This is a genomic window from Legionella qingyii, assembly GCF_003184185.1.
The window spans coordinates 1-57671 of record NZ_QHJG01000027.1; the positions used below are offsets into that span (position 1 = coordinate 1).

Genomic DNA, 57671 nt, shown 5'->3' on the forward strand with positions numbered 1-57671 from the left:
AATGAGGGAGTTTAGATAGACTAAATGACCGAATTAAAAACATTTTTTAACAAAGAGATTGGAGTTTTTCGTAAGTCCTGGTTTTGTTAAGAAGTTCAAAATTTAATCTTAAGTATATACTTATGGCTAAGCATTCCTTAATGTTATCCTGCCTATAATAGGTTAATTACCTAGTTTTTATAGGCTATTTACTATGCTGACTGACGCTATTTTAGATGAAACAATAGCGACTCTTTCCAGTTATAACGGAAAACACAAAAACGATCCTTTATTTGATAACTACAAAGAAGGCATAAAAAAAGCACTTGTTGATTTTATTAATCAATGTAAGAGGTTACCACTTGCACAGCAATTGAATTATATTGCCAAAGAAATGAAAGAAAAAACAGGCAGTATGTCTGCCAAAATTGACAAGGTTAGTGGTGGAAAGCGTAGTTGGACTTTAGTTTTTGCTATAACAGCATTAGCAATCGAACGAAAACAAAATTTACCTAAAGATCATCCTGAAATTGCCTTTATAGATATGCTCTTATCTGGTTTAAGTAATGGTTGGGTCAATGCATTTAATTGGGTGGGAATAACAGGATTAAGACTGAATCAAGAAGCAATTAATAAAGTAATAGATGGAATGAAAGGCTGGATTCAAAAATACGATATCAATCAAGGGGAACAAACGAGCCATGATATCTTATTGGCACTGTACACTTCCCTATCTTCATTTGAGGAAAAATTAACAACTTTATACCTGACACCTAAAAAATATAAAGATGAAATGGGAGCCATAAAAGCCCTGTTGACTGATAAATTTAATGAATTAAAAAACAAATTGGAAAATAAAAATAGACCTTCAGTTCAATTAGTTGATCCATTAGAAAAACTGGCTCCTAAAGAAGATATTTCATATCAACGCTTTAAAGATCAATTAAATCACTTAAAAATGCAACAAGCGCAAATTCTGCAAAATATAAATACCTTTCCTCAAGAACAATTTAATCGAATAACTCAATTACAACAATTATTAAATGAGCAACCTTCAGTAAGCAGCGAAGACCTAATGAGTCAATTTTGGAGCCAGTATGATACTCAAAAAAAATTCAATCAACTTCTGATCGATCTTGATATACCAGAAAATGAAAGATCGGGATGGAACGAATATTTTAAATACCAACATGGCTCTTATCAGGAACAAGCAATCTCATTGTTGTGGACAGGACGTTGGGGCCTTCCTCAATTTATCGGAGGCATCCCAAGTAAGACGATTTCTTTAGAGATATTGAGGAGTAAAAATGATACGGCCTTAAAACCTCTGCAAATAATTCAGACTCAAATTGAACGACACAAATTAATTCCGGATGAAGAAAAGCCTTATCACCTCATTATTAGCATAGAAGATGAGTTAAATAACTTAGCAGAATTAAAAAAGGTTAAAAGGGATTTATTAGAAGAGGTTGTCGATGTTATAAGCCATAAAACAACAAATGCATTGGCAAAGATAAATAGTGATATTGAGGAATTGATTAATAATTTGGAAAAGCAAAAGAAAATGATTCAATCGCTTAAAAGCATCCATGAAAAAATAGAACGATTGAAGAAGCATGTAGATTGTACAAGCTTGGAAGACTCTTTTAGATTATTCCTTGATGAGGCAAGCAATAAAATAAGGCACACAGTTCTTCCTTTACCTTCTGACTTATCAATAGCAAAAAAAATTGCCGCTTTGGACTTCTCTATAGCTAGAGCTCAGGAGAATGTTCAAGGACTTCAATTAAGCATCAACTATATGGTCAAAGAATGTAAGAGTCAAAAATCGAGTGTAATTGTATTGGTGTCAGATTTTATCCATACCAAAGAAAATACCCTGGGACATGCATTCCTATCCTTTTTCTCATCTTCGTATAAAAGTATGTTTAAAGAATTAAAAGAAGCTCTAAATGAGGAATCAATTGAAGATCGTTTAAATAAAATCAAAGCAATATTAGGCATTAGCAATGAACTACGACAAGAAAAAGAAATTGCCAGTCAATTTCAGAAACTAAAAGAAGAAGCACAAGAAGTTCTAAGTAAAAAAGGCATTGAAGAAATGCCAATACTAATAGAACCTAATTAATTGCTTTTATTAACCAATAAATCCAAAATGAAAAATCCAGCTCCGATACAAATCGCACTATCTGCTATGTTAAAAGTAGCAAAATGGTGGTGTTTATAATAGACATCTATAAAATCAATTACATAACCGTGATATGCTCTATCGAACAGATTACCTATAGCACCACCTAAAATAAGGCTTATCCCTGCCAAAAGTAACTTAGCATGGCTCGCAGTACGATACAGCCAGATAGCAAGTATACTACTCACTATTAAGCTAAAGACGGCAAAAAACCACCGATGCCAATCTCCGGCACCGCTTAAAAAACTAAAAGCAGCGCCAGAATTATAAGCCAAAGTAAGATTAAACATTGGAAAAACAGGTAATGGTTTATAGGGAGTTAAAAAAGCACTCACCAAGTATTTACTTGCTTGATCACAAATAATTACTACAAGACTTAATATAAACCATGGCCATTTTTTCATATAAATTGCCTCATTTCCTCTTGGCCACTGATATTGCCAACACAACGTAAACAGAGCTCGGGATGTTGAACATCTTGTCCCACATCGGGTCGTCTATGCCAACAACGAGCACACTTTTCATGCTTACTTGCTGAAACAGCAATCGAAACACCATATGTCGTAGCAGACAAGCCAGCAGGGGCTGAACTCATGGGATGAACTGCTGCTCCTGATGTAATTAATAAAAAGCGCAATTCCTCGCCCAAACGAGTCAATTTAGGTAATACTTTGTCGTCAGCATATAAAGTTACCTCTGCAGCCAAAGCAGAACCGATTTCTCCTTTTTGACGTGTTTCCTCCAACGCCTTATTCACTTCATCACGGATTAAATGCAATTCATCCCAATCCATCATGTTCACATCATCAATTTGAGGCCACGCATCATACCAAAGTTCAGTAAAGACTGATTCCTGGTTATATCCAGGTATATAGCGCCCTATCTCCTCAGCCGTAAAGGATAATATGGGAGCTAACCAAAGAGAGAATGCCCTAATAATGTGGTACATCGCAGTTTGACAAGAACGACGGGCCTTGCTTTCTTTTGCTGTGGTATATTGTCTGTCCTTAATCAAATCAAGATAAAAACTTCCCATATCTACTGCACAGAAATTATGAATCTTCTGGTAAATAATATGAAATTGATAGCTTTCATAGGCTTCTATAATTTCTTTTTGTAAGAGTTGACTGCGCTTTAATGCCCATTTATCCAACTCCAAAAGATCTTTGTCTTGGACACAATCAATTGCCGGATCAAAATCGAATAAATTAGCTAACAAAAAGCGGGCTGTATTACGAATTCTGCGGTAAGCATCTGCATTTCTCTTAATAATTTCATCCGAAATGCTCACTTCATGTCGGTAATCAGTAGAGGCTACCCATAAACGTAAAATATCAGCACCGTGTTGATTAACCAATTGATCTAAAGCAACATAATTTCCTTTGGATTTAGAAAGTTTCTTACCTTCAGCATCCACCGTATATCCATGAGTCAATACGGTTTTATAAGGAGCAACACCATACATGGCCACGGAAGTAGTTAACGAGGAGTTAAACCAACCGCGATGCTGATCTGAGCCCTCGAAATAAATATCTGCAGGAAAAGCCAAAGCATTATTTTGTTGTAAAACACAGAAATGAGTTACTCCTGAGTCAAACCACACGTCCATGGTATCATTAATTTTCTCATAAAACTCAGCATCATCCCCTAGCAACTCTTTTACATCCATTTCGAACCAGGCATCGATCCCCGATTTCTCAATAAGTAAAGCGACCTTTTCAATCAGCTCAAGTGTATTAGGATGCAATTCACGCGTCGCGCTATGTACAAACAAAGGCATAGGAGTGCCCCAGGCTCTTTGTCTTGATATGCACCAGTCGGGTCTATTTTCAACCATATTGCTAATACGAGCCTTGCCCCAATCAGGAACCCAAGTTACTTTATCAATTTCTTTGACAATATGTTCCCTTAACTGGCTTTTATCCATAGAGATAAACCATTGAGGCGTAGCCAAAAAAATCATCGGTGATTTATGCCGCCAGCAATGAGGATAACTATGTCTAATATTTTCTTTAGCTAAAAGGACTCCTTTTTCAGCTAAAACACCTAAGATGGTCTCATTAGCCTTCAATACAGAAAGTCCAGCAAAAAGTTCAACATCATCAGCAAAACAACCATTTCCTTTAACTGGATTAATCAAAGGTAAATTATACGCTTTACCAACCAGATAATCATCTGGACCATGAGCGGGCGCAGTATGTACACTTCCTGTACCCGACTCGGTAGTGACATGCTCACCTAATACCACTGGTACAAAACGATTATAAAAAGGATGTTTCAATTTTAAATGTTCAAATTGCTTTCCTTTCGCCGAGCCACGTATTGTATATTGACTCATCCCATAACGAGCCATCGCAGATTCAACCAAATCAGTAGCGAGTATCCAATATGCATCACCAGTATCGACCAAGGAATAATCAATCGCAGGATGCAAACATACCGCTTCATTAGCAGGTAAAGTCCATGGAGTAGTTGTCCAAATAGGAAGACCTAGGGGCTTTATTTCTGCATTTACTTGAAACAAATGAATAAATTCTTCAGGATTTACTGCAAAAAAAGCGACATCAATCGATGGAGAGGTTTTCTCATCATAGTCAACTTCTGCTTCAGCTAAAGCAGAACCACAATCAATACACCAATGTACTGGTTTAAAACCTTGTTGTAAATGACCATTTTTAATCATCAGCCCCAATGCGCGCACGATATTGGCTTCATAACGGAAATCCATAGTGACATAAGGATTGAACCAATCACCAAAAACTCCAAGCCTTTGAAATTCTTCTCGCTGAATGTCAATTTGGCTGGCAGCATACTCACGGCATTTAGCACGAAACTCTCGAGCGGATACCTTGTCACCAACTCGGCCTATTTTTTTCTCTACATTAAGTTCAATGGGTAACCCGTGACAATCCCATCCAGGAACAAATGGCGCGTCATATCCACTAAGTGATTTTGATTTAACAATAATGTCTTTAAGAATCTTATTTAACGCATGTCCGCAGTGCAAATGACCATTCGCATAAGGTGGACCATCATGCAGAATGAAACGCTTACATCCAGCACGGGCTTTACGAATTTTTTCATATACCTTTTTTGCTTGCCAATCAGCCAAAACCTCAGGTTCTCGGGTAGCCAGGCTTGCCTTCATCGGAAATGAAGTATTAGGAAGGTTTAATGTATCTTTATATTCTGCCATAAGAGTTCGCTCTGCAAAATCGTTAAACTTTTGGTGACTTCTCACCCCGTATCAGGATATAGCTCGCATCGGGTGCATCTTAGTATGAAAAACATTTTGGAAAAACGCGCATTATCCCTGCCCTTCCAAAATGATTTTCATTCAACCGGCACTCAAATCTACACCTAGCTTTGATATAGAGGTAATTTCATTACAATTCTTGAGGAATTCTTTCGCCACCGCAATATCATCATAAATCTGTGCAATTAAAGCATCCACCGAAGTGAATTTAACCTCATCACGCAATTTGTGCAAGAAAAACACCTGCAATAATTCGCCATATATTGACTGATTAAAATCGAATAGATGAACTTCCAAAATATTTTTGCTGCCATCTACTGTAGGACGGCGTCCAACATTAGCGACACCATAAACCATTTTGGAGGCAATTCGGACCTGAACTGCAAATACTCCTTGTAGCGGTAACGAGTACCGATGAAGAGCCAGATTTGCTGTAGGAATTCCCCACTGACGTCCGCGTCCATCTCCATGTAATACACGCCCGCAAATACTATAAGGCCTACCCAGATATTTGGTAGCTATGCTCAACTCGCCATCCTGTAAAGCTGTTCTAATTCGTGTTGAACTGATTCGATTTTCGTTGATACAAAAATTTGAATAAATATTCACATCGCAAGCATATTCAGAACTGAGTTCCTTCAACAAGCTCACATCGCCTTCTCTATTTTTGCCAAAACGAAAATCCTCACCTATGAGTAGATACTTCACATTGAGTGTAGAAAACAAATAAGTACGTGCAAAATCTGCCGCTGATGTTTGCGCTAATCCACTATTAAATTTTAGACAGTATATATAATCAATCTGGCATGAGCGTAACGCATTTAATTTTTCTCTTAAACTGGAGAGTCTTGCAGGTGCTTTCTCCTGTTGGAAATATTCTCTGGGCTGTGGCTCAAATAGAATAAGGACTAAAGGCAACTTTAATTCATTTGCTTTAGCTCTTAAAGTCCTAATAAGATTTTGATGACCTAAATGCACACCATCAAAATTTCCAATAGTAGCTACCACACCTTTATCAAAAGCAGAAAAATGTTGAATCCCGCGCAACAATTTCATAATAATTCAATCGTGTAACTCGAAACCTAGTAGTATACTTGTTTTCTGCCCAGTTGAGAAATAATAAGAAGATTGAAAATAAATTATTAGGCGTCGTTCCAGCTCCAGGAGCAAGCAAAAGCAAAAATTAGGTTTTAAAAGATTCCTATATTCTCTGAATTTCGCTTCGTTGCCCCGAGATACATTTTATGATTTTTCTGGATGAGCAGAGCGGACAATCAAAACATCACATTGAGCTCCGTGCAAAATAGAGTTTGCTGTTGAGCCTAATAATAATGAAAGACCGTGCTTTCCATGACTTCCTGTAACAATCAAATCGATATGTCGCTCTTGTGCAATTCTTAAAATTTCATTTTTGGTGGAACCAAATTCAATAAATCGGTGTTTTGCATCCACTCCTAACTTTTGGCCTAAATCATTGAGTTCTTTTTCGGCTTGCTCTCGAATAGATAATTCAACCTCAGCAAATCCGGCAAAACCAGGATATGCATATGCAGGAATGGGCTCTACGACATGAACTAATATCAAATCAGCGCCATTCTCATCAGCAATTTTTTTTGCCTTATGCGCTGCTATAATACCAACTTCGTCAAAGTCAGTAGCAAACAATACCCTCTTATACATCATTTTCTCCTTAAAATTCCGATGCCTACTTATAGACTAGCAGATTTAAAATTAATTGCATTACAAATAGAACATGTTTCTTATCAAAAAGATAAGTATTATAAATTTCCCATTCTTTGTAATTTTATCTTGATTCAGATGCGTCTTGCTTTGATAAGTTAGATGAATTCTTTGCAAATTTAGGCCTTTCTTAATAAAACCTTAATGTTTTTACAATAAACTCTTAGGGCATATTTTAGTCAAATAAATCCAACGATTAGGAGTTTTCAATGCCTAAGGCTTTTACCCATTTATGCAAAAAAGTTAATCTTAGTTTATATAACGATACCTTGACTGTTTATCCCAAACCAAGCCTACAACAAAGTAGCCTACCTCCTGTAAAAGATGAATTAAGCTTACTTTTTCTTCTATTGTTCTCTAAAATGAATTGCGTTAGTGCTGAAGTCAATAATTTTTTTATGCATCGCTCAAACGAGTTGGGTGTTTATCGCTTTGTACATCGCGATGATGCTGATCATTATTTATATCATCAAGACGATTTTGAAATGGAGGATGATCATTATCATGCTCAATTTGCAATAGCCATTAATGAGGGTAAATTAGATAGCATTTTAGATGTATTGCAGAAATATTCGATTATTTCTGAAGAGGAACATAAAAGCTTTGTCAAAGCATATCATGAAGCGAATGCTATTCCTAAAGAAGATCTTGCAACAAAGCAAACGTCGGTTGTTACTCCTGCAGCTAAGCAGAAAGAAGACAAACCTACTTTCGGGGGGTTCAAACGAGGATTTTTCCTTTCAAATAAAGAACCATCTAAGGAGTTTGATTATCCTGATAAACCATCCATGAATACACTTTGAAATCCAGCTCTCTTGACTATTCTTAAAATTCAGCGTGCCTCACTTCAGGCACGTTCCTTCATTACCTCAGATGCCAACATCAATCCAGATTTTTCTCTCTTAATCTAATATGCTCTTCAGCTTTAGCAATTGCTTTCCGAATAGCATTAGCCTCTTCTGATTGTTCTGGTGCCAGTTTTAATAAGCGTTGCCAATAACTTATGGCATCCTCATAAGCATGACTCACAAAAGCATCCATCGCAAGCATGGCTAATGCATCTGGCTGATTGGGATTATTTTTTAATAATTGACTAAAAATCTCGGTAATTTGTTGGGTAAATTGCTGATTATTCAGAACCCACAAGCTATGTGCATAATTGATGGCGAATTGTTCATCATCTGGATTAAATTGATATGCTTTCGCAAAAGCATCTACAGCATTTTGCTGTTTATTTTGGCTAGTATATAAGCGTCCCAAAAGATACCATCCTTTAGCACTTTTTGGAGTGTCATCCAATTTTGCGCGTAATTTATCGATTAATTCTTGCGGACTTTTTACGGATTCTAACATTTTTTTAGCTTGTTCCTGAGAATTCAGTTGATGAACGTGCTCTTGCCATCCACCAAAACCACCCCAATAAAAATATCCAGCAAATGCGAGTAAAAATATAGACGGGACCAGCAGCAAACCCGCTATAAAATGACGCCTGAATGGGTAAATTATGAACATACAGGCCAGTCCTGTTAGACCTGCTAATAATCCCAATAACCACCATTCATTCATAAGAAACTCACTAATTTTAAATAATACCTGGGTTCGAGAACCCTCTCCATGACTCACTAACCTAGTTCAAGTGAAGTATGCTTCTTCTCTCGAGTTCTAAAACAAGTTCGCCAGAAAATAACAAATCCTAGTAATAAAAATAAAAGAGGTCCAAACCACAGTAAAAAAGTCACCGCCTTAACTGGTGGTTTGAATAGAATAAAATCGCCATAACGAGCAGTTAGATAATCACTTATTTCATTATCACTCTTACCCTCTTTAACCATTCGATATACTTGAGCACGCAAGTCTTTGGCTAACTCAGCATTAGAATCCGCCAAATCTTGATTTTGACAAACAAGGCACCGCAAATCTTTGAGTAAATGGTTAAACTGAGCTTCTTTTTGAGCTGAATCCAAAGGATAAATGCTGCTTGCCCAAACTGATGAACATAAAAAAAGTAAAAATCCAAACAAGATGAGGTCTATTCTCATGAAGTCTGCTCCAACTGCTTTATCAAGGGTAAAACCTCTTTTAACCATACCTCTTGAGTCATAACTCCCACATGTCGATAACGAATTATTCCTTGTTTATCAACAACAAAAGTCTCTGGTGCTCCATAAACTCCTAAATCAATCGCAACCCTTCCATCTTGGTCCTGGATAACGAGTTTATAGGGATTCCCCCATTGCTCTAACCATCGGAGTGCATCAGTTGCTTTGTCTTTATAATTTAACCCATAAATTGGTATTCCTTCGCGTGCCAGTTGCAACATAAAAACTTGCTCATCAATACATGCCGAACACCAACTGGCCCAAACATTTAACAAAATCACCTGATCGCGTAATTGATTGGAATTAATAAGGGAACCCGGAGCCTGCAATTGAGGTAGACTAAACTGAGGCAATGGCTTTCCCAGCTGAACAGAAGGTAACTCATGTGGATTTAGAGATAAACCACGCCAAAGAAAAACACAAAGCAGCAAAAAAAGAGTAATTGGAATAACCTTCCATCCTATTTTTTTCATGCTTTTAACTCCTGAACACCAACTGCTACCGACTGTCTTTTTCGATAATATCGTCTGTCAGTCAATGCAAAAAAACCACCAGCTAAAATCATAAATCCACCCGCCCAAATCCAGCGAATTAAAGGTTTATAATAGAGCCTTACCGACCATGAATTATTAGTTAATGGTTCACCGAGGGCAATGTAAATATCTCTAAAAGGTGTCACATCAATTGCCGATTCCGTCATGGGCATTTGACCTATTGTATACAACCTTTTCTCAGGGTAAATCATCTTCGTCTTACCTTGATAATTTATTTTAAATTGCGCTTTGGTTCCCTTATAGTTGGGGCCAGATAATGGTTCTTGCTGCATAAACTCGATAGAGTAACCTTGCAGAGTAACTTTTTTTCCAGGCTCCATTTGCACATCATCTTGTACACCATAAGCTGTAGACACCGCAATGCCAATTACCGTAGTTGCCACACCTAAATGTGCCAGAATCATTCCCCAATAAGCCTGCCCTACCTGGAATAAACCACGCTCGTAAATCCGTCTGTAAGCCGCCTGAGTCGTACTTAAAATCACCCAGAATGCCAGGATCAAGCCCATAAAGGCAGTAATGTCAAATTCTCTCGAAGCAGTAAGCAACAAAATGAAAGGAAATAAAAAACTGAGAAATGCCATTTTCCAAAGTTTCTTTAACACATCTTGCCAACGATCACTATTCCATCTTAAATGAATACCAATTCCCATCAATAACAGCAAAGGAACCATCAACGGAACAAATACCGCATTAAAATAGGGAGCACCTACAGATAATTTACCTAGCCCCAACCCTTCAACAAGCAACGGATACACTGTTCCCATTAAAACAGTAAGCATAATTACCACTAAGAAAACATTATTTAATAACAACGCACTTTCTCGGGAAAAAGGACTTGGGTTGCTGCCTGAATGCAAGCTTTGTGCCCTAAAAAGAAATAATAATAAAGAACCGCCAATAACAAATAGTAAAAATCCCAATATGTATAATCCACGTTGCGGATCTACGGCAAATGCATGAACCGAGGTGAGAACACCGGAACGTACAAGAAAAGTACCAATTAAGCTTAAAGAAAAAGCGGCAATGGCCAACAACATCGTCCACGCTTTAAATTGTTGGCGTTGCTCAGTCACTGCCAAAGAATGCAATAAAGCAGTTCCTACCAGCCAAGGCATAAAAGAAGCGTTTTCGACTGGATCCCAAAACCACCATCCTCCCCAACCTAACTCTCGATAGGCCCACCAACTTCCTAAAGTAATCCCAGCAGTTAAACAACACCAGGCAGCTAAGGTCCATGGTCTAGTCCATTTGGACCAACTGGTTTCTACCTTGCCGGCCCAAAGTGCCGCTATAGCAAAAGCAAAAGCCACAGAAAAACCAACATACCCCATATACAACATAGGCGGATGAAATAGAAACCCTGGATCTTGTAATAATGGATTCAAATCACGACCTTGAGTATTTAAAAATTGAAATTGGCGTAAAAAAGGATTGGAGGTAGTCAGTAAAAACAGAATAAAACCTATACTTAACCAGCCAAGAACAACTAAAACGCGCGTACGCATAGCCTTATCGAGACCCGTACTGCAAAAAGCTACAAGCAACATCCAAAAACTAAGAATACAGACCCATAACAACATAGAACCTTCATGTCCGCCCCATACTGCACAGAGTTTGTAAAACCAAGGTAAGGAAATACTCGAGTTACTTACTACATAAATAACTGAAAAATCATTCTTTAAAAAGCAAAGGGTCAGGAAAAAATAAGACAAGGCCATAAAGAAAAACTGGCAGACCACATAGGTACCTGCAGCATCCATCCAATTACTGCGCTTTAGTTGCAACCCTACAAGAGGAACAAAGGCAAGCATTATGGACGAAAGCAAAGCCAAAATTAAAGAAAAAACCCCTAATTCTGCAATCATGAGTGTACCTTTTTGGATAAAGCGGCTTTCACTTCCGGCGGCATATAATTTGCATCATGTTTCGCCAATACTTGTGAGGCACGAAAATGTTGATTATCAAGCAGCTGCCCTTCAGCAACTACACCCTGCCCCTCTCGAAACAAATCAGGAAGAATCCCCTTATAAGTTACGGTAATCGTCTTATCAAAATCAGTTATTTTAAAGGTGACATTCAAACTTTCTTTCGAACGGACAATGGAACCGCTCTTAACCATTCCCCCCACACGAATATTATGCTGTCGTGGCGCTTCACCAGTTACAACTTGGGTTGGAGTATAAAACAAGCTAATATTTTGTCTTAGAGCATATAAAACCAACGCTGCAGCAATGGATAAAATAGACAGGGTAAATACTAGAATCATTATCTTGCGTTTGCGTGCTGGAGTCATCTTTATCGCTTAAACCATTGTTGTAATTTTTGGCGTGTTTGCTTTCCTTTCCATTTCATACCTAATAAATTCATTACTAAAACAACACAAACCAAACCATAAGCTGGCCACACATAAATGGAATATCCTCCCATCGCCAACCATTCTAAAAACTGATTCATTTAACTTCCCCTTCAAATTGAATCTTGACCCAAGATTGTCTTTTTTCCCTAAGCAATAGTTCCTGGCGTGCTTTCCCTAAAATAATCCACAAACAATATAAAATAAATCCCGCTATGGTCAACAATAAGGGGTATAACATGCTGCCATCAATTTTGGGTTTGGCAAAAACCGACAAAGTGGATCCTTGATGTAAGGTATTCCACCAATAAACTGAATAATGAATAATTGGTAAATCAAGTATTCCAACTAAAGTTAAGATGGCAATGATTTTATCTCCATCTTCTTTGCTTTTTATAGCATAGTGAGTCGCTAAAATCGCCGCATAAAGCAATAAAAGGATTAATTCAGATGTTAAACGAGCATCCCAAACCCACCACGCCCCCCACATGGGCTTTCCCCAGATACTTCCAGTTACCAGCGCAAGAAAAGCCATACTAAGACCCATTTGAGCCACAATATTAATCAAAAGACCTGCTATCTTAATACGCCAAACCAAAAGCAATACCGCTAAAAACCCCATCCAAGCATAGAGCATCATCGATAAAAACGCACTGGGGACATGCACATAGATAATACGGAATGCATCGCCTTGTTGATAATCAGGCGGAGTAAATGCCAGTCCCCAAACGATACCAACAAATAACGTAACCAAAGCACCTACTGCCAAAGTTGGAATAAGGCGTCCAGCAAAATTATAAAATAACTTAGGCGATGCCAGTTGGTATAATAATTTCCACATAGGAATAATTGAAATCAAAAAAAGCGGATTTTATCACGTATCCACTTATTCGCAAAATCCATAATCAAGACAGTTTGGCCAAAATAGTAAAAAGGGAATCAGCTCCTATTCAACATGACTGATGCGCATCACTCCAGCAATTGCATAAGGTAAAAATCCCACAGCAACTACCGATATTGCTGATAACAAGGCCAGATAAGCGCTAACTGGTAAACCTTGCATGGCAATATTTAAAGTTCCACTTCCAAAAATAAGTAAAGGTAAGGTTAATGGTAATAAAATCAAAGCCATCAAAAGACCTTTTTGGTTGACTCCGACACCAAACGCAGCAGCCAAGGCACAAAGAAAAAGTAAAGCGGGAGTTCCGCAAATAATAGTAAGCGCAAGTACTTCTGTCTCCCATAAACTTAATGAAAACAATAAAGCAATTAAGGGGCATAAAATGAGTAACGGCAGTAAATTAAATAACCAGTGCGCAATTACTTTTGCACTAACTAGCAATGGTAATGACTGACCAGAAACAATCCATTGTTCAATTACCCCATGCTCATAATCTTGTTGAAATAAGCGCTCTGCTGAGAGCAATAAAGACAAGAGTATCGCCATCCACACCAATCCAGGAGCTATAGTTCTAAGCAAAATGATCTCTGGCTTTACTGTAAGAGGAAACATAAAAAGGAACATTAAAAAAAACAAACAGGAGTTGACTAAAAAACGAATTTGACGCACCTGAATAAGCAACTCGCGTTTGCATTGTTTGGTAAATAAAGCAAATGATGAAATCACAAACAATACTCCTCATAATCAGAGGAGTTGAGTGGCAATTGCTGGTGCGACGTCAATAATACAGCCCCACCCTGCTTTCGATGAGCTGCTATTTTATCCATAATCTGTGTAATGGCCTTATCATCTAACGCCACTAAAGGCTCGTCAAGCAACCATAATTTAACATCAGAGAACCACAAGCGTAGTAAACCAGCTTGCCTGCGCTGTCCTGTAGATAATAGGCCGCAGGGGATATCTAGATGATGTTCAAGTTTAAAAATCGAAGCGAATTCTTTTAGCTTACTCAATTCATCGTTCTTGATGGTACGTGAACATGAAGAAGTATAATGAAGATCAAAAACACAATTTTCTTTTAACGTTAAATTAGGATTAATCCCTGATTTGTGACCAACAAAACATAGATGGCGTTGATAAGTTGCTCGGTCCTGGTCTATATTTCGCCCTAGAAATTGAATTTCACCCTGATGCGGATGATATAAACCGGCGATTAATTTCAATAAAGTCGTCTTGCCTGCACCATTTCTCCCACGTAAATGAATTAATCCCCCTGACGGCAAATGAAAAGCCACCTTATTTAATAAAGGCTTATCTTGATAATCAAAATCAAGGTTAATCACATCAAGCATAGGTCAATAATACACTGTGGGTTGGTGCCAACGCCTGGATGAGGCATAGCGAAAACTTTGAACCATTTCAACTTTATAATATCCAGTTCAGCCGCACTTCTCTACCATTAAGTCATTAAATCAAGTACTTTTGTCATTCCCACAAAGGTGGAAATCTATTTCTACATGAAGCGCTAAGCCACTCTAAAAAATAGATCTCCGCCTTCGCGGAGATGACATAGACTATATTTCTAACAAGTTCACTTAATAGCAGTGCCGCTACCCTACTCGGGCTATACTCTAATAAAAGAATAGTACTTGAACTAAAAAACAAAACAAGTGTTATTTCATTTCCAAGGTTTTTTCAAATTCCAGATCGCTTCTTCGTTCTGCGACCATCTCTCTAAAAGCTTTTACAGAAGAGGTATCGCATTGCACAAAAAAGCTCAAAACCCAGGTTGTAAGTCCTTGACTTGCAGCAAGCACCTTATACTCAGGCGATTTTTCTAACTTTGTTATTACTTCCTCAAGATTCTGCGCAGTAGCGTTTTCAAGTTGTTTTTTAAAATTCAACAGAATTTGGCTTTTTAATAAATCACCAGTAAATTTTTTATAATCACCATCTAATTTGTGACTCTTTGCATTGAAAAGATGGAATCTATTTTCTGATGCATTTTTTACTTGAGCTTCATAATGAGTACTGACTATGTAGAATTGTGGTTTGATAAGAATTGAAGCATTAGTGATCAGATCAGAACAAATTTCATTTTGTTTCTCGATTATTTTTATGGAACTTAAATCATTATTATCGAACATTGGAAATAGATTGGGACCAATCATTCGACTCAAATTATCAGATGTCATCTTGGTTTTTTCATCATTGGCAACATTGTTTAACATTCTTAACAAGCAAAAGGCTATTTTTTGATTAATTTCTGAGCGTTGTTCCAAGATGTGTTTTATTTTTTCTAGATAATTTTCATTGTTCTGTTTCGCTTTGATTAAAGTGCCTAATTCAATAGCTGTAAACAAGAGCTCGTTATTGGCTTGTAATGTGCCCAAAATTGCTTTTAGTACTTGTGCACATTGCAGAATTGTCATTTCAGTGAAATCAATCCTTCCTTGTTCAATTTCAGCAACTAGGGCTTTACGCCTTGGTTCTGAAAATGCAGATATACGAAAAACACCTTCTTTCTCAACATCCTTCTTTAATTTATTATCTATCAGCTTGATGAGAATTAATGCTGCATACTGCAAATTCTCAATTTTCTTTTGTCTTAATCTTTCATTAGAAGGCATAATATTACATTCCCCTACAACTTATTGAATATACTTAAACTAGCTCTTGCGTACTCTCTTATTGAGAGCCATAATTTTGTTTTTATTTTTTAAAGGTTAATGATGGAATTTTTAGCTCAATACGGTATGTTTCTTTTAAAATCAGTGACTGTAGTGATTGCCTTTCTCATAATATTTGCAGGTTTTTTTTCCATGAGCCGCAAACCCAAGCCTAAACTGGAAATCACATCATTAAATGAGCATCATGATCATATCATATCCATAATGAACAAAGAAGTTCTTGGCAAAAAGCCGCCGAAAAAGAAAAAAAATAAAGAAGAACAGCCAACTCTTTATGTTCTTGATTTTCATGGGGACATTAGAGCCTCCCAGGTAGAACAACTTAGAGAGGAAATAACAGCCATACTATGCATTGCAAAATCTGGAGATGAAGTTTTAGTTCGCCTGGATAGTCCTGGTGGGGTAGTCAATAGCTATGGATTGGCTGCGTCACAGCTCCAACGTATTCGTGATAGAAATATTCCATTGACTGTGAGTATTGATAAAATGGCCGCCAGTGGCGGTTATCTAATGTCCTGTGTTGCGAATCAGATCATTGCAGCACCTTTTGCGATTATTGGCTCTATAGGTGTAGTAGCCCAAATCCCTAATTTCCATCGCTGGCTTAAAAAACACGATATTGACGTGGAATTGTTAACTGCCGGAGAGTATAAACGAACTTTAACATTGCTAGGTGAGAATACTGAAAAAGGCAAGAAAAAGGCTCAGGAAGATCTGGAAAAAATTCATGCTGCTTTTAGAAATTATGTAGCTGAACATCGCGAACAACTGGATATAGATAAAGTTTCTACAGGAGAACATTGGTTAGCCAAAGATGCCTTTGCTCTGCATCTCGTCGATAAATTATGCACAAGTGATGACTATCTGATAGAAAAAATTGCAAACTTTAAAGCATTCAAACTAACTGTGCCACCCAAAGCTACTCTAGCTAATAAATTGCTTAAACCAGCAATGAGGTTTATGCAACCCTGGGGTTAACCAATTAAATTCAGCAGTTGAATTATAAGGATGAATAATAAAAAGCTTTAATATTCAAAATACTGAATCAACAGCTGAATTTGAGATAATGGTATATAATTAATTTAGATTACATAATGGAGTGAGCTATGAGTGACTTTAAAACAAAACTGCCAGATCTCAAAGAGTTAGCTTCAATGACAAGCAAGTTATATACAGATATCAAAAAAAGTGTTGGTGAAATCGTTCAGTCCTATAAAGAAAATAGAGCCCAACAAGCAGAGGAAACGGAAAAAACAGAGCAAACAACAAATGTAGAGCCTGTTAAAGAGGCTAAGCCTAAAAAAACCGTTGAAGAAAGCGCATCTAATGAATCCACGCAACCAGTTGAACCACCAGAAGAACCGAAAACCGATGACACGAAACAGTAAGTAGTTTAACTGATTACAATGTAGCCTGGGTGAAGCGTAGCGAAACCCGGGACTTACATAATATATGTGAATTATCTGACACACCTTGCCAAATAGCTAACTCAAGAAACGCTTCAAACTCGTTCGGGACGGGTAAGACCATATTTACGCATTTTTTCTACCAAAGTGGTGCGCCTCATATTCAAATAACTTGCAGCATGTGCAACTACCCAATCTGACTCATGTAATGCTTGACTAATAAGGGCTAACTCAGTTTTTACCAAATGTTCTTTTAGGTCTATACCCTCTGTACCAGAAAGCTGCTCCTGACTCATCGCTTCTAATAAAGCTTCTCGTTCAGAACTCGATGTATCTGATTCTGTATGCGGAGGCTTATATTCACCTCGAATCTTTTGTGGTAAATCTTTTTCACTCAAAATTCCTTTGGGATACAGAATAGTTAATCGCTCGACTAAATTAGCTAACTCTCTAATATTACCTGGCCAGCTATACTGACTTAACGTAGCCATAGCATCCGGCATTAAGCGTACGCTAGGTCTGTTTTCACTTTCGATGCGAGAGATCAACTCATTAAATAATAATGGAATGTCCTCTGCTCGTTCCCTGAGAGGAGGCATTTCTATGGGAAATACGTTAAGCCTGTAAAATAAATCCTCTCTGAACTTCCCTTCTTTAATCGCTTCCTCCAAATTTCTATGAGTGGCAGCAATAATCCTTACATTCACATCAATACTTTTATTAGAACCTACTCGCTCAAAACAACGCTCTTGTAATACCCGTAATAATTTGACTTGCATGGGTAACGGCATATCACCTATCTCATCAAGAAATAAAGTACCGCCATTTGCTAATTCAAATCGTCCTTGGCGTGAGGTAATCGCGCCAGTAAATGCGCCCTTCTCATGACCAAATAATTCACTCTCAAGCAGCTCTCCGGGAATGGCACCACAGTTAATAGGAATAAAAGGCTTAGTAGCTCGTGAAGACAGAGAATGAATATTACGTGCTACAACCTCTTTACCTGTACCAGATTCCCCTAGAATTAGAACACTTGCTTCAGTATCAGATACTTGCTCTATTAATCTGCGAACATTACGAATACTGACACTATTCCCCACAAGGCTGCGTAATAAAGGATTTTTATGATTGCTGCTAATAATAGATTTGACTGCTTCCTTAGCAATTTGGCATTGATGCAAGGATTCCATTATTTGGGCATAAGTAAATGGGAACGTTTGACAAGCAACAACATTGCGTAAGAGGCATTGAGTATTATTTAATTTTTGGCCTACGAGAATAACTGGAACATTGGGAAATTTGTTTACCAAAGCATCCAGCTCATTGATTGTCTCCTGTATTGCTTCACTTGCTCCCAGAAGTATAACATTAGGCTCAATATCAGCCACTTTCCACTCGCTATACTTATTGACTTCAGTAGATTCACCAATAAAATCAAGTATGGTACGCAACGTGTTGCCACGACTTTCATTATTATCAATGATAAAAACTTTGTCATTAATACTCATAAACTTATCCTTAAGTTTTATATACTTGCATTATCATTCTTTCCTCCAAAAGCGAGGAAAGATTTCAATAACTCACTATCGATAACACACGATTAATTTAAACGCATTGCACTGATTCCCAAAGCATAACTCTTGGCTACCGATTGTTTTAGTGGCACTTACTTGGGTTTCTTTCACAAAATGCTTGGCGTGTATATATCCCATACGACTGCAAAAGGAATTTGCTGCACGTGAACCGCAACCTTGCTTTTGGTCATAGCACCAATCCACACGATAATCATTAAAGCGAGGGGCAGCAAAACTCTTTTCCCGATAATGATAAGGTTTTGGAGGGGTATGAGATAATCCAGTAGCACAAACTATGGTCATAAAACCATTACAGCGCCAGCCTTTGCAGTTTGAACTGGTTGATAGGTAATGTGTTAATCCTATATTGTAGGCAATTTCATTATCGCTCGAATAATCGTAACCTAGCATTTGGCAATAACGATCCGCTACGATTTTGCCACATTCCTTACCATCCACAGTACAATAATCCAGACGCTCCCCTAGATAAGTAGGATGCCAAAAATTTCGAAAAGCTTTATTGTGCTTTTCATTAGCATTTGAATGACTCGAAAAGGAACAAAATAAAAAAACTAAAAACATAAAGTAACGAAAATTGCTCATTAAAACAATCCTTTAGCGATTATTAAATCATGTTAGCCTATGACGCTTACTGGTACAAGAGTAACATATGGTAAATCACTATTGATTTATTAAATGTAGCACATCTAAGTCAATTCATTTTCAAATATTGGCTATTTATGATGATCAAGCTGAAGGAATTAGCTTATATAGGATTTTCACTATCAATAAATAAATGCTCTAGCTCAAACTGAGAAGCAAGATGATTACCTAAAGCCTGAATTCCATAACGTTCAGTAGCATGATGGCCACAGGAATAATAATGAATACCTAATTCTTTTGCTTGATAATAAGTTCGTTCAGATATTTCCCCGCTGATATAAGCATCCACGCCTAAACGGAATGCATCTTCGATAAAATCCTGTGCTCCCCCACTACACCAAGCAATATGTGTGATCGCTTTTTCACTACCTGCAATGAACAATGGGGTTCGTCGTAACTTTTTTGTTAAATATTCAGTAAACTCTACTTGCTTCATTGTTTGAGCTAACTTTCCTGACCACATCAGATTATCAGTACCTCCTGCCCGGTGCGTATGAACAAAGTCCACTTCAAATAATTTGGCTAAACAGGCATTATTTCCCAGATCAGTATGGCAATCCAAAGGAAGATGATATGCGAATAGATTTAATTCATTACACAATAATTTATAAATTCGTTGACGCTTCATCCCTATAACCATTGGTGCTTCACCGCGCCAAAAGTAACCATGATGAACTAACAAAGCATCTGCACCCCATGCAATTGCCTCAGTGATCGCCTCATCAGAAGCGGTCACTGCAGTACAAATTCGGCGAATTTGCTCTTTACCTTCAACTTGCATTCCATTGGGAGCATAATCACTATATCGTTCACAGCTCAATAGTTGGTGCAGGTATAAGGATAATTCCTCTTTAGTAATCACCGGTCTGAAACTCTCTTGATGTCAGCGCCTAATAAAGATAATTTTTCTTCTATACGCTCGTAACCTCTATCTACATGATAGATACGCTCAACAGTAGTTTCACCATCAGCAACTAATCCAGCCAAAATCAAACTGGCTGAAGCACGTAAATCAGTTGCCATTACGGGTGCTCCGGTTAATCGTTCAACTCCATTAATTATTGCAGTATTTCCATTAAGTTGAATCTGCGCGCCCATGCGTTGTAATTCTTGTACGTGCATAAAACGATTTTCAAATATCGTTTCAACTATAGTAGAGGAACCCTCCGCAACTGAGTTCATTGCCATAAATTGAGCTTGCATGTCTGTTGCAAAAGCAGGATACGGTGCGGTAGAAATATTTACTGCTTGTGGACGTTGGTTATGCATGTTAAGACTTACCCAATCCTCACCTATGGTTAACTCTGCGCCAGCTTCTTCAAATTTACATAATTGCGATAATAACGTATCAGGACGAACTCGTTTTACAGTAACATGTCCTCGGGTCAGAGCTCCTGCAGCCAAATAAGTTCCTGCCTCAATCCGGTCAGACATTACTGAATAGGTGCCTCCAGAAAGAGACTCAACACCTTCAATTTCGATTATTGAGGTTCCTGCACCAGAAATTTTTGCACCCATTTGAATTAGAAAATTAGCTAAATCAACCACTTCAGGCTCACGAGCAGCATTTTTGATAATTGTTGTTCCTTCAGCCAGGGTTGCTGCCATAAGTATGTTTTCAGTACCTGTAACAGTGACTGTATCAAACATTAAACGTTTGCCTTGCAAGCGACCTCGTCGACAACGAGCATTGATATAACCATTTTTCACGGTAATATCAGCGCCCATAGTTTTCAATGCTTTTAAATGCAAATCGACAGGTCTTGTTCCAATAGCACAACCTCCGGGTAAAGACACATCTGCTTTACCAAATCGAGCAAGTAAAGGCCCCAACACTAAAATCGAAGCCCGCATGGTTTTAACCAAATCATAAGGAGCAACAAACTCATTCACTTGATTGGCATCAACTTGGACATTCATTTTTTCATCAACAATTAATTGAGCGCCTAATTGACCAAGCAACTCCATCATGGTAGTGATGTCTTTCAGATGAGGAACATTGGAAATGGTGACATGATCTCTTGCAAGTAAGCTTGCTGCCATAATAGGTAAAGCAGCATTTTTTGCTCCCGAAATAACTACTTCGCCATTTAGTGCCTTACCACCATTTATTAATAATTTATCCATGTTGCATCCCCCATTCTTCTTTTGTCCACGTCTTCATGCTAATCGCATGAAGCCTGCCGGTGGTAATCAATTCTTTCAATTGCGCATAAACCCACTGCTGTCTGGCGACCTTTGTTTTATTTAAAAAAACATCACTGACTATAGTTATCTGGTATTGATAACCATCCCCCTCCACTTTGATGTAAGAAACATCATCGATGGCTTTAAATTTTTGTTCGATTTCTTCATTACTTATCATTAAAATTAGCTCACAAATTGAAATAAATACAACTTTTGACAACAAAGCTATCTGAGATGAAACAAATGCATCATCCAATATTCTGTTATTCCAAATAAAAAAGAAAACCCGGGCTCTGGCTCACACCGTCACCCAGGCTACAATTTATAATCCTAAAAAAGTAACCGCTCTTTAAAAAGTAGGCATTCCTATTAGAACAATCAAATATTACACAGCCTCCAAAATGCCCTTCACACCGCAAAACTCTACTAAAGATTGAGTTTCGGTAGGCATACCTATAATTTCAAAAAACTTATTGTTTTTTTTACATAATTTTCTAGCTTCGATAAGCAATGCTAAACCAGCACTATCACAATGCTTTACATCACTTAGATCCAAACTAAATCGGTCACTTTTATCTTCCATCAAAGCCTGATAGAGCTTGGCTCGCACGACAACTACTGACTTAAATGTCAGATCAACACCAGGTTTAAAATTAGCACTACTCACAATTAGGAAGTCCTTTTAAGTTGTTTTTGATCCATTAACTTGATGACTTCGTCAATACTGGAATTTTGTAATGCGGCAGCAAACTGCGAACGGAAACTTTGCAACAGGCTAACCCCTTCAACACTAAGATCATAGATCTTCCACTGACCATTTTTAGCAACAAGACTATAAGACAATGGAATATTTTGACCTTCAGCACGAATAATAATACTGTTAACACGCAAAAATCGAGAGTTCAAAGAGCCTCTTAAAGGTAAAAATTGTATGCTTTCATTAGTGTATTGTGACAAAGGACTGGAATAAGTACGAATTACCAAGCGCGTAAACGCTTTAGAAAATTGCGCTCTTTGCGAATTCGTTGCCTTGGTCCAAGCTTGTCTTCCCAAAACAGAACGTGACATACCTGCGACATCAACAATAGGAAGCAAATTTGTTTCTACAGCGTGATAAATAATATTCGGATTGCTTTTCAAGTTGTCCTTATTTTCCTTTAGAGTAGCAATGATGTTGTTGGCAGTTTGCTCTAACATCGGAATAGGAGAATTTTGTGATGCATTCATTATCGGAGATAAAATCACACTGGCAACTAATAAAATTGTTTTTATTATTCTCATGTTCTGACCTTATTTTTTAATGTTAAATAGTAGTTGACCAATTAAATTTTCTAGAATAATTGCCTCTTGAGTCTTTCCAATCACGTCTCCATTTTGCAAATAAGGATGTTCTTTATCCCCTTCATCCTCAAAGCCTGGAACAATACTAATATAATTGGAACCAAGCAACCCTTCAGTCAAAATGCGTGCGGAAGCATCGTCATACGGTATTTTTTTATCACTTCGCAAACGCATAGTTACCTTTGCATTAAGCTCTCCTGGCTGTAACTCGATATGGGTTACTTCTCCAATCTTAACTCCTGCTACAGTAACAGGTGCCCGCACTTTTAAGCCACCAATATCGGTAAAATCAGCCGTTACATCATAACTGTCATGAGATCCAAAACTAGAAAAATTACTTACTTTCATTGTCATGACCAGCAAAGCCAATATACCAAGCAACATAAATAGGCCAACACTAAAATCTACGTAACGTTGCTTACTCATTTACCAATCTCCAATCATCATTGCGGTCAACAAAAAATCAAGTCCTAATACAGCAAGCGATGAATAAACTACTGTTTTAGTCGTCGCTTGACTAATACCTTCTGCAGTAGGCACACATTCAAAACCCTGGAATACAGAAATCCAGGTTACAACAAAAGCAAAAACCAAACTTTTAATGATACCACTGAGTACGTCGATTCGGAAATCCACAGCTGCTTGCATATTGGACCAGAAACTTCCTGCATCAACACCTAACCAGTGAACACCAATAAAATAACCACCAAAAATAGCAACAGCAGAAAAAATCAATGCCAAAAGAGGTAATGTAATAAAACCCGCTATAAAACGAGGATAAATAACTCTTCCTAAAGGATCAACTCCCATCATATCCATACTTGATAATTGTTCTGTTGCTTTCATCAAACCAATTTCGGCAGTTAAAGCTGAACCTGCACGTCCAGCAAACAACAAAGCACTAATTACTGGTCCAAGTTCTCTTGAGATACTTAAGGCTAATAACTGACCCAACTGGCTTGAAGCGCCAAATTTTTGCAACGTATTATAACCCTGAAGCCCCACAACCATTCCAATAAATAAAGCAGAAACAACAATAATCAAGCACGACAAAACACCAACAAAATGGATTTGATAACGCAACAAAGGCCAAAGTTTTGAAATACCCGGGCGTCTGAACAACATAAAAAACAGAAATAAGCCTGAGTTTCCCAAATTTTGTAAAACCCGTGAACTACGATTACCCATACGTGTGATGAACTCAAGCATCTAATAGCTCCTCTATATACGCTCTGGCAGGATAATGAAAAGGAACAACCCCATCCGCTTCTCCATGCATAAATTGTCTGATCTGAGGCTCAGATGATTGAATGAGTTCATTCGGAGTTCCTTGGCCTATGATTTTTCCACCAGAGATTAGATAAATATAATCTGCTATAGAACAAGTTTCTTCAACGTCGTGGGAGACAATAATTGTGGTTGTATGCAACAACTCATTCAACCTTTTGATCAAACGAACCAAAACACCTAAAGAAATAGGGTCTTGTCCGGTAAATGGTTCATCATACATCATAAGTTCAGGATCCAAAGCTATGGTGCGTGCTAAAGCAACTCGTCTGGCCATACCACCTGACAATTGAGCAGGCATCAAAGTAGCGGCCCCTCGCAACCCTACGGCTTCTAGCTTCATCAATACGATGTCACGCAACATGGACTCATTTAATTGAGTATGCTCCCGTAAAGGAAAAGCCACATTATCAAACACTGATAGATGGGTAAATAAAGCAGAACTCTGAAAAAGCAAGCCCATGTTTCGCCTAGCCTCATACAAAGCCTTGCGAGATAATTGATGTATGTCTTGACCATTGACTTGAATACAGCCACTGTCAGGTCTTAGCTGAGCACCAATTAACTGCAATAAAGTAGTTTTTCCAGAACCACTTGGCCCCATAATTGCGGTAATTTTGCCACGCTGAACCAGCATATCAATACCATTGAATATGCAACGGCTCTCGCGAGTGAAGATTAAATTTTTTATTTCAACCCAATTTTCAGGCATGCTCTGTTTTCCGGTTATAGCCAAAAGTAGAAGTATACCCAAGATACTCTCCAAAATGCTAGGTTTTTAGGGGGCTTGATTTTTTCGCTCAGGATACTTTTTAAGGATGAATAATAGCCAAGTTTTTTGCGAATATTTAAAAAGCATCCTGAGCAAAAAAAGCAACAAACTAAAATTAACATTTTGGAGTATCCTGATAATTTATACTGGACCGTAAAAAAATTGAGCGATTTAATCCTATTTATTCAAATGTTTTTTTGTTAGAATGGAAAATAAGTAAAAAACATCAAATAGCCTATGAATTTTTGTACACTTGGACTTGCTGTTATTGAAACTGAAGCACAAGCTGTCTTTGAATTAACCCAGCGAATTGATAGCCGGTTTGAAAAAGCCTGTGAACTATTGCTCTCCTGTAACGGGCGGATCGTAGTTACTGGTATGGGAAAATCCGGTCATATAGCGAATAAAATCGCGGCAACTCTATCAAGTACAGGAAGCCCTTCGTTTTTTATGCACCCGGGCGAAGCAAGTCACGGGGATCTGGGAATGATTACCCGCCAAGATATCGTAATTGCCATTTCTCACTCAGGTAATACATTAGAGTTAGTCACATTACTTCCTTTGCTAAAAAGACTGGAAGTTCCTTTGATTACCCTAACTGGAAATTCTGAGTCGACTTTAGCAAAAGCAGCCGATGTTAACTTGGATGTTAGTATCAAGCAAGAAGCCTGCCCTCTTGGCCTTGCCCCAACAACCAGTACTACCGTAGCCTTAGTTATGGGCGATGCACTAGCAATTGCACTTTTGCAAGCGCGAGGTTTTAATGAGGAAGACTTTGCTTTATCACATCCTGGAGGCTCTTTAGGCAAACGACTTTTGCTGCGTATTGACGAACTCTGTCACCAAGGAGCACAGCTACCGCTTATTCATGAAAATGCAACAGTCAGTGAAGCGCTAATTGAAGTAACTGATAAAAAATTGGGTATGACTTGCGTCATTAATAACAAAGGGCATCTTGTTGGGGTCTATACAGATGGTGACATTCGACGCACTCTAACACGCCAATATGATATTAATACGACGCCAATAAAAGAAGTCATGACTCGCGATGCCCGTACGATTCCCATGGGAATGCTTGCGGCTGAAGCTTTGACTATTATGCAAAAACACAGTATCACTTCATTAATCGTCGTTGAGGAAGATAAACGGCCTATAGCTGTTCTTCATCTTCATGATTTATTAAAAGCGGGTGTTTTCTAAATGAATAAATTAATTGAGCGAGCCAAGAACATTAAATGCCTCATCTGTGACTTAGATGGCGTTCTTACTGATGGTCTCTTATATATCGATAACCACTTTAATGAACTGAAAACATTCCATATTCATGACGGAGTGGGTTTAAAATTACTTATGACTGCAGGAATTGAGGTCGCCGTTATTACTGGTTCGCGTAATGCAGTAGTAGATCATAGAATGCAACAATTAGGTATTATTCATTACTATAAAGATCAATTAGATAAGCAAGAGACTTACAAGCAACTTAAAAGTAAACTAAATCTCCAGGATGAACACTTTGCTTATATTGGTGATGATGTGCCGGATGCTCCAATTATGCGGCAAGTTGGTCTTAGTGTTGCCGTTGCCAATGCTGTACATCAAATTAAAGAAATTGCCATGTGGCAGACAACACTGTCTGGAGGCCGTGGAGCGGTACGTGAGTTATGTGACCTTATTCTTAATGCACAGAATAAGATGGATTCAGCTATAGCAGGTTATCTAAAATAATGAATGCGACAAAACAATTCGTATGGCTGTTTTTTACTTTGATTATCCTGGCGTGTTCAGGATGGTATTACAGCCACTCTGCAATAAGAATTCGCTTGGATAGTGAAACCCTGGCTAATTCAGTAGACATTACTATTTCTAACGTTACAGTACGTCAGTATAATCAACAAGGGACACTTGCCAATGTGCTTACCTCTCCATTCATGCAGCATATTCAAAAAGGTAATGTCTATTTATTACAAAATCCACATATTATTGTAAGCCAAGAAGAACAGCCTCCCTGGGATATCAGCTCACTCAAGGCCAAATCATTTGAAGGTGGTAAACAAATCACGTTTACTGGCAATGTTGTTGTGCGTCAAAAAAAAGGAACGCAAGAAAGTACTTTAAAAACAGAAGAAGTAATCTACTTCCCTAAAGAAAAGAGGGCAAGTTCTGATTTGCTCGTAACATACGAACAACCAGGTAACGTTGTTCAGTCTACCGGAATGAATGCTTACCTCGATGAAAAAAGAGTAGAGTTATTGCACCAAGCAAGAGGAAGTTATGTTCCAGCGAATGGTTAACTACAGTTTGCTTCTTTTTTTCTTGTTCACTTCTTCTGCATTTGCCCTAGCAGAAGATAAAGAAAAAGTAATGCATGTAATGGCAGACTCAGCTGATTTAAGCCAACAAGAGCATAAAGGAATCTATATTGGCAATGTTGAATTGGTGCAAGGAACAACAAATCTACAAGCCTCTAAAGCGGTGACTATAGGAAATGAAAAAAATCAACTAGTTGTTGCCATAGCCAATGGAACTAAAGAAAAACAGGCGCACTATTGGACAATAACGGATCCTAAAAAACCTCCCGTACATGCTTATGCAGATATCATTCGATATTATCCATTACGCCATTTAATTGAGTTAATAGGGAATGCTCGAGTAGAACAAGGAAAAAACTCTTTTTCTGCTGCAAAAATAAGTTATGATACTGAGAAACAACATGTTCTGTCTCACGGTAATGACAGCCAAAGAATTGTTATTATTTATCACCCAGAAAAGAAACCATCATGAGTATACTGGAAGCGCGAAATCTAAAAAAATCATTTAAATCGCGAACCGTGGTTAACGGCATCAGTATCCATATAAAAAATGGCGAGTGCGTTGGTTTGTTAGGCCCTAATGGAGCGGGTAAAACAACGTGTTTTTATATGATAGTTGGTTTGCAATCCTGCGATGAAGGTCAAATTCTTCTATCTAACCAAGATATAACACTAAGTGCCATGCATCAAAGAGCGCGTCTGGGAATTAGCTACCTTCCCCAAGAGGCTTCTGTCTTTCGTAAACTGACTGTTGCAGAAAACATCATGGCTATTTTGGAGCTTAGACCTGATTTAAACGAGCAGGCTCGAGAAGAAAAGCTAGATCTTCTGCTTCAAGAGTTTCATATTACACATCTGCATAAAAGTCTTGGTATGTCCTTATCTGGAGGAGAAAGACGACGTGTTGAAATTGCGAGAGCCTTAGCTATTGAGCCTTCCTTCATTCTTCTTGATGAACCTTTTGCTGGAGTCGACCCTATTTCGGTTATTGATATCAAAAAAATCATTCAACATTTATGTAATAAAGGTATTGGCGTTTTAATCACGGATCATAATGTCAGAGAAACCCTGGATATTTGTGAGCGAGCTTATATCGTCAGCCAAGGAAAAATATTGTGTGAAGGAACCCCTGAGATTATACTGGCCAACCAACAAGTTAGGGCCGTTTATTTAGGCGAGGATTTCACCTTATAAATAAGTACCCTGAGTACAGCGCAGCGGAGCCCAGGAATGTATATTCGGTAAACCCAGGGTTACGTTTTGCACCCAAGCGACGTCACCAACCAATATTTTGATTTAACATGCTGCTCATTATTGATAATTATGATTCATTCACCTACAACCTAGTGCAATATTTCCAATGCCTCAATCAAGAAGTATTAGTTTATACCCATGATCAAATCAGTATAAGCCAGATAAAAAAACTAGGTCCTCAATACTTGGTCATCTCACCAGGCCCAAAAGCTCCAAATGATGCAGGTATTTCCATGGAAGCAATACATACTTTTTATTCTACTATTCCTATTTTAGGTATTTGTCTTGGACATCAAAGCATTGCTCAAGTTTTTGGCGGTCGAATAATACCCGCCTCAGAAATAATGCATGGAAGAACATCAACTATAGAACATAATCAACAAAGAATTTTTAAAAGCATCCCGAATCATTTCAAAGCAACTCGTTATCATTCTTTGATGGTTGAAAAACAAAGCCTTCCAGAGTGCTTCGCAATTGACGCATGGACAAATGATACAATTATGGCAATATCACATCGTCAATATCCTGTTTTTGGTCTACAATTCCACCCAGAGGCAATATTAAGCCAATATGGACTGCAATTATTAGAGAATTTCTTAAAATATGAAACCCAATGTTCTGTTTGAGCACTTAATCGCGAAAAAAAATTTAAAACCTGAACAAATGCAAGCCGTGATTCACGCGTGTATGTCAGGCCAATATAATGATATACAAATCGCGACTTTTTTAGCACTCATGCGCATGAAAGGTGAAACTACTGAAGAGTTAATTGCTGCAGCAGAAGTTATGCAGAAATTAGCCCATCCAATCGATTTAGGATCCAACTTAATTGATATCGTTGGGACAGGCGGAGATGGCAAAAATACATTTAACGTTTCTACAGCATGTAGTTTTGTGGTAGCAGCAGCAGGATTCCAAGTTGCAAAACACGGTAATCGCTCTGTTTCTAGTCGTAGTGGAAGTGCTGATTTATTAGAACAAGCAGGTTTTATATTAAGCCTTTCCGATCAGCATATACAGACCTGTATCGAACAATGTGGCCTGGCATTTTTATTTGCGCCTCACTACCACCCTGCCATGCAACATGCACGTGCAGCACGACAACAACTAGGCATTAGAACCTTGTTCAACTTACTTGGCCCTTTAATCAATCCTGCTCGAGTAAAAAAGCAAGTAGTTGGTGTATTTTCAAAAGATTGGCAAAAACCTTTAGCTTCTGTTCTTGCTCACTTGGGAAGTGAACGAGCTTTAGTAGTATGTTCTCAAGATGGATTAGATGAAATCAGTATTGCCGCACCTACAGATGTTATTGAGTATCGAGAAGGATCCTTCGATCATTGGATAATTAATCCAGAAGACTATGGGATCAAACATCACTCTTTAGAAGAAGTTATTGTTGATTCCCCCACTCAAAGTTTAGAAATGATTCAGGCGGTGTTCTCCGGAGAACAAGGAGCCGCTCGTGATATGGTCTTATTAAATTCTGCCGCAGCAATTTACTGCGCTCATGAAAGTATTTCGTTTATTCGTGCATTGGAGCAAGCTAAAATCGTTATAGACAGTGGAAAAGCCAGCCAATGTTTTACTCAACTTAGTCAACTAACTCAAACTTTAAATAAAGAATCGCATCATGAATAGTGTGTTACAGCGTATAGCCCAACGTAAACAGGAAGAGGTCGCTCTTGCCAAGAAAAATAAGCCATTAAGCGTATTGGCAGAACAGCCCCTCATGGAGCGACGTGATTTCATTGCTGCTCTGAACAGTGAACAAAATCCGGCAATTATTGCGGAAATTAAGCGTGCATCGCCAAGCAAAGGATTAATCAGAGAGGATTTTAATGTAGAAGAAATTGCAACAATCTATGCACAACATGGTGCACGTTGCCTTTCTGTGCTTACTGACATTGATTTTTTTCAAGGTCATCCTGATTATTTGGCTCTGGCAAAAACGCATTGCAACCTACCTGTATTACGAAAGGATTTTATTCTTGATCCATATCAAATTTATGAAAGCCTGGCATTAGGTGCAGACTGTATCTTACTTATTGTTGCATTACTTGATGATGTTCAGTTAACGGATTTCTATCAATTAGCGCACGAACTGGAATTGGCAGTACTTGTAGAAAGCCATAGTCACGAGGAACTGGAGCGCGCTTTACGCTTACCTACCCCCTTAATAGGTATTAATAATCGTAGTCTTCATACTTTTAAGACAGACATCCAACTCAGTATCCAATTAAAACAATATATTCCTCAAGATAAAATTACTATCACTGAAAGTGGTATTAACACACGTACAGATATAAATTTGATGCAATCTCATGGCATTAATACCTTTCTTATTGGAGAAAGTTTAATGAGGGCCAAAGATATAGGGAAAGCTCTGGAGCAGCTTATAAATAGAAATTAATCTTGGGATAAGTATCCCCCTGTACCCTGGGTGCTACGAAGCAAAACCCGGGAAATCTGGATGCTTAGGGTTATGGCTTATACCTTAATCCGAATTATAAAGCATCCACCATTTTTGTTAACGCCTGTTAAACAACTACTCCCAATTTGGCTCAGATGGTTGTGATGGTTCAGGCTCAGGATATCCAGGCTCATCCGGCTCATAAGGCTCTGGTTCAATTGGATATTCTTCAGGATCCTCAGGATACTCATAAGGCTCTGGTATTTCATTGTCGTTTTTCAAGATAACACCCTTATGTTTGTATGATTTATAAAAATTATAGCAAAAGGAAAAAAAATGAAAGTAGCTGTAATCACCGGTGCTGCAAATGGAATTGGCTTAGCATTAAGCCAAGTCAATTTACAACAAGGCAATACTGTAGTTATGGTAGATAAAGATGACATTAAACTCAAACAAGAAACCGAACGATTATTGTCCCTCTTCCCGGAGAAAATTTTGGCAATTGCCTGTGATGTAACCCAAGCTGATGACGTCGTACAATTGGCACAACAGGTTGAGAATAAGTTAGGACGGATTGATTGGATCTACAATAATGCAGGAATTATAGGCTCATTAGCGCCTATCTGGGATTTGCCTTCAGAACATATCCAACGCGTAATGGATGTGAACTTATATGGAATGATTCATATGATCCAGGCTTTTATTCCGTTTTTATTTCAACAAGCTTTTCATTCACATATTATCAATATAGCGAGCTTATATGCATTATGTACAGGTTCGCAAACCACTTCTTATTCCATGTCAAAACATGCTGTACTTGCATTGTCTGAATCATTATATTTTGATTTGGTGCGTATGAAAAAACCAGTAGATGTCTCAGTTGTTTTTCCTTCCTTTACAGACACATCCCTGTTGTCACATACAGCCAGTGCAAATTCTTCTTTTCATGAAGCATTAAAGTCACTTTTATCACATTCACGCCCCGCTATAGATATTGCAGAACATATTGTTCATGAAGTAGACCAGAAGAAATTTTATATTTTTCCGGATAAAGAAGTAAAAGGATATTGTGAAGAACGAACTAATGCCATGATTCTCCAGGAAAACCCACATGTAACCAATATTGAGAAATTAATGGGTGCACTAATTAAACGGCAGGAATCCAGGAATTAATCGCTCACTCCCAATACATCTCACAAACACAGTAATAAACCAACTTGATGGATAGATTCCCGCCCTCGCGGGAATGACACTACATACAAACAACTTGCATATTAATGAGTCAATAAATGGTAAGAAGTGACGATACATCAGGCTCAGGTTTGACGTGAGTTGTTCTGGGCTGACGTATCCTAATGAATATTGGAGATAACATATCTTGGTGAACGTTCAATGGTATCAACCTGGATATGCGAAATCTTGGGTATTCGGGCACAGAGTTCCCGGGTTGGGGCTTTGCCTTCACCCAGGCTACAATTTTGCAATTAAGCTTCCAGCATATCCAATAATTCGCGGCGAAACTTATGATAATCCACTTCTACAGCATGTCTTATATGGGATTTAAATCGATAATGAGGTTTATTCATTTCTTGAAGTGTTTTTTCATGCAATTTATCAGGTCGCTTCAAAGTTCCCATAATAATGCGTGCCGCGATTTTTGACTGATAATCAGCTAGAGGCCAAATACATCCTTGAGGCTGACACAAACCAATAAAATAGAGATTATCAAAGTCCGGATGCATCATTTTACGATACAGTGGAATCTTAGTTGAATTACTAAAGTCAGCAATTTCTTTATCGAGGAAAGGAAAACTTATTTTATAACCTGTGGCGAAAATCACTGTATCAAACTCTTCAGAATTACCATTTGTAAAATGAACTCGATTTCCTTCGAAATGAGTAATTCCTGGGCGAGGGAAAACTTCTCCATGACGAATAAAATAGAGCAACTCTGTATTAATTGTTGGATGGATTTCTAGAGGACCGCAATCTGGTTTCATTAATTTATATTTAGCATATCGCCCCTGCAAGATACGCGCAAAAAAACTTAAAGTCTTCTGTCTTAGCCAGGAAGGCATCCATCTCATTTTTGCTACAGCATCATCTGTTGGTTTGCCAAATACAAATTTAGGGAAAATGTGATAGCCTCTACGCATACTGATACACATTTTCGAAGAAACGCGTGCTACTTCTACAGCAATATCACAAGCAGAATTACCGCCACCAACGACCAAAACACGTTGATCTTTAAAAACAGAGGCTTTCTTATATTGATGTGAGTGAAGCAGCTGTCCAGAAAATTCACCTGGATATTCTGGCATTAACGGATCCCAATGATGGCCATTAGCGACCAATAGATAATCAAAAAACTCTTCATGAGTACCTTGATCATTTTCAAAAATGACTTTCCATTGACCCAGATCCGTATGTTCTACTTTCAAAACATTCGTGTTAAAACGAATGTATTTAGTTAAATCAAAATGGTTTGCGTAGCTTTTAAAATAATCTAAAACCAAAGTATGTGATGGATAATCAGGATAATGCGCCGGCATAGGAAAATCTTCGAATTCCGACCAACGCTTTGAACTAATGATATGAGTCGTTTCATAAACACTGGAATGATCATTCCTCTCGTCATATACCCAGTTACCGCCGATTTGATTGTTTTTTTCAAATACAGTGATATCGGTTACACCCTCTTCTTGCAAATTTTTAATTGCAGCAAGACCGCTCGGACCTGCTCCAATGATGCAGACACGAGGACAACTCTCTTTACCCTTTTGCTTGATTTGCATTACTCAACACCTTTTTTACTTCTTCCATTATCATTGCTTGTACAACGGGATCTTTATCAATAGTAAAATGATTCACTTCGATGCCTTTTAACGTAGTCACGTTAATGTTGTCAATACGTGTTTGCTCTGGATTCACTGCTCTAAGCTTTAAACCACTAAACATAGGTACATATCCAGGCTTGAAAAAATTCATCGCATGTTTCACATTAGGAGGCACAATAGTTTGAGATACAGCATCCACAGTGATCAACAAATCCACAGGAATACCCATTTTATCCAGATTACGAGCAACCTTAATTTGTTCATTAGCCCCTAAAGAATGTCCCACTAAAATAATAGGCCTATGCATTTGATGTTTTTGATAGTAAGTGGCTATTGAGCGAGTAACATTACCTGCGTTGTACCACATATCACTGGGTGCTGGGACATTGCACTCTTCAGTAACAGTATCGCTTAGTGTTCTCATCCCGGTGCTAAAAAGCCCAAGTCCACCCAGCATGGTATGTACCTCACCATGATAAGGTTGGGATTTACTCACTTTCACCGTCTTTGTAGTTGTTTTCGCTTTTTTCTGAGTTTGTGTTTTAAGAATCACGGATTGAGCGCTCTTCGGTATTGGTCTCTTCTCAGAGGCCCTACCTCCTGATAAGTCGACACAACCAACCATACTCATGGTTACAAGCAAAAACAAAAATGAGCTGAAAAATCTTAATTTTCTATTTTGGAATGAGTTCATTTTATTTTTATTCTTAATTTTTAAAGCAAGGATCATAGCTTATTCTTAGAAGGTTTGCCAAGATAGGTTGAAATGAAGTTAAATTCTTTCATTACTATATGGAAGTAATTAATTTTGGTACTCTGCAAGCCATGCATGTTTAAAATTTTATCTTGTTTCTCATTATTATGGAGCACGCACAAATTGATCGTGGAAAAAAGAAATACAATTCTTACTGTCAGCCAACTTAATCGACAAGTTAAAAGCTATCTTGAAAATGAATTAGGTACAGTTCATGTTGAAGGAGAACTCTCTAATTTGAGTAAACCAGTCTCCGGACATTTTTACTTTACATTAAAAGATAATAATGCCCAAATTCGTTGTGTTTACTTTAAAAACCGCCATGCCACTGGTCTTGCAAACAAATTGTTTGACGGTCAACATATAGTCGCTAGTGGAAGGTTAAGCCTGTATGAAGCACGGGGCGATTATCAATTAATCGTGGAGCAAATTACCGAAGCCGGCTTGGGAGCCCTCTATCAACGTTTTGAAGAATTAAAAAACAAACTTTCTTCCGAAGGTTTATTTGATTCAATTAAAAAAAGACCCATTCCATCAATGCCTCGCGCCATTGGAGTTATCACTTCAACTACCGGAGCTGCGATTCGCGATATATTATCCACTCTGGCCCGACGATTTCCGTTAGCTGATGTCTTCATCTATCCAAGTGAAGTTCAAGGCGCCGGTGCTGCACTTCAGTTGATTAATGCATTAAAACATGCCAATACAGAAAAACGATGTGATGTGCTTCTGCTTGCACGAGGTGGTGGAAGCATTGAAGACTTATGGGCGTTTAATGATGAACAATTGGCACGAACTATTGCAAACAGCTCAATTCCTATTGTATCCGGCGTGGGCCATGAAACAGATTTTACAATTGCCGACTTTGTAGCTGATTATAGAGCGGAAACACCTACAGCCGCTGCAACAGCAGTGACGCCAGACTGTAATGAGTTGTTTAAATTATTAAATCATTCGATCTCTCGCTTGTCTGAAGCAATGCACCGATTTTTGCAAAAATATCAGGTTAAATTACAGCACTTAATCGACAAAATATCGTCACCACAAAAAGCGATTGCCAGTTATTGGCAAACGACCGATTATTTGGAGCGACAATTGATTGCTGGCATATACTCGATCATCAAACAGAAAACACATCAGCTCCATCTGTGCACCAATCATTTGAATGCCCAAAATCCCAAAACACAAATCAAACAAACAGAAATGCTTTTACAAAAAATCGCAGCACAATTAATCCAGCTAATGCAAAATAAGATCAACCAACTCCAATATCAATTAAGAACACAATTATCTACCTTGCATGCCGTTAGCCCCTTGGCTACACTGGATAGAGGATATGCTATTGCAACGAAAAAAAATAAAGTAGTGTTTTCCAGCCAACAAGTAAATATTGGCGATACAATCGATATACGCTTGGCACAAGGTAATTTAACTTGCGAAATAACCCAAATACATGAGTAAAAAGTGCTTGAAGAATTAAATAATAGTCTGAGTTGGATTATAAGCCAAACAAAAAATAATATTCCAATTCTGGAAATTATTTTATTGATTCCCTGGCTTTTCTTCTTTGTCAGTCAGGTCTATAAAAAAATCTTAATCCTGGGCATTATTCCAAGGCATCTTCGTGGCTTACCTGGCATTATATTTGCTCCGCTTTTGCACTCAAATTTCAACCATATATTTTTTAACTCGATTCCCTTGGTAGTTTTAAGTAATTTCATATTAATTAATGGGCTTAACTACTTTCTTGTCGTTACCGTTATGATTACTCTTTTAAGCGGAATTGCGATTTGGTGTTTCGCTAAACCTGGTTTGCATGTAGGTGCTAGCGGACTTATCACTGGTTACTGGGGTTTTTTAGTTAGTAATATCTATCAAAACGGCACATTAACTACCATAATTCTGGGTGTCATTAGTCTCTATTACTTTGCCGGTATTTTCTTTGGTATTTTTCCCAGAGATAAAGGGGTATCCTGGGAAGCACATTTATTTGGCCTTTTAGCTGGCTTAGCTACAAGTTATCTATTTGTACTTTATCCTAATTTGTTACAAGCAATTCAAGTGCAACCTAATGGTTTATAAAATATCGGGGTTGTTTACATTTTGCTCGCTTGTACCTCAATGCCCGATTTTCGAATTTCGAATTGCAGAAAATCAGGACTGCTTGGGCAAGATAGTAGAAATTTAAACAGACCCTATGCTATTCTAAAAAGAAAAATAATTCGAGAAATCAAGATGCGGTCACTTAAAACTCTTTTCTGTATTGGTATATTAAGTTTTCTTATTTCACCAGCATACGCCCAATCTCAGTATATTTCCGGTTGTTGTAGTCAAATGGGCGGCGTGAGCTATTGTGATTCATCAGCAGGTCGTCTTGTTTGTAAAAATGGTTTTTACTCTACTTGTTATTGCACACCACATGCCGTAATGGATCTACAATTATTTCGTGGTTGCTGCTTATGGAAAGGCGGCGTTGTTTCTACCTACAGCGTAACTGGATTCGTTGTATGTAATGATGGATCAATTTCAGAAGAGTGCTCTTTACGTCCAGGAGAGAAAATTGCAGCTTGGTAGGTTTCCGATATATACTTCGCAGCTTATTTTCATGCTGCGTAGTATCGCTCGCCAGGAACGCATATGCTTGACCGAATACAATCCACCCTCACCCTACTAAAACGGCAAAAACCCTTAATACTTTGCCTAACTAATTACGTCACTATGGATTTTATGGCGAATAGCCTTTTGGCTTTGGGTGCTGCGCCACTTATGTCTGAATCTCAAGATGAAATTGAAGAGTTGGTCTCTATAAGTCAGGCAGTATATCTTAATATAGGCACTTTGAATGATGGATTTATGGACAGAGCTCGATTTGCAGCAAACATAGCAAACTCGATAGGAAAACCACTAATTCTTGATCCAGTTGGCGCAGGAGCAAGTAAACTTCGAACATCTGCAGCCATGGAGTTATTTTCTTATGCTCAAGTCATCAGAGGCAATGCCAGTGAAATCATTTCATTAGCGGGTGCTCACGGAAGTACTAAAGGAGTTGAAAGCTCAGATCCTGTAACTAAAGCAATCAACAGCGCGCATAGGCTGGCAAAATCACAAAAAACAGTTGTAATTAGTGGTCCTGAGGATTTTATTACTAATGGAGTAGACGAGAATATACTGCCATTTGGCTCTAAGCTCATGCCACTGATCACTGGAATGGGCTGTACAATGACTGCTGTTCTTAGTGCCTTTGTTGCGTGCCACTCCAATCATTTTCAAGCTGCAGTTGAAGCAACTGCCTATTTTGGCTTATGCGGGCAATTGGCTCACGAGCGAGTCAAAGGGCCTGCCACATTCAAAGAAACATTTATTAATAATCTATTTGATCCTGACTGGATTTCAATGTCAAAAGCGATTACGAGAATTTAGTTATGCGATATAAAGCCTTATCTATAGCAGGATTTGATGGCTCAGGTGGAGCAGGAATTCAAGCTGACTTAAAAACATTTTCTGCTTTAGGTTGCTATGGAATGACTGTACTTACGGCACTACCTGTACAGAATACATGTGGTGTAAGACACTGTTACACTATTCCATTGCAAGCTATAGAAGATCAACTAAATGCTATATTTGATGACATTAAACCAGACAGTATAAAAATAGGTATGCTCTTCAGTAATGAAATCATTGAATTAGTTTCCTCATTTCTTAAAAGAAAAGCCATAGATATTCCTGTTGTCATTGACCCTGTAACAGTTGCTAAAAGTGGAGACCCATTATTATTGCCCGAGGCTGTTGATTCATTGATAACACAACTTATGCCCCTTGCTACTGTGATTACCCCTAATCTGCCAGAAGCATCTACTTTTACAGGAACAACTGCATCATCTGAAAAAGAAATGCTGTATGTTGGACAAAAGCTGCTTGAACTTGGCCCTAAATACGTTTTACTCAAAGGCGGACATCTTTTGCACTCAGAAGAATCAAATGATTTGTTAATAGGATCAAACGGAGATACTCATTGGTTTGCAAGCCCAAGAATTAATTCTAAAAATACCCACGGAACTGGATGTACCCTTTCTGCAGCAATAACAGCCTGCCTAGCTCAAAAAATTGACTTGGTTTCGGCATGCAGTATTGCAAAAAAATATTTATTTAATGCCATACAGGCAGCAAAAGAAAATTGCGTTGGTCAAGGAAATGGACCAGTCCATCATTTTTACCATCTATGGCCAGTACAATTATTAGATATTTAAAACATATCCGTTCTATCTGAGCTGATGCTTATTCACTACTCATGCTTTTTGGGCTACTGACTCTTGATGTTGTTCAATTAGCTCCCCAAAACACAAGGCACTGAAAAGAATTAATAAGTAACCTATTGTTGAATAACAAAATATAGTATCGGAGAAAGATAACACACAAAAAGAAACCAATAACCCCAAAAGAAATGGTTTCATTTCTTTAAGCTTGAAGGCAGTAACAAATAACGTGCCTATAAAAAAAAGAAAAAGAACAATCCCTATTAAACCCAGTTCTGCAAGCGTTAACCAATATTGACCATGAGGTTCATTAAGTTTCTTCCCCCAGGCAGGTATAGGTTGCTCTTGAGCAAAGCTGTATTGAAAACCTCCTGTGCCTACTCCTATCAGGGGATGTTTTTCAAATAAAGATTGAGCATATTGATGAAACTGAATTCTAAACCCCAAAGAAGTATCTGCTTGATTGCGTTGCAAGAGCTTAATATCATCCATCATTATACGAACTCCATTTTGCATCACAGGACTCAGGGTATAGGCTAAACTCATTGCTCCTATAAATACTACAATTCCGATCAAAGCTTTTTTAAGAGGCAGTTTTAGCACAATCAATAAAGACATTAAAACACCGTAGATAATGTAGCCTGTTCTCCCAGGATTAAGAAAAAATGTCTGATATGTTCCCAAAACAACCATAATTAAATAGATAATTCGTAACCCTTTATTTATATTCGGGCGTAATAGTAAAATTGCTGCAAAATAAACACCCAAGGCTACCATAAACCCAGTAATAATGTGATTGTAAAATACATCAGCAGGATCTATGGAATGAAACATTAATAACTGTTCGTCCTTCAGCACTGAAAGAACGCAAGTCAATAGCATGGTTAGTATATAGCTATTTAAAACCCAGATTCTTGTTTTGGGTTTAATAAAGCCTACAGCAAGCACTGGCAGAAAAATTAACTTGGAATATTTATCGATAACATTGTATTGCAATGAGAACGGTGCTTCCGACCAAAAGCAACCGATAATGACAAAAAGAAATAAGCCAATGGCAGCTCGAGCCCATAATGTATTAAAAGAATAATACAAGTATTGTCTGTAATAAGGAGCAAGCACCAGAGCCACTAAGCTAATCACCACTAAAATTGACTTAACACTAACACTTATAGGGATAAAAAACGCTAGCAAAACAAGCAGCATTGGTATTAGTAAATTATTTATTCCTTCTAACAAGCTCAGTCTCAAATTAATTCCTCTGTGCTTTTGGGCAATTGATCGATATTGCTGTCTTGATACAATTGTTTAACACCGCGATAAAAAGTACCTTGTGCATTAAACACTGCAAATAAAAAACCTATTCTGCCATCCAAAAAACCACGTTGCAAGATATAACATCTGAAAAACATCCATGAAGTACTTGCCATTGTTTTAATAAAACTGGATCTTCTCTTATTCAAGATGTATGTCTTTGCACTGTAAGATGAATATTTATTCATCTTATATAAAACATGACTCACATCTTTAAATGAGTGATGCATAATAACATTTTTGATTTTCCCAATTCGTGTGCCCTCTGGAAGTACTATTTTTTCATGCACAATGTCATTACTGAAATAGGCGTTTGCACGTTTAAAAAGACGAACGTGACGTTTAGGGCTAGAAGAATATTTTAAGGGTTGATTATAGAAATACATTTGAATTGCGATTCTGAAAGCATCGGCTGCATTCGACGACATGGCCAAAATGATTTCTTGCTGCAATTCCTCACTGACCGACTCATCAGCATCAAGATTTAATACCCAATCGCCTGTAGCTTTTGATAATGCTCTTTGTTTTTGGGCACCATAACCCGGCCAGTCTGTAGAGAAAACGTGTTCAGTGTATTCTTTGGCAATCGCTACTGTGTTATCGGTACTTCCCGAATCCAGTACGACTACTTCATCGGCAAATCGTACGGATTCGAGACATCTTCTAATATTTCTCTCTTCATTTTTAGTTATTATTATTACAGTCAATGACATTTAAAAAACACCCTCTCTATGATCATGACTGTCAAAATGCAGCTTACCGTCTTTTACTTTTAAGGTGACATGTCCACCATGCATCAATTTACCGAATAAAAGCTCATCAGCCAGTGGTTTTTTTACATTTTCTTGAATCAATCGAGCCATCGGACGAGCCCCCATCACTTTGTCATAACCATGCTCAATAAGCCACTCACGAGCCATTTTATCGACGTTGAAAGTAACGCCCTTATGACTTAATTGCTCATCCAACTCCATAATGAACTTATCAACAACCAAACCAATTGTCACAGCATCCAATGGAGCAAAATTAATAATTGCATCGAGTCTGTTTCTAAACTCAGGACTAAATTGCTTTTTAATAACCTCAAGCCCATCATTGCTGTTATCTTGTTGTGAAAAGCCAATGGAATTTCGTACCATCTCCCCTGCCCCTGCATTAGAGGTCATTACCAGAATAATATGTCTAAAATCAGCTTGACGGCCATTCGTATCGGTTAAGGTACCATGATCCATAATTTGCAACAGTAAATTAAATACATCTGGATGTGCTTTTTCTATTTCATCAAGTAACAACACTGCATGAGGATTTTTAGTCACTGCTTCAGTCAACAAACCACCTTGATCATAACCAACATATCCTGGAGGTGCACCAATTAAACGTGAAACGGTATGCTTTTCCATGTATTCAGACATATCAAAGCGTAATAATTCTATGCCTAAAACATTGGCCAATTGTCTGGTTACTTCTGTTTTTCCAACCCCCGTTGGTCCAGCAAATAGGAAACATCCTACTGGCTTTTGGGGATCTCTAAGTCCTGAACGACCTAATTTAATGGCAGAAGCTAACGCAGTGATCGCTTGATCTTGCCCATAGACTAAGAGTTTCAAATCACGTTCTAAATTACGTAACGTATCTTTATCACGAGCAGATACTTTCTTGATAGGTATGCGTGCAATTTTTGCAACAACACTCTCGATTTCGGTGACACTAATGATTTTCTTGCGTTTACTCGCCGTTAATAAATTCTGATAGGCGCCTGCCTCGTCAACCACATCGATTGCTTTATCAGGTAAAAATCGGTCATTGATGTATTTTGCAGATAATTCAGCAGCTGCTTTTAGTGCAGGAATAGTGAATTTCACACCATGATGCTCTTCTAATCGTCCTTTTAACCCTTTCAATATTTCAAAAGTTTCATCTACTGTAGGTTCAGGTATATCAATTTTTTGGAAACGTCTTGCTAAAGCTCTATCTTTTTCAAAAATACCTCGGTATTCCTGATACGTTGTAGAACCAATACATTTTAGCTCACCGTTTGCCAACAAGGGTTTAATTAGATTAGATGCATCCATAACACCACCTGATGCAGCTCCAGCACCAATAATTGTATGAATTTCATCAATGAACAATACGGCACCATCTTGTTGACCTAATTGTTTTAACACCGCCTTTAACCGTTTTTCAAAATCACCACGATATTTGGTTCCAGCAAGCAAAGCACCTAAGTCAAGGGAATAGACAACACAATCACGGATCGCGTCGGGTATTTCACCATCTACAATGCGTCGAGCTAAGCCTTCAGCGATTGCAGTTTTACCTACCCCGGCTTCGCCGACAAGCAATGGATTATTTTTTCGACGTCGGCATAATACCTGAATAGTACGCTGTATTTCTTCATGACGTCCAATCAACGGATCAATCTTTCCTTGTTTCGCACGTCGGTTGAGGTTCGTACAATAACTTTCCAGAGGTGATTCATTACCCTCTGATGAGCTCATATCATCTTCCATAGAGTTCATGTTTTCGTGCATATCATTGTTTTGATACTTGGAAACTCCATGAGAGATATAATTAATTACATCAAGCCGTGTAATGTTTTCACGACGTAAAAAATAAACTGCTTGACTTTCTTGTTCGCTAAAAATTGCTGCTAAAACGTTAGCACCAGTTACTTCAGTTTTTCCTGCAGATTGAACATGAAATACAGCACGTTGCAACACACGTTGAAAACCAAGTGTAGGTTGAGTTTCTCTATCCAATTCATCTTCAGGAATTCTGGGAGTCGTTTCATCAATGAATTCAATTAAATCGCGGCGTAATGCTTCAATATTTGCATCACAAGCTTGCAATACACTTCCTGCCGCTGGGTTATCAAGCAATGACAACAACAAATGCTCAACTGTCATAAATTCATGACGCTTCTCTTTTGCTTCCTTGAAGGCTAAATTCAAGGTGAATTCAAGTTCTTTATTTAACATTGTCGTTGCTCCTCTTCAGCCCACAGCAAATTACTCGGGTTCCATGCTGGATAGCAATGGGTGCTGATTCATTCTGGCGTATTCATTTACCAGTGCTACTTTTGTTTCTGCTATATCTCGTGTAAATACCCCACACACGCCTTTTCCTTGGATATGAACCTGTAACATCACCTGAATGGCAATTTCTTCATTTAGGTGAAAAAAATGCTTCAGTACCTCAACTACAAAATCCATAGGTGTATAATCATCATTGAGCAACACTACTTTGTACTTTCTAGGCAGTCTGTTTTCCGTGCTTAACTCCGGTTCAGCGACTTTATGCCTTACAATTTCCTCTAGATTTTGCCCGCTCATAACATACAACCTCTATACTATTTTTATAGACTCCCTACGCACTTTTGGCCAGTAAAATCATCTATTTTTAATGAAAAAATTAGTCTTTGAAATAATCAAAAACATATTGATTAGATAACATTCATTTAAGGTCTAAATTGTAATGGTATGGAAGTAGCCTCTGATGAAAATACAAAATTGGAAATAATCCTAACTTCTATTGCATTTTACTGAGGCTACATTTCATCCATACGATTTACATATGTTTAATTATTTCATCTCCAAAGCCAGAGCTGCTCACCAAAGTTGCTCCGCTCATACCACGTTCAAAATCATAGGTCACTGTTTTAGCTGCGATAGCAGCTTGCATGCCTTTGATAATTAAATCAGCTGCTTCATTCCATCCCATATGACGTAACATCATTTCAGCAGATAGAATAATAGACCCAGGGTTTACTTTATTCTTTCCTGCATATTTTGGTGCTGTTCCATGTGTTGCTTCAAATACAGCAACATCATCACTTATATTGGCACCTGGAGCGATACCAATACCGCCTACTTGGGCAGCTAAAGCATCAGAAATATAATCACCGTTTAAGTTAAGTGTAGCAATTACGCTATAATCTTCCGGTCTTAAAAGAATTTGTTGCAAGAACGCATCAGCAATTACATCATTGATGATGATTTGCTTGCCAGTTTTTGGATTCTTGAATTCCATCCAAGGACCACCTTCATATTCTTTGGCACCAAAAACATCACGTGCAACTTGATAGCCCCAATCTTTAAATGCACCTTCAGTAAACTTCATAATATTGCCTTTATGAACCAAAGTTACTGTATGGCGGTCATTATCAATTGCATATTGGATTGCGGCTCTTACCAAACGCATCGTTCCTTCTTTAGAAACTGGTTTGATGCCTATGCCACAATTCTCGGGAAAACGGATTTTTTTAACACCCATATCCTTTATTAAGAATTCAATCACTTTCTTAGCTTCTGGAGAATCAGCCTTCCATTCAATACCAGCATAGATATCCTCAGAGTTTTCCCTAAAAATAACCATATCGGTTTTCTCAGGTTCTTTAAGTGGACTTGGGACGCCGGTAAAATATCGAATTGGGCGCAAACAAGTATAAAGATCCATTTCTTGACGAATAGCGACGTTGAGTGAGCGAATTCCGCCTCCAACTGGAGTTGTCAGGGGGCCTTTAATCGAAACAACATATTTTTTCATCGCATCTAAAGTTTCTTTAGGTAACCATTGATCAGCACCATAAACTTTAGTTGCTTTTTCGCCGGCATATACTTCCATCCAGGCAATTTTTCTCTTATCGCCATATGCTTTTGCAACAGCAGCATCAACAACTCGAATCATTGGCGGGGTTACATCAACACCAATTCCATCTCCTTCAATAAAAGGAATAATGGGATTATTAGGTACACGAAGTGACAGATCAGCAGCAACTGTAATAGCCTCACCATGTGAAGGCACTTTGATTTTATCGTATGTCATTGACAACTCCGTAAAATTAGAGAAAAGGCAATGATAGCATGTGATAGATTGGAATCCCAAGTACCATTTTTATTTAATTGTCTATGCTTGAATGTTTACTATGCATGTTGCAACATTTTGATCTGCTCAACAAGTTGATCATATCCTGCTTCAACATTGATATAGTCATTTTTTGCAAGATATATTGACAATGATCCATCATCTGTTGCAGAAGGTTTTTGCAAAATTCCATTGTAGCCTTTGCTTTTTAAACGAAGAAAATCATTAATTTTGGTGACTAAATAAAAATTACGGAAATAATTTTCCGGAATCATGTGTATCGCCTGTGCATCTTTTTCCAGAGTGTTTCCTGGTAAATAATCTTTAAGTGAATAAGTTGAATTATTATGAACAGCAACTATTTTCCCCTTTGGCAGTAACTGTTTTATTTTATTTGCCAACTTATTTACTTCCTGATGTGCCTGCGGATTATATTGACCAAACTGCAAAAGCGTTTTTTTGATCCCATTATCTGTAAAAATTCGATTTGGATCAAACTCATAACGTTGGTTATTTAAATGAAAGACAATATTGCGACCACCGGAATGTACTAAAGCAATAAGACCTCCACCATCCTTCTGGATTACAGCCTGAGCTGCTTTTAAAGCGGTTTGTTCATTATGGTGTAAGTGAACAAAGGTCTTACCTCTACCCACAATGTGCTTAATTTCAACTTTTTCATCACCAACCATTACAATATGATTCATCGCATACGTAAATTGACAAAAAAAGAGAGAAACCAAGATTGTGTATTTCATAAACAATTTTCACCATAAAGTATAATTTTTGCGTTATTGTATAAGAATTAACCTACAAAAACAATGAATTGAATTTTAGAATTGCCCATAATGTGGAAAACTCCTACTATAAGCAGACTAGAAACTCGTTTTATATCATGCTTAATGCCAGAAATTATATTATTGAATAAACCTTATGGTGTCGTCAGCCAATTCTCTGGTGATGCTCCGGAACACACATTAACTGCTTTTATTAATAAACCGGGGTTTTACGCAGCAGGACGGTTAGATAAAAACAGTGAAGGCCTGTTATTATTAACGAATCATGGAGCCCTACAACATCAGCTAACCCATCCCAAATTCAATAAACGGAAGTATTATTGGGTTCAAGTTGAAGGCATACCTAATGAACTAGATTTAGTTCCTCTTAAAAAAGGTTTAGTTCTTAAGGATATTAGCTTTTTACCTGCCGAAGTCAGACTGATTGATGAACCTCAATTATGGCCACGTATTCCTCCTATTCGCTTCCGGAAAAATATTCCTACCAGTTGGCTGGAAATTATTTTAAAAGAAGGAAAAAATCATCAAGTTCGTAAAATGACTGCGGCAATTGGGTTTCCTACGTTAAGATTAGTTCGCCATCAAATTGGTGACTGGAAATTAGAGAATTTACAACCTGGTGAGTACCGAATAATACATCATCAATTCAAATAACCCGACCGGCATGGGAATTCAACCAGGGTTCTCCATGCTATAGTACAGTGACAAGATGCAGGCTCCTTCGTTGCCTTGGGATGACGACTTAACGATAAACCAGACGTTTTAGCAAGGTATCTTCACCAAGCAGGCGAATCCATGGCCAGACAAACATTCCTACCAATGCGCTAGCTAAAGGCATGAATAAACTATAGTTGAAACCGAGAAGAGCTGTAATTAAAGAGATAATCGATTGGTATAAAAGACAAAAGAATCCAATCAAGAAGATTTGCTGCATCATGGAAAAAAATTGAAATCGTCTTGATTTGCTGGAAGCAATCCAGGTCACCAATAACAAGGCAAATGAATGCTCTCCAATTACCGTTGCCAATAAGACATCCAATAATAATCCCACAAACAGTAATGTAGTCAGTCTAAAGTTACCCGGTAAAAAATACTCTATATAAAGCACGAGTAATAAAACCCAGGGAGGTCTAAAAGCAGAGATTAATTCAGGCATAGGCAATATAGACAAAAGAAGAGCAACAATAAATCCCAAGAATAAACGTATGCGAAGATTTCTCATCACATAGTCTCCTTAGCATTTAAACGTTCATTAATTTGTGTATTTAACTGCTCTTGCTCCGCATCTTGCCATATCAGCAATACCAACCGATTACGATTAAGTAGTGCAACAGGTTTTACTTTAACCTTAACAAAATCTTCACCAGGGATGCTATTCACTTCTTCCACACTCCCCACAGGGTAACCTTCAGGGTAGTGCCTATCCAAACCTGAAGTAACTAGTACATCGCCAGGATGAATCGACGAAGTTTTGGGTAAATTAATTAAAGATAATTTCTCTATATCATTTGTTCCAACAAGAATTGCGCGCTCCCCCGTGCGATTATTGCGCACAGGAACAGCGCTCTTAGAGTCAGAAATAAGTAAGACTGTACTTGTTATAGGACCAACATCAACAATTTGCCCCATAACGCCTTTAGCGTCTAAAACGGGTTGTCCTACATAGGCGCCATCGCGTTTTCCTTTATTTAAAATAACTATCTGACGTGAATTGCTCGTATCAACAGCAAGAATTTGTGCCGCCATTGCACTCATGTCTGCTTTTGAAGAGGTAAGGAGCAATTCTTTTAATTGTGAGTTTTCTTTTTGTATTATGATTAATTTTTGTAACTCTGCTTCCAACATGGTTTGCTGATAGCGTAATTGCATATTTTCAGCAATTAAAGCTTTTTTCGCGCTAACCAGCGACTGTACCCAGCCAATAACGCGTACAGGATAATCTACTGCGTATTGCAAAGGAGCAACAACAAGGGAAAAACCACTACGCACGTTATCTAAATAACGATAATGGTAATCAGAGAACATCAAAAAAACAGAAAAGACAAGAGCGAGCACAAATCCTATAGAACTGTACCCGCGTCTACTAAATAATCTGTTATACGTACTATTCTGTTGAGAGGAAATCACCGCCGCGTAAATCCATGGTTTCTAAAGCTTTACCACCACCACGTGCTACACAGGTCAGCGGATCTTCAGCAATTAATACAGGTAAACCAGTTTCTTCCATGAGCAAAGTATCTATGTTTTTCAACAGAGCACCACCTCCAGTTAAAACCATACCCCGCTCAGCAATGTCAGCTGCCAACTCAGGTGGAGCTAATTCTAGAGCGGCTCTCACTGCACCAACAATACCGGATAACGGTTCTTGCAGTGCTTCTAAAATTTCTGCGCTAGTCAAAATAAAACTACGGGGAACACCTTCAGCAAGGTTTCTGCCGCGAACTTCAATTTCAAATAAATCGCGGCTTGGGAAGGCTGAGCCAATTTCATGCTTAATGCGTTCTGCAGTAGTTTCCCCAATAAGTGTGCCATAGTTACGACGTACATAAGATACAATCGCATCATCAAACTTATCGCCACCGATACGAACGGATTGATGATAAACTATTCCACTTAAGGAAATAATCGCAACTTCCGTTGTACCACCACCTATATCCACAACCATAGAGCCACTGGCTTCTTCAACTGGCATTCCAGACCCTAAAGCAGCTGCCATAGGCTCTTCAATAAGAAATACTTCGCGAGCACCAGCACCCATTGCTGATTCGCGAATCGCACGACGTTCTACTTGTGTGGAACCACAAGGAACACAAACTAAAACTCGTGGACTTGGACGTAAGAATTTATTTTCATGAACTTTATGAATGAAATGCTGCAGCATTTTTTCAGTAACAAAAAAGTCAGCAATCACTCCATCTTTCATTGGTCTAATGGCATTGATGTTTCCTGGGGTTCTTCCCAACATGCGCTTCGCTTCAAGGCCTACAGCGGCAACACGTTTTTGTCCTGATTCATTACGTAAAGCAACTACAGAGGGTTCATTTAGAACAATCCCTTTATCTCTCACATAAATCAATGTATTAGCTGTCCCCAAATCAATCGATAAATCATTGGAGAACACGCCCCTTAATTTTCTGAACATAAGCCGCACTATCCCATTCTTTTTTTTGCGCTACTTTATACTAAATTTGGATAAAAATCGACAGTTCTTACACAACAATTTAAAATTAAACAGTGAATTTTTATACATGAAGAGAATTTTCAATTTTTGATAAATAATGAAAACAAAATAAACAACTTTAAATACTATTTATGTACATCCAGCAATCAAAATAATCAACTAATTATAAATTATTTATTCAAAGTTACAATTTTAAAACTGATGCAAATTATTATTATGATTCAATTTTCCATTTAAAATATATTTTGTAATCATTTTGATTATATTATATACTATCTGTCCTGACATAAATGAACTAAGCTAAGGTTTTTATTTATTATGCCCACCAGTTTAAAATCAAATGAATTATCGCAGTGGACCCATGGTGAACCTGATTTAATGGGTAAACTTCTTTTCAACCTTTTTTCATTTTTAAAAGAAGCGACTAATAAAGGCAAAGACAACGTCGAATATACAAAGGTAATGGAAAATATTGCTAATTTTATAAGCCTGCAAGGAGACCAGCGACTTCATATCCCTCAACATGGCAAAGCAGCAATTGATGCATCCGCATTGTTAGGCGCTTATTTACGTTTAGGAATAACGCTTAATAACAAGCCAATTGTTGAATTAAGCGATGAACAAATTGAGGTAGTGCATACTTTTGTTAAACCATTAATTCCCCAAGAATTTACACCAAAACAATTTTTTGACAGTCTCGATGGGTCCCCCTCCCAAAAGCATAAAACTATATTAAAACTTCTAATATTTAAAGACATACCTCCTCAAAAACAAAAGGAAATGTTCAAAGCCAAGTATGCAGAAAAAGTAAATAACCTCCTTGATTCAATCCTTAGCCTAGTTGATTTCATGCGAACTCCTTTTAGCATCTTACCTGAAGAGGAGAAGGCAGACATAGCTGAAGCAAAAAAATTGGGTAAGCAACCACGGACTTCCGGGATCGATTTGCGATGGACCTCAATGCATAAAGCCATTGAGCAAAGCTTGCAAGATATTATTCTTTTAAAAAAGGGCAAGGCAGAAGAAGCACACAAGTTTCTTAAAGATATAAAACCAGCGCTAAATCTATGTCAACAATGCTTTGGAATAGCTAATGCCCGTCATGAAGCACAAAAAGAATTTGCTGCAGAAGCCAGAAAACATCAAGAAGTTCTTAGTGAAACTTTTGAAGCTCTTGGTTTTCCAGAAGGCAATCAAGAGGAAATCAACCGGTATATTTCTGCATTTAGAAAAACTCTCATGGATAAAGATCCTGAGAATGCCGCAGCATTACAAGCCATGCCCCTTACTCAACTTATCAAAGTTTATGGCACTCAATGGCAAGCCGCTTTAGATAAAATGAAAAAGGAACTATCTGCTTCTAGGGAAGAGTTACAAAAGACACAGGAACAATTATCTCAAAGAATGATTACTTTAGAGGAGTCTAATCGTCAACTACAAATCCTACAACAAGAATATGAGCAAGTTAAGCTTGATGCTGATGAAGCAAGACGCAAGCTTACAGAACAGGGTTTAGAGCTTGAGCGACTAGAAAAAGTCGAGTCCACATCTAAAGAAACCATTGAAAAGCAAAAAAGAGAAATAGAGCAAAAAAGTATCGCTTTTCAAGAGCAGAGTACCGCTTTTGAACAGCTGAAGAGCAAATTACAGAATGTTCAAAGAGAAAATGAAGAGTTAAAAGGAAGCCTGATTTCTGCACAGAACCACGAGCAAACTATTCTTGAACTAAAAAATCAAATAGAAGTCTTGCAACGAGAAAATGGATTATTGCATCAACAACTTGAGATACAGCAACAAACTAAAAAATCATCAAGTGAAGTTAGCCCCGAAACTAGTCGACTTAAATCAGAATTGGAGTCTTTACAACAAAAATATAATTCATTAATTCAGCGAATAGAAGAAGGGAAGCAAATCAAGGAGCCTGCATCCGATTTGATGGATCTTAAAGCTCAGTTAGAGTTCTTGCAGCAAGAAAATGTTCAACTCAAAGAATTATTGCTTAAAGCCCAACAACCATTACACGTAGCAAATAGTTCAATACAGCAAGTCGAATTACCCGCTGATAAAATAAAACTTGATCTATGCATCGCCCTTGGAAAATTGCGTTTAAATGCAGAAGAGACAAGCAATATAGAGCAACGAATAATTAAATGTAACGATAAAAAAGGTTTATCAGAAATATTCACTGAAATTAAGCGATTGGAAAAGATTAATGGCATTATTGAAACAGTAAATAAGGGAATTTTAGAACGAGCTGGTTTTTTCTCCTCTGATCCGCATAAGAAAATTGAGGCAATTGAAACAGCATTCCATCAGCTGTCGATTGAAGACAAAAATAAATTAGCCACATTGTCTGAACAACAAATAAATGATGAATTGAATAAAGAAAAAGGTAAAGAAAGTGATATCGGTAAACTTCTTAAAGCAATTCATCATAAAAGGGGGTTTATTCCGATTCGAGCAGCAACAAGTTTTACATTCTTTAAGAGCGAAATTAGTCATTTAAAAATTGATTTGGAAGCGATTAAAGTACCTGAACAAGTACTCTAAAAAATTTAATTCACGTGTCACTGTTGTACTAATAATGCATACAACAGTGACATAAAAGTAATCCTCTAATTTACTATGACTTTTATTCTATTTTATTAATAACAAACACCTGATTTAATTTATCTCGATTCGCAGTCATAAAACGTTGGCCTAAGCCCTTCACCTCAGCAAGCTCTTCCAAAGATTTAAAACCATGATGACTTTTACGATATGCAATGATGGCTTCAGCTCGCTTTCTTCCTATGCCTTTAACTGAGCCAGTAAGCGTTGATAAATCAGCCGAGTTGAGATCAATTTTATGAATTACCACAGGGGGCTTGTTTTTGACAGAAGTTTCTTTGGGAACGACTGCATGGGCAGAAAAAGTAACTACTGCGAATGACAAAACAGTAGCAATAAATTTTGCTTTCATAATTTTCTCCTAATTGTTGGACTAAGTGGCTCGTTCCAGAGCCGGAAAAAGTATCCCAAGAATTGAGCTGCCTGTCGAGAGGTTTTTTAATTTTTTTGCTTTAAGTTCAAGGAGTAACAAAAATTTTGCTTGAATGTGACTGAAAAATTTCGGATCATCCGCCCCACGGGCACCTTCTCCCCTAGGGAAGAAGGGAAAATGGGACATTATGTTTTTGCTGTGCTTTTAACGTGCTACACGCCAAGAATGCCCTCTCCCATCATGGGAGAGGGTTAGGGTGAGGGAGTTTCACTCTCCTCCATATGGAGAAAAGCAGCTGCTTAAAAATATATTAACTTACATGATAAAGTACATAAGCAACACATGCAGTTAATTTTCTCACCATATCTAAGTGCAAGAACTCATTAGGACCATGGGCATTGGACTGAGGTCCCAAAACTCCAGTAATCATGAATTGTGCATCAGGAAATTTCTTACCTAACATTCCCATAAAAGGAATAGTCCCCCCTTCTCCCAAATATGCAGCTGGTTTTCCAAAGTAAGTCATTGAGGCGACATCAGCAGCTTTTTCCAACCAGGAAGCAAGTTCAGGCGCATTCCATCCCGGCGAGCCATCACCTACAGTAAAACTCACTTTAGCACGATAAGGAGGTTCTTTAGTTAATACCTCTTGCATCACTTTTGCTGCAATTTTAGGATCTACTAAAGGTGGTAAACGCATAGATAATTTTAGTGCGGTGTGTGGACGTAAAACATTTCCAGCGTTTGCTATAGCAGGAAAACCATCAGCTCCGGTAACAGTCAATGCCGGTCTCCATGTCCGATTTAGAATCAATTGATTTCTATCCGTTGTTACCGGATCAACTCCTTCATGCAGGGGAAACCCTGTGTAAACAGAATCTCCTAAAACCTGGGCACACTGCTCTGCTTGTTTTATTCGTTCTTCAGGAATATCACAGTACAACTCGGATGGTTTCACTTCTCCTGAAGCTTCATCTTCAATACGACTAATTAGTTGCCGCGCAACTCGAAAACTGTCTGCAATAATACCACTTGCAGCCCCCGAATGAACTCCTTCTTGAATGAGTTCAACTGACAATTCACCGACCAAATTTCCTCGTAACGAAGTAGTCATCCATAATTGTTCGTAATTTCCAGCGCCGGAATCAAGGCAAATAACTAGCTTAGGTTTACCAATCCGCTCATTTAATTGTTCAATATAATAAGGTAGGTCATAACTACCACTCTCTTCACACGCTTCGATAATCAAAACACAACGAGGAATGGGTAACCCTTGATTCTGTAAAGCGCAAATTGCAGTCAATGAGGCATATGCAGCATAACCATCATCTGCTGCACCACGACCATATAAACGGCCATCTTTTAACACGGGTCGCCAGGGGTTCAAATCTTCATTCCATCCTGACATTTCCGGTTGTTTATCAAGGTGACCGTACAACAAAACAGTTTCGTCAATTACGCCAGGGACTTCGATAAAAATTAAGGGAGTACGTCCTTCGAGCCTCATAATTTCCAGCACCATTCCTTTAGGAGCGTGAGCCTTACACCAATCAGCAATATGGGATACAGCTTGATCCATGAATCCATGTTCCTGCCACTCAGGATCAAAGTGAGGTGATTTATTAGGAATTTTTATGTAATCACATAAACTAGGAATTATTTCCTCTTCCCACTGGTGACAAACGAATTCATACAGTGCTTGCGGATTGAACATGAACTTGCTCCTCAATAATAGCTACGATTTGCTCCGTAGCGGACTTAATATTTAGTGCGTTGATTTTATTATTAATATCCTTTTTATTAGTCTCCAGTTCATGTAACGTTTGCAGTAAAGTATCCATATTTAAAGACCAATCTTCAATCACTAGGCTAATTCCTAGCCTTTGAAAATAGCGTGCATTTTGGATTTGATCCCCTCGACTAACCTCAGCTGGTAAAGGAATTAAGATATGAGGCTTTCCTAAAGCTAAAATTTCATATAGAGAATTAGCACCCGCTCGTGACACAACAATTGATGCTGCGGCAAATAAATCAGCTAATTCTTCAGTAGCATATTCAAACTGTTTGTACTCTTTTCGATTAGTTAATGAGGCCTCTAATTTTCCTTTTCCGCATATATGAATAACTTGATATTCCTTGGTTAATTGGGGTAATGCCTCACGAATACTCCGATTGATAGAACTTGCTCCCAAGCTACCTCCTATAGCTAAAAGACAAGGTTTCTCTGTATTAAACCCGCATAACTCAAGCCCACGGTCGTAACTACCGGCAAACAACTGCTTACGGATTGGAGTACCAGTTACTTCTATTTTATCTTGCTTTTTAAAGTGCTTTTTTCCTGCTTCAAAAGTCAAGCAAATTTTATTAACGAAAGGAAAACTCAGACGATTAGCGAGTCCAGGACTCATATCGGATTCATGAGCAACAACAGGGATCCGGTTTAACCACGCACCTACCACAACCGGAAATGCAACAAAACCACCCTTGGAAAACACTACATCCGGTTTTAATTTATTAAGCAAGAAAAAAGACTGCACAATACCAAGTACAATCTTAAATGGATCCAATAAGTTTTTTAAACTAAAATACCGACGCAATTTACCACTGCTTATACCATAAAATGGAATTTTAAGTGGTTCGATCATCTGCTTCTCAATACCATTGGCAGAACCAATGTATGCAATTTCCCAACCTTTATGACTAAACTCATGTATTAATGCCAAGTTAGGCGCCACATGTCCTGCTGTACCTCCTCCCGTAAAAATTATCATTGGCATCATAAAATTTTCCTAATAAGTAAGCTTAAGTCTATGGCATGAATTGATTTGGTAATTGCACCAACAGAAATGAAATCAACACCTAATTGACCTATTGTAGCAATATTTTCCAGAGTAACGCCTCCGGATACTTCTAAAGTACAACGTTTTGGATGATTTATTCTAATCGCTTCTTCAAGCATTTTTGGACTAAAATTATCCAACATAATTCGATCAGGATGAGCACAAATTGCTTCACATAACTCATCCAGAGTTTCGACTTCCACCTCAACTAAAACATTTTTTTTGTTTTTTCTTGCCAAAGCAACGGCCTGAGCAACAGAGCCACAGGCTTTAATGTGATTTTCTTTAATTAAAATAGCATCATAAAGCCCCATACGGTGATTAAAACCTCCTCCACAAGTCACCGCATACTTTTGTGCTGCTCTTAATCCAGGAATTGTTTTTCGCGTATCCAGTAATCGCGTCTGGGTACCATGAAGTTTTTGTGCGTATTGATAAGTTTGTGTTGCCGTAGCGGAAAGAGTTTGTAAAAAATTTAATGCCGTGCGCTCACCAGTTAAAATGCTTCTTGCCGAGCCAGATAAAGTACACAAAGTAGATGGAGCCGCTAACCATTCTCCTTCTCTAACTTGCCATTCTAGTTTGATTTGATTATCAAGTTGATTAAATACTTCATTAACCCAAAGCTGGCCGCATACCACCATTGGCTCTCGAGAAATAATCTCTGCTTCAGCCTGAAGTTCGGCAGATAATAAAGTTGCGGTAACATCTCCATCACCTACATCTTCATGTAACGCACGTGTTACCTCGGCCTCTATCTGTAATAAAGTGTTATTCATGTGCTATTTTCCTATCTTTCTGGGCATATCGAATTTTTAATAAGAGAGGGGCAATAAATGTCGTCACCATTACCATTAAAACGATTGCAGAAAATAAATCATCAGAAATAACACCTAAAGTTCGGCCAATGGAAGCGAAAACTAACCCCACTTCGCCGCGAGGTAACATACCGATACCAATTAGTAACCGATCATTTGGGGTGCGTGCCCCATATCCACTAATTAATTTGCCAATCACCGCAGCAATAATTAAACCTGTGGCCAAAACAATTACATTCAAATGATAAAAGCTTTCCAATTTGACTTGAATGCCAATTACAATAAAAAACATCGGTGCCAGGATTGATTCTAATGGGGATAATAAGTGATAAATACTGCGATTTTCTTGTTGACTCAAAGGTACACCATCAAAATAGTCATCATGAAGAATGATTCCCGCAGTAAATGCACCGATAATTGTTGCAAGTTGAAGCACCGAAGCTAACCAGGAAAGCGTCATGATAAACAGAAAGGAAATGAATAATTTTGCTTCCCAAGGTTCAAGAAAACGAAAAAAATGAATTGCCTTGCGTAAAATAATTGGACCTAAAAATAAAGTACCTACAAAAAATAGCATAGCACTTACAATAATGCGCAACACAACCATGAGATCTACAGCCCCACTAATTACCAAGGAGCTGACTACAGCCAATATAATCAGGCCCAATACATCATCTAACATTGCCGCACCCAATATGGTTCTTGCTTCTCTGGTGCGTAATTTTTTCATTTCGGAAAGAACACGCGCAGTTATTCCTATGCTCGTTGCACTCAAGGTTGCTGCAATAAATAAATCGGATTGATAGGAACCATTAGGCATCAATAAATAAACTGTACCAAATCCCAATAACATGGGGGCAATCACACCAATCAAAGCGACAATAACGGAATCACGGCCTGTATGTTTCATTTCCTCGATCGAGCTCTCCAAACCAACCATGAATAGGAGGAAAATAACCCCATATCTTGAGAAAATATCAACAATATAAGCAATTTTAAGAAAATCGGATCCATGAGGGCCGCTTAAGGCACCTACAACTTGTTGTGCATAATTTTCATTGGGAATGACCGAACTAACCGCCTGATTTAATGGCACCCCCTGTAGTACTTCTTTAACAGCTTCAAAAATTGAAGAGCCTTCTCGTAATAAAACTGCTAATGGGAATCCGTAATAATAGAATACATTGCCAATAAGAATTCCTATGAGCAACTCACCAAGAACACTGGGCTGATTTATACGCCTTGCAGTATAACGACCGATAATTGCAAAGAAAAAAATAGTTGTGACGCCAAGTAATACAAATGCTACCGGATCAACATGATCAGCCCCAGTAGAGGCAAAAGCCATAACAGGACATGTTCCTACAATTAGAAGCCACCATTTTAAACCCCGCATTACTGTTTTATACCTCGCTAAAAGATTCTTTTGGAAATTGTCTGGAATTCGAATACCTCTTCAGCAATTTAACATAACTCATAAATGTCCACGCCAACTACATGCTCCTATCCTGCAGCTTATCCACAAAATTCTGGATTCTACAAGCTGCGGAACAGGATTTTTTTGCTCAGGCTTATTGAATAGTTACATTTACTCTATCTATGCTATTGCTTTGCCAAAAATAAACATGTTTCTAAAACAGAGTCAGGGTTAAGTGAAACGCTTTCTATTCCCTCTTTCATTAACCATTGAGCGAAATCTTGATGATCCGATGGACCTTGACCACAAATACCTATGTATTTTTTCGCCTTTTTACAAGCAGAAATTGCCATATGCAATAAGACTTTCACTGCTTCATTACGTTCATCAAATTGAGCAGCAACTAGTCCCGAATCCCTGTCTAATCCTAATGTCAGCTGAGTTAAGTCATTAGAACCTATAGAGAACCCATCAAAATACTCTAAAAATTCTTTGGCCAGCAATGCATTAGAAGGTAATTCACACATCATAATCACCCGTAGCCCATGCTTACCTCGCTCAAGCCCATGTTGCTTTAAAACTTGAATTACATTACTTGCCTCAGCAACTGTTCGTACGAACGGAATCATAACTTCTACGTTAGTTAAACCC

The 57671-nt window shown here is 38.0% G+C and carries 62 protein-coding genes (1 of these 62 running past the window's edge); 20 read left to right on the forward strand and 42 right to left on the reverse strand.

The features are described 5' to 3' along the window. Positions 1–193 precede the first annotated feature (193 nt). Positions 194–2107, forward strand: a complete 1914-nt coding sequence (locus tag DGG96_RS14910) for a hypothetical protein (RefSeq protein ID WP_110143447.1) — start codon at positions 194–196, stop codon at positions 2105–2107. On the opposite strand, the gene lspA is transcribed toward DGG96_RS14910, so the two are convergent. From lspA to DGG96_RS14930, 4 genes are all read right to left on the reverse strand, one after another. Next, on the reverse strand, positions 2104–2571 hold the full coding sequence (gene lspA, locus DGG96_RS14915) for a signal peptidase II (RefSeq protein WP_058468294.1): 468 nt from the start codon (positions 2569–2571) through the stop codon (positions 2104–2106). The two genes, DGG96_RS14910 and lspA, sit on opposite strands and share 4 nt — an antisense overlap. Then, positions 2568–5363 (reverse strand): isoleucine--tRNA ligase, encoded by a 2796-nt coding sequence (gene ileS / locus DGG96_RS14920; RefSeq protein WP_110143448.1) that lies wholly within the window; start codon positions 5361–5363, stop codon positions 2568–2570. Before ileS ends, lspA begins: the two co-directional genes overlap by 4 nt. Before the next feature lie 141 nt (positions 5364–5504). Beyond that, complete coding sequence (gene ribF / locus DGG96_RS14925) at positions 5505–6479, reverse strand: bifunctional riboflavin kinase/FAD synthetase (RefSeq protein ID WP_110143449.1); 975 nt, start codon at positions 6477–6479, stop codon at positions 5505–5507. A gap of 186 nt (positions 6480–6665) precedes the next feature. Beyond that, positions 6666–7103: a universal stress protein gene (locus tag DGG96_RS14930; RefSeq protein WP_110143450.1), complete on the reverse strand. Its 438-nt coding sequence runs from the start codon at positions 7101–7103 to the stop codon at positions 6666–6668. A gap of 269 nt (positions 7104–7372) precedes the next feature. On the opposite strand from DGG96_RS14930, the gene DGG96_RS14935 reads away from it, so the two are divergent. Beyond that, positions 7373–7966, forward strand: a complete 594-nt coding sequence (locus DGG96_RS14935) for a hypothetical protein (RefSeq protein WP_110143451.1) — start codon at positions 7373–7375, stop codon at positions 7964–7966. A 79-nt stretch (positions 7967–8045) separates the two neighbouring features. Here DGG96_RS14935 and DGG96_RS14940 read toward each other — a convergent pair whose 3' ends face one another. From DGG96_RS14940 to DGG96_RS14985, 10 genes are all read right to left on the reverse strand, one after another. Further along, a complete protein-coding gene (locus tag DGG96_RS14940; RefSeq protein ID WP_110143502.1) occupies positions 8046–8729 on the reverse strand; it encodes a tetratricopeptide repeat protein in 684 nt (227 codons plus the stop codon). 56 nt (positions 8730–8785) lie between these two features. Next, a complete protein-coding gene (locus DGG96_RS14945) occupies positions 8786–9202 on the reverse strand; it encodes a cytochrome c-type biogenesis protein (RefSeq protein ID WP_110143452.1) in 417 nt (138 codons plus the stop codon). After that, complete coding sequence (locus DGG96_RS14950; protein WP_110143453.1) at positions 9199–9735, reverse strand: DsbE family thiol:disulfide interchange protein; 537 nt, start codon at positions 9733–9735, stop codon at positions 9199–9201. Before DGG96_RS14950 ends, DGG96_RS14945 begins: the two co-directional genes overlap by 4 nt. After that, positions 9732–11684 (reverse strand): heme lyase CcmF/NrfE family subunit, encoded by a 1953-nt coding sequence (locus DGG96_RS14955; RefSeq protein WP_110143454.1) that lies wholly within the window; start codon positions 11682–11684, stop codon positions 9732–9734. The genes DGG96_RS14950 and DGG96_RS14955 overlap by 4 nt, the downstream gene beginning before the upstream one ends. After that, positions 11681–12112, reverse strand: a complete 432-nt coding sequence (ccmE, locus tag DGG96_RS14960) for a cytochrome c maturation protein CcmE (protein WP_110143455.1) — start codon at positions 12110–12112, stop codon at positions 11681–11683. Before ccmE ends, DGG96_RS14955 begins: the two co-directional genes overlap by 4 nt. Before the next feature lie 2 nt (positions 12113–12114). Further along, positions 12115–12273, reverse strand: coding sequence for a heme exporter protein CcmD (gene ccmD, locus DGG96_RS14965; RefSeq protein WP_058468303.1), 159 nt, complete (start codon positions 12271–12273; stop codon positions 12115–12117). Next, on the reverse strand, positions 12270–13013 hold the full coding sequence (gene ccmC / locus DGG96_RS14970; RefSeq protein WP_199739197.1) for a heme ABC transporter permease CcmC: 744 nt from the start codon (positions 13011–13013) through the stop codon (positions 12270–12272). Before ccmC ends, ccmD begins: the two co-directional genes overlap by 4 nt. A 105-nt stretch (positions 13014–13118) precedes the next feature. Beyond that, positions 13119–13799 carry a heme exporter protein CcmB gene (gene ccmB, locus DGG96_RS14975; protein WP_110143457.1) on the reverse strand — a complete coding sequence of 227 codons (681 nt, stop codon included), beginning with the start codon at positions 13797–13799 and terminating at the stop codon, positions 13119–13121. Continuing rightward, positions 13796–14425: a heme ABC exporter ATP-binding protein CcmA gene (gene ccmA, locus DGG96_RS14980; protein ID WP_110143458.1), complete on the reverse strand. Its 630-nt coding sequence runs from the start codon at positions 14423–14425 to the stop codon at positions 13796–13798. The genes ccmB and ccmA overlap by 4 nt, the downstream gene beginning before the upstream one ends. Positions 14426–14746: 321 nt before the next feature. Next, positions 14747–15703 carry a RhoGAP domain-containing protein gene (locus DGG96_RS14985; RefSeq protein WP_110143459.1) on the reverse strand — a complete coding sequence of 319 codons (957 nt, stop codon included), beginning with the start codon at positions 15701–15703 and terminating at the stop codon, positions 14747–14749. 102 nt (positions 15704–15805) lie between these two features. Here DGG96_RS14985 and sohB point away from each other — a divergent pair, with 102 nt between their 5' ends. Then, positions 15806–16741 carry a protease SohB gene (sohB, locus tag DGG96_RS14990; protein WP_165831630.1) on the forward strand — a complete coding sequence of 312 codons (936 nt, stop codon included), beginning with the start codon at positions 15806–15808 and terminating at the stop codon, positions 16739–16741. A gap of 128 nt (positions 16742–16869) precedes the next feature. Next, the gene (locus DGG96_RS14995) at positions 16870–17151 is read left to right on the forward strand and encodes a hypothetical protein (RefSeq protein ID WP_110143461.1); all 282 of its coding nucleotides are present in this window, start codon (positions 16870–16872) and stop codon (positions 17149–17151) included. 113 nt (positions 17152–17264) lie between these two features. On the opposite strand, the gene DGG96_RS15000 is transcribed toward DGG96_RS14995, so the two are convergent. The 10 genes from DGG96_RS15000 to DGG96_RS15045 form a co-directional block, all read right to left on the reverse strand. Beyond that, complete coding sequence (locus tag DGG96_RS15000) at positions 17265–18677, reverse strand: sigma-54 dependent transcriptional regulator (RefSeq protein WP_110143462.1); 1413 nt, start codon at positions 18675–18677, stop codon at positions 17265–17267. A gap of 75 nt (positions 18678–18752) precedes the next feature. Then, positions 18753–19346 carry a hypothetical protein gene (locus DGG96_RS15005; protein WP_110143463.1) on the reverse strand — a complete coding sequence of 198 codons (594 nt, stop codon included), beginning with the start codon at positions 19344–19346 and terminating at the stop codon, positions 18753–18755. Positions 19347–19509: 163 nt separating this feature from the next. Further along, positions 19510–20268 carry a Nif3-like dinuclear metal center hexameric protein gene (locus DGG96_RS15010; protein ID WP_110143464.1) on the reverse strand — a complete coding sequence of 253 codons (759 nt, stop codon included), beginning with the start codon at positions 20266–20268 and terminating at the stop codon, positions 19510–19512. Beyond that, positions 20265–21533 carry a UDP-N-acetylglucosamine 1-carboxyvinyltransferase gene (murA, locus tag DGG96_RS15015; RefSeq protein ID WP_110143465.1) on the reverse strand — a complete coding sequence of 423 codons (1269 nt, stop codon included), beginning with the start codon at positions 21531–21533 and terminating at the stop codon, positions 20265–20267. The genes DGG96_RS15010 and murA overlap by 4 nt, the downstream gene beginning before the upstream one ends. Beyond that, a complete protein-coding gene (locus tag DGG96_RS15020) occupies positions 21526–21771 on the reverse strand; it encodes a BolA family protein (protein WP_110143503.1) in 246 nt (81 codons plus the stop codon). The genes murA and DGG96_RS15020 overlap by 8 nt, the downstream gene beginning before the upstream one ends. Positions 21772–21978: 207 nt before the next feature. Then, positions 21979–22260, reverse strand: a complete 282-nt coding sequence (locus DGG96_RS15025; protein ID WP_110143466.1) for an STAS domain-containing protein — start codon at positions 22258–22260, stop codon at positions 21979–21981. Between the two features lie 2 nt (positions 22261–22262). Continuing rightward, complete coding sequence (locus DGG96_RS15030) at positions 22263–22874, reverse strand: MlaC/ttg2D family ABC transporter substrate-binding protein (RefSeq protein ID WP_110143467.1); 612 nt, start codon at positions 22872–22874, stop codon at positions 22263–22265. A gap of 9 nt (positions 22875–22883) precedes the next feature. Continuing rightward, positions 22884–23360: an outer membrane lipid asymmetry maintenance protein MlaD gene (mlaD, locus tag DGG96_RS15035; protein WP_110143468.1), complete on the reverse strand. Its 477-nt coding sequence runs from the start codon at positions 23358–23360 to the stop codon at positions 22884–22886. Beyond that, entirely contained in the window at positions 23361–24143 is a 783-nt protein-coding gene (mlaE, locus tag DGG96_RS15040) for a lipid asymmetry maintenance ABC transporter permease subunit MlaE (protein WP_110143469.1), read from the reverse strand. It lies immediately after the preceding gene. Next, complete coding sequence (locus tag DGG96_RS15045; RefSeq protein ID WP_110143470.1) at positions 24136–24933, reverse strand: ATP-binding cassette domain-containing protein; 798 nt, start codon at positions 24931–24933, stop codon at positions 24136–24138. Before DGG96_RS15045 ends, mlaE begins: the two co-directional genes overlap by 8 nt. 297 nt (positions 24934–25230) lie before the next feature. Here DGG96_RS15045 and DGG96_RS15050 point away from each other — a divergent pair, with 297 nt between their 5' ends. From DGG96_RS15050 to trpC, 8 genes are all read left to right on the forward strand, one after another. After that, the gene (locus tag DGG96_RS15050; protein WP_110143471.1) at positions 25231–26193 is read left to right on the forward strand and encodes a KpsF/GutQ family sugar-phosphate isomerase; all 963 of its coding nucleotides are present in this window, start codon (positions 25231–25233) and stop codon (positions 26191–26193) included. Then, positions 26194–26718, forward strand: coding sequence for a 3-deoxy-manno-octulosonate-8-phosphatase KdsC (gene kdsC / locus DGG96_RS15055; protein WP_110143472.1), 525 nt, complete (start codon positions 26194–26196; stop codon positions 26716–26718). It abuts the gene before it with no gap. Next, complete coding sequence (gene lptC / locus DGG96_RS15060; protein ID WP_110143473.1) at positions 26718–27284, forward strand: LPS export ABC transporter periplasmic protein LptC; 567 nt, start codon at positions 26718–26720, stop codon at positions 27282–27284. Before kdsC ends, lptC begins: the two co-directional genes overlap by 1 nt. Beyond that, positions 27265–27774 (forward strand): lipopolysaccharide transport periplasmic protein LptA, encoded by a 510-nt coding sequence (gene lptA, locus DGG96_RS15065; protein WP_110143474.1) that lies wholly within the window; start codon positions 27265–27267, stop codon positions 27772–27774. Before lptC ends, lptA begins: the two co-directional genes overlap by 20 nt. Further along, positions 27771–28496, forward strand: a complete 726-nt coding sequence (gene lptB, locus DGG96_RS15070) for an LPS export ABC transporter ATP-binding protein (protein WP_110143475.1) — start codon at positions 27771–27773, stop codon at positions 28494–28496. The genes lptA and lptB overlap by 4 nt, the downstream gene beginning before the upstream one ends. A gap of 107 nt (positions 28497–28603) precedes the next feature. Further along, positions 28604–29182 (forward strand): anthranilate synthase component II, encoded by a 579-nt coding sequence (locus DGG96_RS15075; RefSeq protein ID WP_110143476.1) that lies wholly within the window; start codon positions 28604–28606, stop codon positions 29180–29182. After that, positions 29160–30194, forward strand: coding sequence for an anthranilate phosphoribosyltransferase (gene trpD, locus DGG96_RS15080; RefSeq protein ID WP_110143477.1), 1035 nt, complete (start codon positions 29160–29162; stop codon positions 30192–30194). The genes DGG96_RS15075 and trpD overlap by 23 nt, the downstream gene beginning before the upstream one ends. Then, entirely contained in the window at positions 30187–30966 is a 780-nt protein-coding gene (gene trpC / locus DGG96_RS15085) for an indole-3-glycerol phosphate synthase TrpC (RefSeq protein ID WP_110143478.1), read from the forward strand. The genes trpD and trpC overlap by 8 nt, the downstream gene beginning before the upstream one ends. A gap of 135 nt (positions 30967–31101) precedes the next feature. Here trpC and DGG96_RS20905 read toward each other — a convergent pair whose 3' ends face one another. After that, the gene (locus DGG96_RS20905; protein ID WP_165831628.1) at positions 31102–31248 is read right to left on the reverse strand and encodes a hypothetical protein; all 147 of its coding nucleotides are present in this window, start codon (positions 31246–31248) and stop codon (positions 31102–31104) included. A gap of 54 nt (positions 31249–31302) precedes the next feature. On the opposite strand from DGG96_RS20905, the gene DGG96_RS15090 reads away from it, so the two are divergent. After that, a complete protein-coding gene (locus tag DGG96_RS15090; RefSeq protein WP_110143479.1) occupies positions 31303–32139 on the forward strand; it encodes an SDR family NAD(P)-dependent oxidoreductase in 837 nt (278 codons plus the stop codon). 311 nt (positions 32140–32450) lie between these two features. On the opposite strand, the gene DGG96_RS15095 is transcribed toward DGG96_RS15090, so the two are convergent. Both DGG96_RS15095 and DGG96_RS15100 read right to left on the reverse strand, forming a co-directional pair. After that, on the reverse strand, positions 32451–33761 hold the full coding sequence (locus DGG96_RS15095) for a flavin-containing monooxygenase (RefSeq protein WP_110143480.1): 1311 nt from the start codon (positions 33759–33761) through the stop codon (positions 32451–32453). Continuing rightward, complete coding sequence (locus DGG96_RS15100; RefSeq protein ID WP_110143504.1) at positions 33739–34497, reverse strand: thioesterase domain-containing protein; 759 nt, start codon at positions 34495–34497, stop codon at positions 33739–33741. The genes DGG96_RS15095 and DGG96_RS15100 overlap by 23 nt, the downstream gene beginning before the upstream one ends. A 135-nt stretch (positions 34498–34632) precedes the next feature. On the opposite strand from DGG96_RS15100, the gene xseA reads away from it, so the two are divergent. The 5 genes from xseA to thiD all read left to right on the forward strand — a co-directional run bounded on the left by xseA (position 34633) and on the right by thiD (position 38804). Further along, positions 34633–36018, forward strand: a complete 1386-nt coding sequence (gene xseA, locus DGG96_RS15105; protein ID WP_199739198.1) for an exodeoxyribonuclease VII large subunit — start codon at positions 34633–34635, stop codon at positions 36016–36018. 3 nt (positions 36019–36021) lie between these two features. Beyond that, positions 36022–36639: a rhomboid family intramembrane serine protease gene (locus DGG96_RS15110; protein WP_110143481.1), complete on the forward strand. Its 618-nt coding sequence runs from the start codon at positions 36022–36024 to the stop codon at positions 36637–36639. A gap of 153 nt (positions 36640–36792) precedes the next feature. Then, on the forward strand, positions 36793–37131 hold the full coding sequence (locus DGG96_RS15115) for a neurogenic locus notch (RefSeq protein ID WP_110143506.1): 339 nt from the start codon (positions 36793–36795) through the stop codon (positions 37129–37131). Between the two features lie 63 nt (positions 37132–37194). Continuing rightward, positions 37195–37977 carry a hydroxyethylthiazole kinase gene (thiM, locus tag DGG96_RS15120; protein WP_110143482.1) on the forward strand — a complete coding sequence of 261 codons (783 nt, stop codon included), beginning with the start codon at positions 37195–37197 and terminating at the stop codon, positions 37975–37977. 2 nt (positions 37978–37979) lie between these two features. After that, positions 37980–38804 (forward strand): bifunctional hydroxymethylpyrimidine kinase/phosphomethylpyrimidine kinase, encoded by an 825-nt coding sequence (gene thiD, locus DGG96_RS15125; RefSeq protein WP_110143483.1) that lies wholly within the window; start codon positions 37980–37982, stop codon positions 38802–38804. 39 nt (positions 38805–38843) lie between these two features. Here the strand turns inward: thiD and DGG96_RS15130 are convergent, their stop codons facing one another. From DGG96_RS15130 to DGG96_RS15155, 6 genes are all read right to left on the reverse strand, one after another. Further along, on the reverse strand, positions 38844–40058 hold the full coding sequence (locus DGG96_RS15130; protein WP_233590549.1) for an O-antigen ligase family protein: 1215 nt from the start codon (positions 40056–40058) through the stop codon (positions 38844–38846). Continuing rightward, positions 40055–40834 (reverse strand): glycosyltransferase family 2 protein, encoded by a 780-nt coding sequence (locus DGG96_RS15135; RefSeq protein ID WP_110143484.1) that lies wholly within the window; start codon positions 40832–40834, stop codon positions 40055–40057. Before DGG96_RS15135 ends, DGG96_RS15130 begins: the two co-directional genes overlap by 4 nt. Next, positions 40835–43099, reverse strand: coding sequence for an ATP-dependent Clp protease ATP-binding subunit ClpA (gene clpA / locus DGG96_RS15140; protein WP_110143485.1), 2265 nt, complete (start codon positions 43097–43099; stop codon positions 40835–40837). A gap of 30 nt (positions 43100–43129) precedes the next feature. Next, positions 43130–43453, reverse strand: a complete 324-nt coding sequence (clpS, locus tag DGG96_RS15145) for an ATP-dependent Clp protease adapter ClpS (RefSeq protein WP_110143486.1) — start codon at positions 43451–43453, stop codon at positions 43130–43132. 235 nt (positions 43454–43688) lie between these two features. Beyond that, a complete protein-coding gene (gene icd, locus DGG96_RS15150; RefSeq protein ID WP_110143487.1) occupies positions 43689–44945 on the reverse strand; it encodes an NADP-dependent isocitrate dehydrogenase in 1257 nt (418 codons plus the stop codon). Positions 44946–45043: 98 nt separating this feature from the next. Next, the gene (locus DGG96_RS15155; RefSeq protein WP_199739199.1) at positions 45044–45742 is read right to left on the reverse strand and encodes a protein tyrosine phosphatase; all 699 of its coding nucleotides are present in this window, start codon (positions 45740–45742) and stop codon (positions 45044–45046) included. A gap of 144 nt (positions 45743–45886) precedes the next feature. Between DGG96_RS15155 and DGG96_RS15160 the strand changes: the two genes are divergently transcribed. Further along, positions 45887–46435 (forward strand): pseudouridine synthase, encoded by a 549-nt coding sequence (locus tag DGG96_RS15160; RefSeq protein ID WP_110143509.1) that lies wholly within the window; start codon positions 45887–45889, stop codon positions 46433–46435. Between the two features lie 88 nt (positions 46436–46523). Here DGG96_RS15160 and mreD read toward each other — a convergent pair whose 3' ends face one another. From mreD to DGG96_RS15175, 3 genes are read right to left on the reverse strand one after another with little or no spacing between them, the layout of a single operon-like run. Further along, the gene (gene mreD, locus DGG96_RS15165) at positions 46524–47003 is read right to left on the reverse strand and encodes a rod shape-determining protein MreD (RefSeq protein ID WP_110143488.1); all 480 of its coding nucleotides are present in this window, start codon (positions 47001–47003) and stop codon (positions 46524–46526) included. Beyond that, positions 47003–47908, reverse strand: a complete 906-nt coding sequence (mreC, locus tag DGG96_RS15170; RefSeq protein WP_110143489.1) for a rod shape-determining protein MreC — start codon at positions 47906–47908, stop codon at positions 47003–47005. The genes mreD and mreC overlap by 1 nt, the downstream gene beginning before the upstream one ends. Continuing rightward, positions 47886–48923 (reverse strand): rod shape-determining protein, encoded by a 1038-nt coding sequence (locus tag DGG96_RS15175; protein ID WP_003636696.1) that lies wholly within the window; start codon positions 48921–48923, stop codon positions 47886–47888. Before DGG96_RS15175 ends, mreC begins: the two co-directional genes overlap by 23 nt. Before the next feature lie 357 nt (positions 48924–49280). Here DGG96_RS15175 and DGG96_RS15180 point away from each other — a divergent pair, with 357 nt between their 5' ends. After that, positions 49281–51512 carry a coiled-coil domain-containing protein gene (locus DGG96_RS15180; RefSeq protein ID WP_110143490.1) on the forward strand — a complete coding sequence of 744 codons (2232 nt, stop codon included), beginning with the start codon at positions 49281–49283 and terminating at the stop codon, positions 51510–51512. A gap of 82 nt (positions 51513–51594) precedes the next feature. Here the strand turns inward: DGG96_RS15180 and DGG96_RS15185 are convergent, their stop codons facing one another. The 6 genes from DGG96_RS15185 to ppsA form a co-directional block, all read right to left on the reverse strand. Continuing rightward, complete coding sequence (locus DGG96_RS15185; RefSeq protein ID WP_110143491.1) at positions 51595–51924, reverse strand: ComEA family DNA-binding protein; 330 nt, start codon at positions 51922–51924, stop codon at positions 51595–51597. A 331-nt stretch (positions 51925–52255) separates the two neighbouring features. After that, positions 52256–53659 carry a M20 family metallopeptidase gene (locus DGG96_RS15195; RefSeq protein WP_110143493.1) on the reverse strand — a complete coding sequence of 468 codons (1404 nt, stop codon included), beginning with the start codon at positions 53657–53659 and terminating at the stop codon, positions 52256–52258. Then, a complete protein-coding gene (locus DGG96_RS15200; RefSeq protein ID WP_110143494.1) occupies positions 53634–54725 on the reverse strand; it encodes an undecaprenyldiphospho-muramoylpentapeptide beta-N-acetylglucosaminyltransferase in 1092 nt (363 codons plus the stop codon). The genes DGG96_RS15195 and DGG96_RS15200 overlap by 26 nt, the downstream gene beginning before the upstream one ends. After that, on the reverse strand, positions 54722–55564 hold the full coding sequence (gene nadC, locus DGG96_RS15205; protein ID WP_110143495.1) for a carboxylating nicotinate-nucleotide diphosphorylase: 843 nt from the start codon (positions 55562–55564) through the stop codon (positions 54722–54724). The genes DGG96_RS15200 and nadC overlap by 4 nt, the downstream gene beginning before the upstream one ends. Then, positions 55557–56999, reverse strand: a complete 1443-nt coding sequence (locus DGG96_RS15210; protein ID WP_110143496.1) for a cation:proton antiporter — start codon at positions 56997–56999, stop codon at positions 55557–55559. Before DGG96_RS15210 ends, nadC begins: the two co-directional genes overlap by 8 nt. Before the next feature lie 206 nt (positions 57000–57205). Next, a protein-coding gene (gene ppsA, locus DGG96_RS15215) for a phosphoenolpyruvate synthase (RefSeq protein WP_110143497.1) crosses the window boundary here: on the reverse strand, positions 57206–57671 show its end. 1913 nt of this gene lie beyond the right edge of the window; only the last 466 of its 2379 coding nucleotides appear in the window; its start codon lies off the right edge, out of view; its stop codon occupies positions 57206–57208.

What these genes read in the sequence shown, in the direction of transcription:
- DGG96_RS15210 (WP_110143496.1), bottom strand. Translation starts at nt 56,999, where the DNA reads ATGCGGGGTTTAAAATGGTGGCTTCTAATTGTAGGAACATGTCCTGTT.
- DGG96_RS15000 (WP_110143462.1), bottom strand. Translation starts at nt 18,677, where the DNA reads ATGAGTATTAATGACAAAGTTTTTATCATTGATAATAATGAAAGTCGT.
- DGG96_RS15075 (WP_110143476.1), top strand. Translation starts at nt 28,604, where the DNA reads ATGCTGCTCATTATTGATAATTATGATTCATTCACCTACAACCTAGTG.
- nadC (WP_110143495.1), bottom strand. Translation starts at nt 55,564, where the DNA reads ATGAATAACACTTTATTACAGATAGAGGCCGAGGTAACACGTGCGTTA.
- DGG96_RS15095 (WP_110143480.1), bottom strand. Translation starts at nt 33,761, where the DNA reads ATGCAAATCAAGCAAAAGGGTAAAGAGAGTTGTCCTCGTGTCTGCATC.
- DGG96_RS15160 (WP_110143509.1), top strand. Translation starts at nt 45,887, where the DNA reads ATGCCAGAAATTATATTATTGAATAAACCTTATGGTGTCGTCAGCCAA.
- mreD (WP_110143488.1), bottom strand. Translation starts at nt 47,003, where the DNA reads ATGAGAAATCTTCGCATACGTTTATTCTTGGGATTTATTGTTGCTCTT.
- icd (WP_110143487.1), bottom strand. Translation starts at nt 44,945, where the DNA reads ATGACATACGATAAAATCAAAGTGCCTTCACATGGTGAGGCTATTACA.
- ileS (WP_110143448.1), bottom strand. Translation starts at nt 5,363, where the DNA reads ATGGCAGAATATAAAGATACATTAAACCTTCCTAATACTTCATTTCCG.
- DGG96_RS14930 (WP_110143450.1), bottom strand. Translation starts at nt 7,103, where the DNA reads ATGTATAAGAGGGTATTGTTTGCTACTGACTTTGACGAAGTTGGTATT.
- DGG96_RS15050 (WP_110143471.1), top strand. Translation starts at nt 25,231, where the DNA reads ATGAATTTTTGTACACTTGGACTTGCTGTTATTGAAACTGAAGCACAA.
- DGG96_RS15180 (WP_110143490.1), top strand. Translation starts at nt 49,281, where the DNA reads ATGCCCACCAGTTTAAAATCAAATGAATTATCGCAGTGGACCCATGGT.
- xseA (WP_199739198.1), top strand. Translation starts at nt 34,633, where the DNA reads ATGTTTAAAATTTTATCTTGTTTCTCATTATTATGGAGCACGCACAAA.
- DGG96_RS14955 (WP_110143454.1), bottom strand. Translation starts at nt 11,684, where the DNA reads ATGATTGCAGAATTAGGGGTTTTTTCTTTAATTTTGGCTTTGCTTTCG.
- DGG96_RS15045 (WP_110143470.1), bottom strand. Translation starts at nt 24,933, where the DNA reads ATGCCTGAAAATTGGGTTGAAATAAAAAATTTAATCTTCACTCGCGAG.
- DGG96_RS15155 (WP_199739199.1), bottom strand. Translation starts at nt 45,742, where the DNA reads ATGAAATACACAATCTTGGTTTCTCTCTTTTTTTGTCAATTTACGTAT.
- DGG96_RS15175 (WP_003636696.1), bottom strand. Translation starts at nt 48,923, where the DNA reads ATGTTCAGAAAATTAAGGGGCGTGTTCTCCAATGATTTATCGATTGAT.
- clpA (WP_110143485.1), bottom strand. Translation starts at nt 43,099, where the DNA reads ATGTTAAATAAAGAACTTGAATTCACCTTGAATTTAGCCTTCAAGGAA.
- lptB (WP_110143475.1), top strand. Translation starts at nt 27,771, where the DNA reads ATGAGTATACTGGAAGCGCGAAATCTAAAAAAATCATTTAAATCGCGA.
- clpS (WP_110143486.1), bottom strand. Translation starts at nt 43,453, where the DNA reads ATGAGCGGGCAAAATCTAGAGGAAATTGTAAGGCATAAAGTCGCTGAA.
- lptA (WP_110143474.1), top strand. Translation starts at nt 27,265, where the DNA reads ATGTTCCAGCGAATGGTTAACTACAGTTTGCTTCTTTTTTTCTTGTTC.
- DGG96_RS14945 (WP_110143452.1), bottom strand. Translation starts at nt 9,202, where the DNA reads ATGAGAATAGACCTCATCTTGTTTGGATTTTTACTTTTTTTATGTTCA.
- DGG96_RS14950 (WP_110143453.1), bottom strand. Translation starts at nt 9,735, where the DNA reads ATGAAAAAAATAGGATGGAAGGTTATTCCAATTACTCTTTTTTTGCTG.
- DGG96_RS15100 (WP_110143504.1), bottom strand. Translation starts at nt 34,497, where the DNA reads ATGAACTCATTCCAAAATAGAAAATTAAGATTTTTCAGCTCATTTTTG.
- lspA (WP_058468294.1), bottom strand. Translation starts at nt 2,571, where the DNA reads ATGAAAAAATGGCCATGGTTTATATTAAGTCTTGTAGTAATTATTTGT.
- kdsC (WP_110143472.1), top strand. Translation starts at nt 26,194, where the DNA reads ATGAATAAATTAATTGAGCGAGCCAAGAACATTAAATGCCTCATCTGT.
- mlaD (WP_110143468.1), bottom strand. Translation starts at nt 23,360, where the DNA reads ATGAGTAAGCAACGTTACGTAGATTTTAGTGTTGGCCTATTTATGTTG.
- DGG96_RS15115 (WP_110143506.1), top strand. Translation starts at nt 36,793, where the DNA reads ATGCGGTCACTTAAAACTCTTTTCTGTATTGGTATATTAAGTTTTCTT.
- DGG96_RS15195 (WP_110143493.1), bottom strand. Translation starts at nt 53,659, where the DNA reads ATGTTCAATCCGCAAGCACTGTATGAATTCGTTTGTCACCAGTGGGAA.
- DGG96_RS15135 (WP_110143484.1), bottom strand. Translation starts at nt 40,834, where the DNA reads ATGTCATTGACTGTAATAATAATAACTAAAAATGAAGAGAGAAATATT.
- DGG96_RS14940 (WP_110143502.1), bottom strand. Translation starts at nt 8,729, where the DNA reads ATGAATGAATGGTGGTTATTGGGATTATTAGCAGGTCTAACAGGACTG.
- DGG96_RS15185 (WP_110143491.1), bottom strand. Translation starts at nt 51,924, where the DNA reads ATGAAAGCAAAATTTATTGCTACTGTTTTGTCATTCGCAGTAGTTACT.
- DGG96_RS15090 (WP_110143479.1), top strand. Translation starts at nt 31,303, where the DNA reads ATGAAAGTAGCTGTAATCACCGGTGCTGCAAATGGAATTGGCTTAGCA.
- DGG96_RS15200 (WP_110143494.1), bottom strand. Translation starts at nt 54,725, where the DNA reads ATGATGCCAATGATAATTTTTACGGGAGGAGGTACAGCAGGACATGTG.
- thiM (WP_110143482.1), top strand. Translation starts at nt 37,195, where the DNA reads ATGCTTGACCGAATACAATCCACCCTCACCCTACTAAAACGGCAAAAA.
- trpC (WP_110143478.1), top strand. Translation starts at nt 30,187, where the DNA reads ATGAATAGTGTGTTACAGCGTATAGCCCAACGTAAACAGGAAGAGGTC.
- ccmE (WP_110143455.1), bottom strand. Translation starts at nt 12,112, where the DNA reads ATGACTCCAGCACGCAAACGCAAGATAATGATTCTAGTATTTACCCTG.
- DGG96_RS15005 (WP_110143463.1), bottom strand. Translation starts at nt 19,346, where the DNA reads ATGAGCAATTTTCGTTACTTTATGTTTTTAGTTTTTTTATTTTGTTCC.
- thiD (WP_110143483.1), top strand. Translation starts at nt 37,980, where the DNA reads ATGCGATATAAAGCCTTATCTATAGCAGGATTTGATGGCTCAGGTGGA.
- ribF (WP_110143449.1), bottom strand. Translation starts at nt 6,479, where the DNA reads ATGAAATTGTTGCGCGGGATTCAACATTTTTCTGCTTTTGATAAAGGT.
- DGG96_RS14985 (WP_110143459.1), bottom strand. Translation starts at nt 15,703, where the DNA reads ATGCCTTCTAATGAAAGATTAAGACAAAAGAAAATTGAGAATTTGCAG.
- DGG96_RS14995 (WP_110143461.1), top strand. Translation starts at nt 16,870, where the DNA reads ATGAGTGACTTTAAAACAAAACTGCCAGATCTCAAAGAGTTAGCTTCA.
- murA (WP_110143465.1), bottom strand. Translation starts at nt 21,533, where the DNA reads ATGGATAAATTATTAATAAATGGTGGTAAGGCACTAAATGGCGAAGTA.
- ccmC (WP_199739197.1), bottom strand. Translation starts at nt 13,013, where the DNA reads ATGTGGAAATTATTATACCAACTGGCATCGCCTAAGTTATTTTATAAT.
- DGG96_RS15020 (WP_110143503.1), bottom strand. Translation starts at nt 21,771, where the DNA reads ATGATAAGTAATGAAGAAATCGAACAAAAATTTAAAGCCATCGATGAT.
- ccmD (WP_058468303.1), bottom strand. Translation starts at nt 12,273, where the DNA reads ATGAATCAGTTTTTAGAATGGTTGGCGATGGGAGGATATTCCATTTAT.
- sohB (WP_165831630.1), top strand. Translation starts at nt 15,806, where the DNA reads ATGGAATTTTTAGCTCAATACGGTATGTTTCTTTTAAAATCAGTGACT.
- DGG96_RS14910 (WP_110143447.1), top strand. Translation starts at nt 194, where the DNA reads ATGCTGACTGACGCTATTTTAGATGAAACAATAGCGACTCTTTCCAGT.
- DGG96_RS15030 (WP_110143467.1), bottom strand. Translation starts at nt 22,874, where the DNA reads ATGAGAATAATAAAAACAATTTTATTAGTTGCCAGTGTGATTTTATCT.
- mlaE (WP_110143469.1), bottom strand. Translation starts at nt 24,143, where the DNA reads ATGCTTGAGTTCATCACACGTATGGGTAATCGTAGTTCACGGGTTTTA.
- lptC (WP_110143473.1), top strand. Translation starts at nt 26,718, where the DNA reads ATGAATGCGACAAAACAATTCGTATGGCTGTTTTTTACTTTGATTATC.
- DGG96_RS14935 (WP_110143451.1), top strand. Translation starts at nt 7,373, where the DNA reads ATGCCTAAGGCTTTTACCCATTTATGCAAAAAAGTTAATCTTAGTTTA.
- ccmA (WP_110143458.1), bottom strand. Translation starts at nt 14,425, where the DNA reads ATGCTTGATGTGATTAACCTTGATTTTGATTATCAAGATAAGCCTTTA.
- trpD (WP_110143477.1), top strand. Translation starts at nt 29,160, where the DNA reads ATGAAACCCAATGTTCTGTTTGAGCACTTAATCGCGAAAAAAAATTTA.